Origin of the sequence: Acinetobacter terrae (assembly GCF_013004375.1) — a bacterium.
GTDB lineage: Bacteria > Pseudomonadota > Gammaproteobacteria > Pseudomonadales > Moraxellaceae > Acinetobacter > Acinetobacter terrae.
Map to the genome: position 1 here is coordinate 57672 of NZ_JABERI010000036.1, position 51397 is coordinate 109068.

The 51397-nt window shown below is 41.6% G+C and carries 44 protein-coding genes, 11 pseudogenes and 1 other annotated feature (1 of these 56 running past the window's edge); of the genes and pseudogenes, 38 read left to right on the forward strand and 17 right to left on the reverse strand.

Annotated elements, in window-relative coordinates:
- The 5 genes from HLH14_RS13720 to HLH14_RS13740 all read left to right on the forward strand — a co-directional run.
- On the forward strand, positions 1-1327 hold the 3' portion of the coding sequence (locus tag HLH14_RS13720; protein ID WP_171533272.1) for a 3-hydroxyacyl-CoA dehydrogenase. 227 nt of this gene lie to the left of the window's left edge; 1327 of the gene's 1554 nt are visible here — the last part of the coding sequence; its start codon lies off the left edge, out of view; its stop codon occupies positions 1325-1327.
- A 12-nt stretch (positions 1328-1339) separates the two neighbouring features.
- Positions 1340-2551: a 3-oxoadipyl-CoA thiolase gene (pcaF, locus tag HLH14_RS13725; RefSeq protein WP_171533273.1), complete on the forward strand. Its 1212-nt coding sequence runs from the start codon at positions 1340-1342 to the stop codon at positions 2549-2551.
- Between the two features lie 60 nt (positions 2552-2611).
- Positions 2612-3904: a phenylacetate--CoA ligase PaaK gene (paaK, locus tag HLH14_RS13730; protein ID WP_171533274.1), complete on the forward strand. Its 1293-nt coding sequence runs from the start codon at positions 2612-2614 to the stop codon at positions 3902-3904.
- A gap of 63 nt (positions 3905-3967) precedes the next feature.
- Positions 3968-4909, forward strand: a complete 942-nt coding sequence (gene paaX / locus HLH14_RS13735; protein WP_171533275.1) for a phenylacetic acid degradation operon negative regulatory protein PaaX — start codon at positions 3968-3970, stop codon at positions 4907-4909.
- A gap of 28 nt (positions 4910-4937) precedes the next feature.
- A complete protein-coding gene (locus HLH14_RS13740; protein WP_171533276.1) occupies positions 4938-5537 on the forward strand; it encodes a DapH/DapD/GlmU-related protein in 600 nt (199 codons plus the stop codon).
- Between the two features lie 259 nt (positions 5538-5796).
- Here the strand turns inward: HLH14_RS13740 and ppk1 are convergent, their stop codons facing one another.
- Positions 5797-7878: a polyphosphate kinase 1 gene (ppk1, locus tag HLH14_RS13745; protein ID WP_067723091.1), complete on the reverse strand. Its 2082-nt coding sequence runs from the start codon at positions 7876-7878 to the stop codon at positions 5797-5799.
- Between the two features lie 205 nt (positions 7879-8083).
- Between ppk1 and HLH14_RS16075 the strand changes: the two are divergent.
- A pseudogene (locus HLH14_RS16075) lies at positions 8084-8323 on the forward strand (hypothetical protein).
- Between the two features lie 78 nt (positions 8324-8401).
- Here HLH14_RS16075 and HLH14_RS13750 read toward each other — a convergent pair.
- The 3 genes from HLH14_RS13750 to HLH14_RS13760 all read right to left on the reverse strand — a co-directional run bounded on the left by HLH14_RS13750 (position 8402) and on the right by HLH14_RS13760 (position 11728).
- Positions 8402-9466 carry an IS701 family transposase gene (locus HLH14_RS13750; protein ID WP_171533277.1) on the reverse strand — a complete coding sequence of 355 codons (1065 nt, stop codon included), beginning with the start codon at positions 9464-9466 and terminating at the stop codon, positions 8402-8404.
- Between the two features lie 220 nt (positions 9467-9686).
- Entirely contained in the window at positions 9687-11060 is a 1374-nt protein-coding gene (locus HLH14_RS13755; RefSeq protein WP_171533278.1) for a sensor histidine kinase, read from the reverse strand.
- A gap of 5 nt (positions 11061-11065) precedes the next feature.
- Positions 11066-11728 (reverse strand): response regulator transcription factor, encoded by a 663-nt coding sequence (locus tag HLH14_RS13760; protein WP_067723089.1) that lies wholly within the window; start codon positions 11726-11728, stop codon positions 11066-11068.
- 117 nt (positions 11729-11845) lie between these two features.
- Between HLH14_RS13760 and dsbD the strand changes: the two genes are divergently transcribed.
- From dsbD to HLH14_RS13780, 5 genes and pseudogenes are all read left to right on the forward strand, one after another.
- Complete coding sequence (gene dsbD, locus HLH14_RS13765; RefSeq protein ID WP_171533303.1) at positions 11846-13816, forward strand: protein-disulfide reductase DsbD; 1971 nt, start codon at positions 11846-11848, stop codon at positions 13814-13816.
- Entirely contained in the window at positions 13813-13974 is a 162-nt protein-coding gene (locus tag HLH14_RS16080) for a hypothetical protein (protein ID WP_235940520.1), read from the forward strand. Before dsbD ends, HLH14_RS16080 begins: the two co-directional genes overlap by 4 nt.
- 15 nt (positions 13975-13989) lie before the next feature.
- A pseudogene (locus tag HLH14_RS13770) lies at positions 13990-14655 on the forward strand (TlpA family protein disulfide reductase); the annotation flags it as partial.
- A 21-nt stretch (positions 14656-14676) separates the two neighbouring features.
- Positions 14677-15429, forward strand: coding sequence for a thiol:disulfide interchange protein DsbG (dsbG, locus tag HLH14_RS13775; protein WP_171533279.1), 753 nt, complete (start codon positions 14677-14679; stop codon positions 15427-15429).
- 87 nt (positions 15430-15516) lie between these two features.
- On the forward strand, positions 15517-15879 hold the full coding sequence (locus tag HLH14_RS13780; protein ID WP_067723078.1) for a YidH family protein: 363 nt from the start codon (positions 15517-15519) through the stop codon (positions 15877-15879).
- A gap of 28 nt (positions 15880-15907) precedes the next feature.
- On the opposite strand, the pseudogene HLH14_RS13785 reads toward HLH14_RS13780, so the two are convergent.
- The 3 genes and pseudogenes from HLH14_RS13785 to HLH14_RS13795 all read right to left on the reverse strand — a co-directional run.
- Positions 15908-16120 (reverse strand): annotated as a pseudogene (locus HLH14_RS13785) (metalloregulator ArsR/SmtB family transcription factor); the annotation flags it as partial.
- Positions 16121-16240: 120 nt separating this feature from the next.
- A complete protein-coding gene (locus tag HLH14_RS13790; protein WP_235940522.1) occupies positions 16241-16591 on the reverse strand; it encodes a cupin domain-containing protein in 351 nt (116 codons plus the stop codon).
- Positions 16592-16760: 169 nt separating this feature from the next.
- Positions 16761-16985: pseudogene (locus HLH14_RS13795) on the reverse strand (ISNCY family transposase); the annotation flags it as partial.
- A gap of 83 nt (positions 16986-17068) precedes the next feature.
- Here HLH14_RS13795 and HLH14_RS13800 point away from each other — a divergent pair.
- The gene (locus HLH14_RS13800) at positions 17069-17326 is read left to right on the forward strand and encodes a hypothetical protein (RefSeq protein WP_016165156.1); all 258 of its coding nucleotides are present in this window, start codon (positions 17069-17071) and stop codon (positions 17324-17326) included.
- A gap of 205 nt (positions 17327-17531) precedes the next feature.
- Here the strand turns inward: HLH14_RS13800 and HLH14_RS13805 are convergent, their stop codons facing one another.
- Positions 17532-17726 (reverse strand): hypothetical protein, encoded by a 195-nt coding sequence (locus HLH14_RS13805; RefSeq protein WP_016165158.1) that lies wholly within the window; start codon positions 17724-17726, stop codon positions 17532-17534.
- A gap of 715 nt (positions 17727-18441) precedes the next feature.
- Between HLH14_RS13805 and HLH14_RS13810 the strand changes: the two genes are divergently transcribed.
- Complete coding sequence (locus HLH14_RS13810; protein ID WP_171533280.1) at positions 18442-18858, forward strand: hypothetical protein; 417 nt, start codon at positions 18442-18444, stop codon at positions 18856-18858.
- A gap of 183 nt (positions 18859-19041) precedes the next feature.
- Positions 19042-19134: pseudogene (locus HLH14_RS13815) on the forward strand (IS6 family transposase); the annotation flags it as partial.
- 400 nt (positions 19135-19534) lie between these two features.
- On the opposite strand, the gene pcaU reads toward HLH14_RS13815, so the two are convergent.
- Positions 19535-20359: an IclR family transcriptional regulator PcaU gene (gene pcaU, locus HLH14_RS13820; protein WP_171533281.1), complete on the reverse strand. Its 825-nt coding sequence runs from the start codon at positions 20357-20359 to the stop codon at positions 19535-19537.
- Positions 20360-20635: 276 nt separating this feature from the next.
- Here pcaU and HLH14_RS13825 point away from each other — a divergent pair, with 276 nt between their 5' ends.
- From HLH14_RS13825 to HLH14_RS13890, 14 genes are all read left to right on the forward strand, one after another.
- Positions 20636-21316: a 3-oxoacid CoA-transferase subunit A gene (locus HLH14_RS13825; protein WP_171533282.1), complete on the forward strand. Its 681-nt coding sequence runs from the start codon at positions 20636-20638 to the stop codon at positions 21314-21316.
- Between the two features lie 13 nt (positions 21317-21329).
- On the forward strand, positions 21330-21983 hold the full coding sequence (locus HLH14_RS13830) for a 3-oxoacid CoA-transferase subunit B (protein WP_100355953.1): 654 nt from the start codon (positions 21330-21332) through the stop codon (positions 21981-21983).
- A gap of 65 nt (positions 21984-22048) precedes the next feature.
- Complete coding sequence (gene pcaF, locus HLH14_RS13835) at positions 22049-23254, forward strand: 3-oxoadipyl-CoA thiolase (protein ID WP_171533283.1); 1206 nt, start codon at positions 22049-22051, stop codon at positions 23252-23254.
- Positions 23255-23276: 22 nt separating this feature from the next.
- Positions 23277-24632: a 3-carboxy-cis,cis-muconate cycloisomerase gene (gene pcaB / locus HLH14_RS13840; protein ID WP_171533284.1), complete on the forward strand. Its 1356-nt coding sequence runs from the start codon at positions 23277-23279 to the stop codon at positions 24630-24632.
- Between the two features lie 8 nt (positions 24633-24640).
- Positions 24641-25417: a 3-oxoadipate enol-lactonase gene (gene pcaD / locus HLH14_RS13845; RefSeq protein WP_214645443.1), complete on the forward strand. Its 777-nt coding sequence runs from the start codon at positions 24641-24643 to the stop codon at positions 25415-25417.
- 42 nt (positions 25418-25459) lie between these two features.
- On the forward strand, positions 25460-26815 hold the full coding sequence (locus HLH14_RS13850) for a 4-hydroxybenzoate transporter PcaK (RefSeq protein ID WP_171533286.1): 1356 nt from the start codon (positions 25460-25462) through the stop codon (positions 26813-26815).
- 14 nt (positions 26816-26829) lie between these two features.
- Positions 26830-27264, forward strand: a complete 435-nt coding sequence (pcaC, locus tag HLH14_RS13855) for a 4-carboxymuconolactone decarboxylase (RefSeq protein ID WP_004694728.1) — start codon at positions 26830-26832, stop codon at positions 27262-27264.
- A 26-nt stretch (positions 27265-27290) separates the two neighbouring features.
- The gene (gene pcaH / locus HLH14_RS13860; RefSeq protein WP_171533287.1) at positions 27291-28016 is read left to right on the forward strand and encodes a protocatechuate 3,4-dioxygenase subunit beta; all 726 of its coding nucleotides are present in this window, start codon (positions 27291-27293) and stop codon (positions 28014-28016) included.
- Between the two features lie 15 nt (positions 28017-28031).
- Complete coding sequence (pcaG, locus tag HLH14_RS13865; protein ID WP_171533288.1) at positions 28032-28661, forward strand: protocatechuate 3,4-dioxygenase subunit alpha; 630 nt, start codon at positions 28032-28034, stop codon at positions 28659-28661.
- 157 nt (positions 28662-28818) lie between these two features.
- A complete protein-coding gene (gene aroD, locus HLH14_RS13870) occupies positions 28819-29676 on the forward strand; it encodes a type I 3-dehydroquinate dehydratase (protein ID WP_171533289.1) in 858 nt (285 codons plus the stop codon).
- 44 nt (positions 29677-29720) lie between these two features.
- On the forward strand, positions 29721-31181 hold the full coding sequence (locus HLH14_RS13875) for a NosD domain-containing protein (protein WP_171533290.1): 1461 nt from the start codon (positions 29721-29723) through the stop codon (positions 31179-31181).
- A 59-nt stretch (positions 31182-31240) separates the two neighbouring features.
- Positions 31241-32578: a carbohydrate porin gene (locus tag HLH14_RS13880; RefSeq protein WP_171533291.1), complete on the forward strand. Its 1338-nt coding sequence runs from the start codon at positions 31241-31243 to the stop codon at positions 32576-32578.
- Between the two features lie 180 nt (positions 32579-32758).
- Positions 32759-35182, forward strand: a complete 2424-nt coding sequence (locus tag HLH14_RS13885) for a glucose/quinate/shikimate family membrane-bound PQQ-dependent dehydrogenase (RefSeq protein WP_171533292.1) — start codon at positions 32759-32761, stop codon at positions 35180-35182.
- Positions 35183-35257: 75 nt separating this feature from the next.
- The gene (locus HLH14_RS13890) at positions 35258-35458 is read left to right on the forward strand and encodes a hypothetical protein (protein WP_171533250.1); all 201 of its coding nucleotides are present in this window, start codon (positions 35258-35260) and stop codon (positions 35456-35458) included.
- Here HLH14_RS13890 and HLH14_RS13895 read toward each other — a convergent pair.
- A pseudogene (locus tag HLH14_RS13895) lies at positions 35441-36660 on the reverse strand (IS3 family transposase). The gene HLH14_RS13890 and the pseudogene HLH14_RS13895 sit on opposite strands and share 18 nt — an antisense overlap.
- Positions 36269-36385 (reverse strand) — a sequence feature (AL1L pseudoknot). It overlaps the preceding pseudogene by 117 nt.
- Before the next feature lie 134 nt (positions 36661-36794).
- Here HLH14_RS13895 and HLH14_RS13900 point away from each other — a divergent pair.
- Positions 36795-37167 (forward strand): annotated as a pseudogene (locus tag HLH14_RS13900) (recombinase family protein); the annotation flags it as partial.
- On the opposite strand, the gene HLH14_RS13905 reads toward HLH14_RS13900, so the two are convergent.
- From HLH14_RS13905 to HLH14_RS13915, 3 genes are all read right to left on the reverse strand, one after another.
- Complete coding sequence (locus tag HLH14_RS13905) at positions 37140-37364, reverse strand: antitoxin (protein WP_171533293.1); 225 nt, start codon at positions 37362-37364, stop codon at positions 37140-37142. The pseudogene HLH14_RS13900 and the gene HLH14_RS13905 sit on opposite strands and share 28 nt — an antisense overlap.
- A 205-nt stretch (positions 37365-37569) precedes the next feature.
- Positions 37570-38112 (reverse strand): cysteine hydrolase family protein, encoded by a 543-nt coding sequence (locus tag HLH14_RS13910; protein WP_171533294.1) that lies wholly within the window; start codon positions 38110-38112, stop codon positions 37570-37572.
- An 84-nt stretch (positions 38113-38196) separates the two neighbouring features.
- Entirely contained in the window at positions 38197-39081 is an 885-nt protein-coding gene (locus HLH14_RS13915; RefSeq protein ID WP_171533295.1) for an MBL fold metallo-hydrolase, read from the reverse strand.
- Positions 39082-39213: 132 nt separating this feature from the next.
- Here HLH14_RS13915 and HLH14_RS13920 point away from each other — a divergent pair, with 132 nt between their 5' ends.
- The 6 genes and pseudogenes from HLH14_RS13920 to HLH14_RS13945 all read left to right on the forward strand — a co-directional run.
- The gene (locus HLH14_RS13920) at positions 39214-40191 is read left to right on the forward strand and encodes a GlxA family transcriptional regulator (protein WP_171533296.1); all 978 of its coding nucleotides are present in this window, start codon (positions 39214-39216) and stop codon (positions 40189-40191) included.
- Positions 40192-40284: 93 nt separating this feature from the next.
- A complete protein-coding gene (locus tag HLH14_RS13925; RefSeq protein ID WP_078191612.1) occupies positions 40285-40581 on the forward strand; it encodes a type II toxin-antitoxin system RelE/ParE family toxin in 297 nt (98 codons plus the stop codon).
- Between the two features lies 1 nt (position 40582).
- Complete coding sequence (locus tag HLH14_RS13930; protein ID WP_004969304.1) at positions 40583-40873, forward strand: addiction module antidote protein; 291 nt, start codon at positions 40583-40585, stop codon at positions 40871-40873.
- Between the two features lie 170 nt (positions 40874-41043).
- Positions 41044-41955, forward strand: coding sequence for a LysR family transcriptional regulator (locus HLH14_RS13935; RefSeq protein WP_171533297.1), 912 nt, complete (start codon positions 41044-41046; stop codon positions 41953-41955).
- An 86-nt stretch (positions 41956-42041) separates the two neighbouring features.
- Complete coding sequence (locus HLH14_RS13940) at positions 42042-43034, forward strand: zinc-dependent alcohol dehydrogenase family protein (protein ID WP_171533298.1); 993 nt, start codon at positions 42042-42044, stop codon at positions 43032-43034.
- Between the two features lie 218 nt (positions 43035-43252).
- Positions 43253-44265, forward strand: a pseudogene (locus HLH14_RS13945) (ISNCY family transposase); the annotation flags it as partial.
- A 31-nt stretch (positions 44266-44296) separates the two neighbouring features.
- Here the strand turns inward: HLH14_RS13945 and tnpC are convergent.
- From tnpC to tnpA, 3 genes and pseudogenes are all read right to left on the reverse strand, one after another.
- Positions 44297-45914, reverse strand: a pseudogene (gene tnpC / locus HLH14_RS13950) (IS66 family transposase).
- A 74-nt stretch (positions 45915-45988) separates the two neighbouring features.
- Positions 45989-46378, reverse strand: coding sequence for an IS66 family insertion sequence element accessory protein TnpB (gene tnpB / locus HLH14_RS13955; RefSeq protein ID WP_171533299.1), 390 nt, complete (start codon positions 46376-46378; stop codon positions 45989-45991).
- The gene (gene tnpA, locus HLH14_RS13960) at positions 46321-46704 is read right to left on the reverse strand and encodes an IS66-like element accessory protein TnpA (RefSeq protein ID WP_171533300.1); all 384 of its coding nucleotides are present in this window, start codon (positions 46702-46704) and stop codon (positions 46321-46323) included. Before tnpA ends, tnpB begins: the two co-directional genes overlap by 58 nt.
- An 82-nt stretch (positions 46705-46786) precedes the next feature.
- Between tnpA and HLH14_RS13965 the strand changes: the two are divergent.
- A pseudogene (locus HLH14_RS13965) lies at positions 46787-47110 on the forward strand (ISNCY family transposase); the annotation flags it as partial.
- Between the two features lie 46 nt (positions 47111-47156).
- Here the strand turns inward: HLH14_RS13965 and HLH14_RS13970 are convergent.
- The gene (locus HLH14_RS13970) at positions 47157-48149 is read right to left on the reverse strand and encodes an NAD(P)H-dependent flavin oxidoreductase (RefSeq protein ID WP_171533301.1); all 993 of its coding nucleotides are present in this window, start codon (positions 48147-48149) and stop codon (positions 47157-47159) included.
- Positions 48150-48279: 130 nt separating this feature from the next.
- On the opposite strand from HLH14_RS13970, the gene HLH14_RS13975 reads away from it, so the two are divergent.
- Both HLH14_RS13975 and HLH14_RS13980 read left to right on the forward strand, forming a co-directional pair.
- Positions 48280-49137, forward strand: a complete 858-nt coding sequence (locus HLH14_RS13975) for a LysR family transcriptional regulator (protein ID WP_171533302.1) — start codon at positions 48280-48282, stop codon at positions 49135-49137.
- A gap of 367 nt (positions 49138-49504) precedes the next feature.
- Positions 49505-50850 (forward strand): annotated as a pseudogene (locus tag HLH14_RS13980) (ISNCY family transposase).
- Positions 50851-51397: the final 547 nt, after the last annotated feature.

Genomic DNA, 51397 nt, shown 5'->3' on the forward strand with positions numbered 1-51397 from the left:
GATCGTGGCAGAGGATATTCAGCAGCTTGCCGATGCGGGCTTAATTATTGAAGCCATTGTCGAGAAGAAGGAAGTTAAACAAAACCTGTTTCAACAGCTGGCTGCCATTTGCCCCGAACAGACGATTTTTGCGTCTAATACTTCTTCGATTTCCATTACCGCAATTGCCTCGGCTATTCCGCATCCGGAACGGGTGATTGGGCTGCATTTCTTTAATCCGGCCCCCGTGATGAAACTGGTCGAGATTATCCGCGGACTGAAAACTTCAGCAGTCCTTGCCGATGCGGTATTTGCCCTGATGGTGTCTTGGAACAAAGTTCCGGTACGAGCCAAATCGACCCCCGGTTTTATCGTGAATCGTGTCGCACGACCTTATTATGCCGAAGCCTTTCGCGCCTTGCAGGAAAATGCCACCACACCGGAACAGCTCGATTACATCATGCGCGAATGTGGCCGCTTTGCCATGGGACCGTGTGAACTCACGGACCTGATTGGACAGGATGTGAATTTCTCGGTCACGCAAAGTGTCTATCAGGAATTTTTCTATGAGCCACGCTACCGCCCATCCTTGATTCAAAAAGAGCTGGTTGATGCCGGCTGTTATGGCCGCAAATCCGGTCAGGGTTTTTATGATTACACGCAGTCCAAGCCTGCGCCTGTATATGAATTGCCAGTGTGTTATGCCAAGTCGCTGAATAAGCTCAAAGTCACGGTAAAAGGTGAATGGTTGCATTCAGCAGCACTGATTGAACGTTTAAAACAGGCATCTCATGTGGATCTCATTTTTCAGGCGGCAGAACAGAATGAAATCCTGATTGGTGATCTTTCCCTGCGATTATCGCTTGGCGAGTCGGTTGAACTGGCTTATCCGCATGACCCCGTGGTGTTGATGGACTGGCATGCAGATTGGGCTAATGCCCAGGCGATTCCGGTGGTGGCATCACCGGCTTGTAGTGAAGAACAGCGCCAAGCGGCAGAACTATTCCTCATAGGTATGAATGTGATACCAATTTGGTCTAAGGATCATCCAGGTCTTTATGTTATACGTAGTATCGCCATGCTGGTGAATGAAGCGTGTGAAGCCGTATTGCATGATATTACATCAGATCAAGATATTGATTCTGCTATGAAATATGGTGTCAATTATCCTTGTGGCCCATTCGAATGGGCAGACAGAATTGGATATTACACAATTTTACAAATTTTGGAAAACATGTATCATATTTATGGTGAAGATCGCTATAGAACTAGTATATATTTAGCAAAGAAAGCGGTGCAGGGACATGCACAGAAAACTCAGCAGCAACCATTACGCGTAGCTGGCTAATAAGGAAGAATCATGGAACAGGTTTATATTTTTGATGGAATTCGCACCCCGATCGGACGCTATGCCGGTGGACTGAGCAGTGTCCGTAGCGATGATCTGGCAGCGCTACCGATTCAATATCTGAAAGATCAGCATCCTGCATTGCCATGGGCAGAACTGGATGAAGTTATTTTGGGCTGTGCCAATCAGGCCGGTGAAGATAACCGTAACGTTGCGCGTATGGCTGCTTTACTCGCAGGACTGCCTGATTCTGTTCCAGCGATCACCGTGAACCGCTTATGTGCCTCAGGTCTGGATGCAATTGGACTGGGAGCACGTGCCATCAAATCGGGTGAAGCACAATTTGTTTTGGCGGGTGGCGTAGAATCCATGAGCCGTGCGCCTTATGTGCAATCCAAACCCACGACTGCCTTCAGCCGTACCCCTGAAACTTATGACACGACGATTGGCTGGCGTTTTATCAATCCAAAATTTAAAGCGCAGTTTGGCGTCGACAGCATGCCGGAAACTGCAGAGCATGTGGCCGAGAAATATCAGATTAGCCGTGAAGACCAGGACCTGTTTGCCTATCACAGTCAGCAGAAAACTGCAGTAGCACAGCAGAAGGGTATTTTTGCCGAAGAAATTCTGCCGGTAGAGGTCAAAGGTTCGAAGAAAACCACTCTCACCATTTCCCAAGATGAGCACCCGCGTGCAGAGACTACGCTGGACAATCTGTCAGCATTAAAAACACCATTTCGTAAAGAAGGCGGTTCAGTCACCGCCGGTAATGCTTCGGGTGTCAATGACGGTGCAGCTTGCGTATTGCTAGGGAATCAGCAGTTTGCCGAGCAGTATGGTTTGAGCCCGAAAGCCAAAGTGATCGGGATAGCCAGTGCCGGTGTTGAAGCCAAATATATGGGCATTGGGCCGGTGCCAGCCGTGCAGAAAGTCTTGAAGCAGACTGGCCTAAGTCTGGAACAGATGGATGTGATTGAACTGAATGAAGCTTTTGCCGCGCAGTCACTGGCAGTGATTCGTGAACTGGGTCTACAAGATAATGATTCGAGAATCAACCCGAATGGTGGTGCTATTGCCTTAGGCCATCCTTTAGGTATGAGTGGTACCCGTCTGGTGATCACGGCCATGAAAGAACTAAAACGTCGTAATGGAAAATATGCACTCTGCACCATGTGTGTTGGTGTAGGACAGGGAGTTGCACTGATTCTAGAAAATATGGATTAAGAACAGCATTCAATTAATGAAATAAATCGTGGTCAGGATGACTGCGTCAGGAGTAAGAATATGAATAACAATGCAATGGAAAAAATTGAAACGGTATCGGTTGATGAATTACGCAGTGTTCAGCTTCAGCGTATGAAAAAGACCCTACAGCATGCTTATCAGAACAGTCCGGTTTATAAAAAGAAATTTGATGATGCTGGTGTGCATCCGGATGATTTCAAATCACTGGAAGACCTGGCTAAATTCCCGTTTACCACCAAACAGGATCTACGCGATAACTATCCGTTTGGTATGTTCGCTGTTCCACAGGAACAGATTGTACGTGTGCACGCATCTTCTGGCACCACCGGTCAGCCTACCGTGGTTGGTTATACCCAAAATGATATTAATGTCTGGTCTGATGTGGTGGCGCGTTCTCTTCGAGCAGCCGGCTTGAGCAGCAAAGATATCATTCAGGTGTCTTATGGTTATGGTCTGTTTACCGGCGGTCTAGGTGCACATTATGGCGTTGAACGTTTGGGCGCAACCGTGATCCCGATGTCAGGTGGACAGACGGAACGTCAGGCGCAGCTGATTCATGACTTTAAGCCGACTGCACTGATGGTCACCCCATCTTACTGCCTGAATATTATTGAGGCGCTTGAGAAAAAATTTGGTACAGCCAAAAACTGTTCGATTAAAACCGGTGTATTTGGTGCAGAACCATGGAGCAATGAAATGCGCAAGGAGATTGAAGAACGCCTGGGCATTGATGCATTGGATATTTATGGTCTGTCAGAAGTCATGGGACCCGGCGTGGCGATGGAATGTCTGGAATCTAAAGATGGCCCAACCATCTGGGAAGATCATTTCTATCCTGAAATCATTCACCCTGAAACAGGTGAAGTGTTGGCAGACGGTGAGTTAGGTGAGTTGGTCTTTACCACCATTACCAAAGAAGGCATGCCGGTGATTCGTTATCGTACCCGTGACTTAACCCGTTTATTGCCAGGAACTGCTCGAACCATGCGCCGAATGGATAAAATTGTCGGGCGTAGTGATGACATGATGATTATCCGTGGTGTGAATGTATTCCCATCCCAGATTGAAGAACAGATTTTACAGATCCAGCAACTCATCCCTAATTACCAAATCCATATTTGTAAACATGGACATATGGATACGTTGCATATCCGTACTGAAATGCGTAAAGATAGTAGTGATATTATGGCGCATCAGCTGGCGACTCAGCTTAAGGGCCAGATTAAAACTATGGTGGGTATTAGTGTAAGTGTGGAAGTGTTACCAGAAGGCAGTCTGCCACGCTCTGAAGGTAAGGCACAACGTGTGTTTGATATCCGCAAGTCTGCATGAAGTTCTATTGGATGATAACCAAATGGTCTATCATCCAGTCTTTAAAAGGTAAAGTTAAACGAAATGAATCCGAAATTAAAACAAATAATCGATGACTTTATTCGCAATGAAGCACTGAGCGGGACTTCATTAATCATGACTATCTTTGGTGACTGTATTTTTCACCGCGGTGGTATTATCAGTCTTGCCAGCTTAATTCAGTTAATGGACGTATTTGGTTTTAACGAGAGATCCGTTCGTACGGCCGTGTTTCGCCTGGTTCAAAATGGCTGGCTGGTCTCGGAGAAAATTGGCCGTACCAGTTATTACCGGGTGACTGAAAGCAGCCGCCAGCGCTTCATTATGGCGGACCAAAAAATTTACAGTTTTACTCATCAGGAATGGGACCAGAAATGGGATCTGGTGCTGCTGAGTTCGGTTGAACTGGAAAATAAATTGCTACTCAAAAAAGAACTGGAATGGCTAGGTTTTGCCAATATTGCCACCAATGTCATGGCCTACCCGGGTTGTGATCACCACAAACTGCAAAACTTGCTGTTAAATTTAAAAATGACAGAGCAGGTGGTGGTATTTAAGGCAGAAGCTTTACTGTTATGGCAAGAATCTTATCCAACCGTGAAACGCATGGTAGAAACGAATTGGCCGGTTCAGGAGTTGCATCAGCGTTATGAAAAATTCATCGGTGTGTTTAGAGAGTTCTTTCATTTAGTCGAAAATGAAGATGAGCTCGATCCGGTACAGGCTTTTCAACTGCGAATTTTACTGATTCATCAATATCGTCGCATTTTATTAAAGGATCCAAACCTGCCATTTGAATTATTGCCATCAAACTGGTTATCCATCAATGCCCGAAACTTAAGCAGTAACTTGTATCAAACAGTGGTGACTGCGGGTGAAGAATTCTTCATGGATATCGCACGAACTTCAGAAGGTTCCATGCCGCCTGTACATCCGCAGTTTTATAAACGCTTTGGTGGTTTGCGGCAGGAAGAAATTAGCTATTAAAGCAATCAGATTTTAAAGGAATAAAACGATGCCTTGTTATGCCATAGATGGTGTGATCCCTGTGGTCAGTCCTCAAGCTTATGTGCATCCGACTGCGGTGCTGATTGGTGATGTCGTGATTGAGGCCGGGGTCTATATTGGTCCTTTCGCGGCCTTAAGAGCCGATTTTGGTGGAATTCGTATTCAAAAAAATGCCAATGTTCAAGACTCATGCACCATACATGGTTTTCCAGACAGTGTGACCTTAGTGGAAGAATATGGTCATATTGGACATGGCGCAATTTTACATGGCTGTATTATTCGCAAGAATGTTCTGATCGGCATGAACAGTGTGATTCTGGATGAAGCCGAGATTGGCGAAAATACCATTATTGGTGCCAATAGCACGGTAAAAGCCAAAGCCAAGATTCCTGAAAACTCACTGGCACTCGGCAGTCCAGCCAAGGTGATCCGTAGCTTGGAGGCTAAAGAAATTGCATGGAAAACTAAGGGTACCGAACAGTATATCCAGCTCTCAGAACGCTGCCTTTCATCTATGCATGAGATTGAGCCTTTGTCAGAAGACTCAGCAGATCGACTCACTTATAAAGAATTTAATGCGGCACATGTACTGAAGGAAAATAGTTGATTTTTTCCATTGCAGCATTGTACGGGGCATAGCGAGAGGTAGATTTGGTTTAGCGATTGAATTCCACTTTCTCGCTATTTTTTAAACAACACATGTCAACATACCCTCGTTAACCTAATGGTCGTTACATGAATCGGAAATGTGAGTCGCAAATAGAAATAACAGGAAAAAAGCCCAGACCTAGTATCTGGGCTTCACATAATCCGTATTAGATTAATTTTTCTTTATTTTTTATAAAAAACTAGATAACTAAAACAGTTCACGATTTGGTTTTAATTTCCCTTTGAGTTATTAAATATTTTTGAGCCATAAACTTTTCCTCATTCTCTTTCGGCTGTGTCAAAGTCCATTGGCTATTCGCATCAAGTTCCCAGGCTCTTGTATTATCTTTTAAATAGCTGAGCAGGCCATCTTGGATAATCTGTTTTTTAATTTTTTTATTCTCAATTGGAAAACAGCTTTCAACTCTGGAGAATAAATTTCTCCCCATCCAGTCGGCGCTGGCACAATATAATTTTTCTGCACCATTATGATAAAAATAATAAACACGGGTATGCTCTAAATATCTTCCAACAATGGAACGCACTGTAATATTTTCAGATAAGCCTTCAACTTGTGGTCGTAAACAGCAAATTGAACGGATAATTAAGTCAATTTTTACTCCGGCTTGTGAAGCTTGATATAAAGCCGAGATCAGTTGAGGCTCAGTTAATGCATTCACTTTAATAATAATACGCGCAGGTTGGCCTGAAAGGGCAAACTGAGTTTCCTGTTCAATATAGTGTAAAAGCTGGTCATGTAAGGTAAATGGCGCATGAAATAATTTTTTCAGTTTGGCCATTCGTCCCATACCGGTCAGCTCTTGAAAAATCTTATGCACATCTTCTGCTATATCATCATCTGTGGTGAGAAGTCCATAATCTGTATACATTTTGGCATTGCCAGCATGGTAGTTCCCTGTACCCAAATGCACGTATCGACGCAGGTTTTCACCTTCTCTACGCACGATCAAAATCATTTTTGCATGGGTTTTGTAGCCAACAATGCCGTATACCACTACAGCACCTGCTTCTTGTAAAAGATTGGCTACAATAATGTTTGATTCTTCATCAAAACGGGCACGAAGCTCAATGATTGCAGTGACTTCTTTACCATTTCGCGCTGCTTCTACCAGTGCTTGGACAATTTCAGAATCGGGACCACTTCTATATAAGGTTTGTTTTATCGCTAAAACATGCGGGTCTTTTGCTGCTTCTCTGAGTAGATTAATCACAGGCTGAAAAGAATCAAAAGGATGATGCAAAAGAACATCTTCTTTTTTTAATACATCAAAAATGAGATTCTGATTGCGTAATGCCTTTGGAATAACTGGCTGAAATGGCTTGAAGTTGAGTTCTGGAATATCAAAGTCGATAAAGAAACGGGTTAAATTGACCGGGCCATTTACTCGATAAAGTTCTTGCTGGGTCAGATTAAACTGTTCCAATAAATAATTATTCAGTTTGTCTGGACACTTTTGATCGACTTCCAACCTTACCGCACGACCAAACCGGCGAGACGAAAGTTCATCTTTCAAGGCAATCGCAAGATCATCTACATCTGCTGCTAAAGTCAAATCTGCATTTCTTGTCACGCGAAATTGGTAGCAGCCTGTAGCAGTCATTCCAGGAAACAGATCATTGACATAATATTGAATCATGGCAGACAGTAAAATGTAATGTTGCTCACCTTTAGGACATAATTCATCTGGTAACCGAACAACACGAGGAAGAGATCTAGGCGCAGGAACAATGGCTAAATCTATATGACGGCCAAAAGCATCTTGACCTTCTAATGACACGATAAAATTAAGACTTTTATTGACTAAACGTGGAAATGGGTGAGCAGGATCTAAGCTGATTGGCGTTACAACTGGCTGAATTTGTTTAAAAAAGTGATTTTTAATCCACTCGTGATGCCGTTCTAAGATGTCGTTAAACTGAATAAATCGAATGCCGTAATTTTGAAGTTCTGGCAATAATGTTTGATTTAAAATCTTATATTGTTCTTCAACCGCACGATGTGCAGTTTCTGATATTTGTTGCAAAATCACTTCATTGGGAATGCTATCAGGGGCGCTGGTGATCAATTTAAGGTCGAGCTGCTTCATTAAGCCTGCGACTCGAATCTCAAAAAATTCATCTAAATTACTTGAAAAGATAATTAAAAACTTGAATCTCTCCAGTAAAGGATGACAGCTATCTTTTGCCTGTGCCAAAACACGTTTATGAAATTCCAGTAAGGAAAGTTCACGGTTTATATAGGTATGAGAGTTATGTAAGTTTTTTTTTGCAGCCGACATAATAAATACTGTTCTTCTAACAAGCCTGATTTGACTCGGCAGGGATATTAAGAACAAATTGTGACAGAAATATTACAAATTCACTTTTACTTAGACTAAAAGTTAAAATTAAATAATTGTAATTAAAATATATTTTATTCATATTTTATTTTTATAAAGTGTTCTCTATATAGACAATAAGCTGTAGATAATATGAACGTTTCCCGTGCGTGACTTATATCAAGTCATTGAAAAAAATATAAAAGAAATATTTCAAGTCAGGCATTCATGGGATATAAATTGTTTTCAAAATTGATGAATGATCCTAAATTTGCCTCTGACGTAGCGAATTCTGCTTTGAGTACCACAAAAAGAAAACATAGAAATAGAAATTACATTAGATAAATATCAACTTCAATTTGGAAAACATAATTTAACTTACGTTCCCCTGAAGTTCATTTCATAATTTTATTAATGAATAATTATTAATGATTTTAATCATTTAGCTTAACTTAAATGCGTTATTTTAATTTAATAACTGATGTTACGCAGTAGCCTTTTTAAAACAAGAAATTTCTGCATAGGCTGCTTTTAAAGAGTTCAGATATATTTTTGCTTTCAGAGCAAAATGATTCATCTTATGATGGATCTTTAATTGCTCTAACTTCAGTACACTGCAAATTGATAAGAACAAATGATTACTTTGAGTTCTTACTGTTCGAGTTGGAGATTTTGAAATGCATGCATTCGATTTCAGTGATTTATGATAAACCTCGATATTCCATCGTTTTTGATAAATACGGGTAATATCGTTTCCATCTAAAGACAAATCACTGCAAACTCGATCCAATGAGCTTGTACTTCCATCTTTGTTTGTAAAAACTTGGCGACAAATGAGGACTTCATGAGAATATCCTTTGAGCCAACCACGTACAATTTCACCATCTTTTAAGCCAATTTCTCTTACTTGTTGGAAACGACCATTTCTTTTATCTTTTTCACTTAATGCGATCAGCCGATTACTCTTTAATGCACTAATAAAATGCTTCCTTTTCTTGCGAATCAAATCGAATGTTTCTTTTGAACTATACCAACTATCAAATAAAACATATTTAAATTTCAGATCATTAGAGATCATTTGCATAAACATTTGATGCAGCATTTCATTTTTGCTGACCATACTTTCGCGCTTAATTTGACGAGTATGGAGATCACAGTAAGAGATAGGCTTTTTCACAATGTGAAAGCTTAAGGGGAGTGAAATATCATTGTGATGATAGATCAAATTGAGCAAATTAATGCCTTTGACTGAACGGCCTTTACTATGGTCAAAGTGATAACAAATGATTTCGTTTTCATCAGTCCATTGTTTTTCAATGATAGTGTCATCAAAAATTAAAACCCCATCCTCTTCTGACTCGATAGACCTGAGTGTAGGTTTTACGAGTTTCCATAAATCTTTATCAGTAAAGGATTGGCTAGACAAAAAACGGGTAACCTGATCATGACTTACATGACCATCAAGCATTCTTGATAATTGGGTTGCTGTTGTCTGCTCAGTTGAACAAATCAGGTAGTCTGTATAGAGGTCTAATAAATCTTTATTCATGCTACGAATTATAAGACTTTTTCAATCGAGTGCGTAACATCAGTTAATAAGTTCATGAACTTACTATGAGAAGTAATAGTTTTTAGGATTGAGAGGGTTGCAAGGGTAAAAAATGGATAAATCTATGCGATTTTAGACTTTAAGTTTCAGATTTTATTAAATTTCAAGTCTGAGTTAACCTGCCACCATCTCAGCAATAATAGTGGCGAAAACCTATAGTTCATCTATTTTTGGTTTGGGATAAGGTGGAAAGAATAATTTTTAATCCTGTAGGCTGATTCTGTTCACATCTAAGTTCGTAACCATATTGACCTAGCATCATTTTGACTAAAGACAATCCTAGACCATGGCCTTTTTGCTGTGCTGATTTACGCCAAAAGCGTTGCCCTAAATACTGAATATCATCTTTATTTAAAGTTGTGCCATTATCCTGAATGATCAAAATATTGTCATGCATGGCAATCTTAACGTTATCAGCATCGGCATGTAGAAGGGCATTTTCTAGAATATTCTTTACAATGGTATAGAGTACAAATTCAGGTAAAGGCAGATGACCTAGGCTTTGCCAATCAACCTGAAGCTTAGTTTTCGCTTCAGGGTATTGCATCTGTAAATCGTATAGTACTTTTTCCACTACTAGTTTTAGTTCGACCGACTCCGCCAAATGTTCAAGTGCTTGATCGGTATTGGACAGCATCAGCAGTTGTTCAAGTAATTCAGAATAGCGACGAATACTCTTATTGGCTTGATCTAAACTATGTTTTAGTTTCGGACTGCCATCTGCTTGTGCCATGAGCTGTGCCAATTGCACATGAGTTTTAATGGCAGTCAGCGGACTACGCAATTCATGGGCAGCATAGGCACTAAAGACTTTTTCATTTTCCAGACTTTGATGCAGTTTATGCACCAAGCGTTTGGAGTTTTGTGCAAAAGGTTGTACCTCAGAGGGCATGGTTTTCGCATCTAAAGTTTTTAAATATTTGGTAGCATCATTCACTGATAAATTCGGCTGACTTAAATAGGCCGAGATCTCATCTAAAGCTTTAAACTCTCGACGAATAATCAGAATAATTAAGCCAATACACAGCAACAAAGATAAGATCAGTGGAATTAAGACCGATTGCAAAATCTGTTTGAGCAATGATTCACGTAGGAACATCCGCTCCGCGGCCACCACTTGAATCTCATCCCGACGTAAGACATAACTCCGCCACTCTATTTCACCTTGATGCCATGTGCTAAAACCAACTGCTTGTTGACTTAAGTTTTTAGGTGCACCACGCGTTTTAGCGACCACATGCTGTCCCACACTCACATCCGAGCTAAACAATGACACTTCACAGGCAATCAGTTGTTCTTGATCTGTGGAATGAAGCTGTTGGGCTAGAGCATACTCATCCAAACTTTGCATCGGCAATTGTTGAATCAGGCGAGCCACCATCTGTGCCGAAGCCAATAAACGCTGATCTAAAGTATCTTGCAGGCGTTTTTGTAAGTTGATATACAGCCAGACAAAAACCAAACTCCATAAACAGATCATCACTGCCAATAGACTGCTGACCAAGCGCCACTTTAAGCTGTTCGGTTTGTGCATCGGTATTACTCGGGCACTTTAAACATGTAGCCAACGCCACGCACAGTCTGGATATAGTCTGCACCGAGTTTTTGGCGTAAATGGTAAATATGCACATTCAGTGCATTGCTTTCGATACTGTCTTGAAAGCCATATAACTTATCAAGCAAGACTTCATTTTTTAGCACTTGATTGGGATGGCTCATTAAGGTTTCAAGCAGGCTGTACTCTCGGCGTGATAGCTGAATGACTTGAGCTTGATAGCTGACTTCTTGCGTGTCTTTATTGAGTTGTAAGCCTTCAAATTGAATGACATTGGATGAAAATCCACGATGGCGACGGGTTAAAGCATGAATCCGTGCGATCAGTTCATCGAGTTCAAAGGGCTTGGTCAAATAATCATCTGCACCTAAGTTTAATGCTTCAACACATTGTTGGGTCTGTAAGCGAGCGGTCAACACCAGGACAGGGGTATGAATTTGATCACTACGCCATTTTTTCAGTAAGTCCAAACCATCTTGGTCGGGCAGTCCTAAATCGAGTAGGCACAAATCTACCGCACTGTGGCGAACAAAATAATCAGCATCACGGGCGTTACTGACATGCTCCACCGAAATATTTAAAAAATCCAATGAGGCGCAAATACTTTCGGCAATATACGGATCATCTTCGACCAAAACGACAAACATAGCAGTTTCCTATCATTATGGCTCTATTTTATAAATGATTTATCTTATTAATGCTCTCTTAATTTTAGTTTTCCCATAATAGGCACATTCATATTGATGATAACAATTAGGATCATGATGCGCACTTGGTTATCTGGACTCTGTGGGGTACTGACAGCATTGGCGGTGCAAAGTGCATCGGCTGAGTTTTTACCGCCTGATCAAGCCTTTGGTTTTCAGGCGGTGTCTACCCCTCAAGACAAAGCCACCCTGACATGGAAAATTGCCAATGGTTATTATCTGTACCATGATCAGCTTAAAGTGATGGAGGGTGGAAAAACGCTGTCTTTAACACTGCCAAGCCCACAACAAAAAGATGATCCGAATTTTGGCATGACCGAAGTGCATTATGGGCAGGTGCAAACTGCCGTACCGATGCAACCGAATCAAAGTTATAAAATTGAATGGCAGGGCTGTGCCGAAAGTGGCTTATGTTATCCCGTTCAGCGCACCACCATTCACACTGATGCTGATGGATTATTACCTGCAAGTAATATTATAGGACAAGGCCTAGCCCAAAAGAAATTATTAGATTCAGTGGTATCGACTTCGCTGTTGAATGCACCTGTGGAAGATCAGCCAAAGAAAGCCGAGGTGGTTACTGCTGAAACCAAAACGAACAAAGCGGAAGCTGAAAATAACGAGAGCGCTTTAATTACTTCATCTGAAACGACTGTGTTGACTGAGCTCAATGAAGCGAGTGCACCACAGGTACAAGATGCTTTGATCACGCAAGCAAGTTCAGAGCCGAATAATACAATCACTACAACAGTGCCAAATAATCAAAGCGATTGGAATAACGATCAATACTTTTTTAATTTGCTCTCGACGGAAAATATCGCCCTCAATCTTATGATCTTTCTAGGTTTAGGTGTACTCCTCGCATTTTTACCTTGTTCTTTACCACTGATTCCGATTTTATCGAGCATTTTGGTACAACGTCATCGTGGTTACCGTGCAGGCATTATTGCAGGTGTATTCGTGTTGGGTATGGCCTTGGTCTATGCCTTAATCGGCTTGGCAGTGGCAGGGCTTGGTTATAACTTCCAGCGTTGGTTGCAAAGTCCACTGTTTATTGGGCTATTTGCAGTGATGTTTGTGGTGTTTGCGCTCAATTTGTTTGGTGCATTCCAATTTTCTTTACCACAAGGACTGTTACAGCGTTTAGACCAATGGCAACAACGTCAAAAAGGCGGAACGCTGTTGGGCTCGTTTATTATGGGGATAATCTCGGCGCTTATTGTGGGGCCATGTATGAGTGCACCCCTGGCAGGGGCTTTACTCTTTGTAGCTCAATTGCCTGATCCGTGGATGGGGTCGAGCTACTTATTTGTACTGGGTGTGGGTGTGGGTTTACCACTGTTGATTGCCTGTGTATTTGGTGCGCAATATTTACCGAAACCTGGGGTATGGATGGATCGTCTGAAATTCACCTTTGGTTTTGTCATGCTGTTGTTAGCGGTGTATTTCTTACGTCCACTGTTACCAAGTGTTTGGTATTTGCTATTAATGGCAAGCTTGTTCCTTGCGATGAGTGTCTACGTCTTAGTGAAAATGCGACCGTATGCCACCCAACGTTTCAGTCAAGTCTTACTCATTTTGCTCAGCCTAGGTACGGTATTTTTCGCAGGAAGTTATGCACTACAAGCATGGTCGCAATTGAATACCGCACAAGCCTCAGAGCTACTCACATGGCAGAAGGTACGTAACGAAACTGAACTCAAGCAAACACTCGCTGAGGTGCAAGGGCAAGCGGTGTTGATTGATGTGTATGCCGATTGGTGCGTGGCCTGTCAGCCGATTGAAAAAGAGGTGATTCCACGTGCCGATGTACAAGCAGGTTTGGCTAATGTTGCCCTAATTAAATTTGATTTGACCGAATATGAGCCGAGTCAGGATGTGGTATTAAAAGAATGGCAAATCTTAGGGCCACCAACCATGATTTTCTTAAATGCACAACATCAAGAACAGCGTGAAATCCGTTTAACAGGCACCTTTAGTGCTGCGCAACTGATCGCACGTTTACCCCAACAAGGAACAGCACCATGATTTCAAGTGAAGCATTACATATTGGGCCATTGATGTTGCCGGGGGGATTGTTGATCTTACTACTGGCATTGCTGATCACTGTAATGATTGGGCGTAAAGTGGGACAGCAGGCACATTGGTCACAGGAAATTCAACAAAATTTTCAAGATTCGATATAGAGCAGTGTTTGGATCGGTTTAATTGGCGCGCGTCTAGTTTTTATCTGCTTGAACTTTGAGTCTTATATGGCATCGCCAATAGATATCCTAAAAATCCAAGACAAAGGTTTTAGTCTGATTGGTGGTGTAGTCTTCGGTGCGGCATGGTTGTGGTGGAAAAATCCTGCCATTGCTGCGAAAGCCAAAGCGAGCTTTCTCGTTATGTTTGCGGTTTTGTTAGGGACAGGATTTATCACCCAACATGTTCTGCAAAAAGAAACCCATCATCCAGCTTTAAGTTTTGAATCCCTAAAGAGTACAGGTCAAGTTCAGCTGGCTCTTGTGTCAATGCAACAATTTCAAGGACAGCTAACGGTCGTCAATTTATGGGCAAGTTGGTGTCCTCCGTGTCATCGTGAAATGCCTATATTACAGCGTGCTCACGATCAGCATCCTGATATTCATTTTGTCATGTTGAATCAAGGTGAAGATGTCGACACGGTACGAGCTTATCTCTCTAAAAATCAATTCAGTTTTAAACATGTAATGCTCGATACTCAGGGTGAAATGCCGAAAGCAGTAAACAGTTTTGGCTTACCGACCACCTTATTTTTTAATGCACAAGGGGAGTTAATCGAGCGCCATCAAGGCGAACTCAGTCAGGCCATGTTGCAACAATATCTAAATAAAATTAACCCATAAATTGATTATAGGATTTTAGTCATGAATACAATATTTAAAGCGAGTGTACTACTCGGAACTATGCTGACGGTGGCATGTGGTGTGAATGCCGATCCAAATACGATTAAAAAGCAACTGGAAAAAGATGGCTTTGAGTTTGTTAAACAAATTCCTTCACCTGAAGGTTTAACGGGTTGGGTGGGGCATGAAGATCAGTATTCCAATACGGTATTTATCTCCAATGATGACAAATATTATATCAAGGGCGAACTGTTTGATGCGCAAGGGAAAAGCCTTTCCAATGAGCAGATTGAAAAGCATATGAAAAAAGCAGTATTGGACGATGTCTGGAAAACCCTGGAAAAATCGACTTGGATCCAGGATGGTAAGCCAGATGCACCACGTGTGGTCTATGTCTTTTCCGATCCGAATTGTCCATATTGCTATAAATTCTGGCAAGCGGCTCGGCCTTGGGTAGAATCAGGCAAGGTACAGCTGCGTCATATTCAGGTTGGTGTGATCCGTGAAGAAAGCCGTGGCCAGGTGGCAACATTGTTAATGTCGAAAGATCCAGCGGCAGTTTTTAAGGATATGAACAAGAATAAAGGCAAAAAGCAGCTCAAGAAAATGGAAAAGATTCCTGCAGAAATTGCTGCCAAAATTGATGCCAACCAAGCCCTAATGGGGAAATACGGCTTTTTCTCCACACCGTCGATGGCTTGGCGTGACAGCAAAGGCAACTTCCAATCGGCACAAGGCATGCCAGGGGATTTAAAAGAAATCTTTGAAAAATAATGATTATACTCACTCACAAAGCCAACACAAAAACAGTGTGTAGATAATGCTAAGGTGTTGATGATCAACACCTAACAAGGAGGATGAATGTCAAATTTACAAGATCCACGTGTTTTGTTTGCCTTAGAGCGTACTGCACTGGCATGGAACCGTAGTGGTTTGGCACTCATTGCCTTTGGCTTTGTGATTGAAAAATCGAATTTATTGGTGCAGTTGGTTAATCCCGAGCAATATCACAACAAAATTGTCTATGCTCAGTGGCTTGGGATTGCAGTCATTGTATTTGGTATGTTGGTGAACGTAGGTTCTATCCTACAATACCGACATGGACTTCGTTCATTAATGGAACAGGAATTTATAGAAGGTTATCAGACTCAACATCCAGTCTGGCTGAATTTATTTACCATGCTGACGGGAATTTTGCTAATCATCTCGTTTTGGCTTAATTAGGCCGTTCAAGCAAGGTTGAGAGGCGTACTTATTCCTGACAGTACAGTTGATATAAAGTTTGCATAATACCGAGTACTTTAGGGTCAGCCAGTTGGTAAAAAATTTACTTACCTTCACGATGTGTCGAGACAATTTTATTGTTACGTAACACGGTCAGTTGCTGTGAAAGGGTCGGTTGATGAATGTCAGTACAATCTTCAATTTGCTGGATATTTAACTCGCAATTGATCAACACACATAAAAATAAAATCAGAAATGTAGGGAGATACCATTACATTTTGTATTGATTGTAAAAGTGGTAAGTGGACTGCTCCTATTATTCTAGACACGAGACAGCTTCATTTTGAAGACACATTATTGTTCATTTTACCCATACATCTATGGCATGTTGCAGATGACCAGTTTTGACATAAAGAGTTGCACCTGAAGTACCTGCCTGAAATTTAGCAACACTATTGATGGGAAAGCGAGCCCACGAACCTGCTGGATATATTTGAGAGCCGCAAAATAATTGACCTTTGATAATGAACAATTCAATCCCTTGTTCTGATTTCTCTTCGAAAATCTGAGCAGGTTTTAGCTTTTCTAAATAGGTCTGCTCATGTTCCGATTGAAATAGCGGGCATATCATCCGATGTTCGGTAAGCTTCCAATTCGCTGGATCATTGGTATTAATTCGGGTGGACTCTATCTCATGTTCAGTCATTTGCATCAGTTTCACAAAGATTAAACAACCAGCTTTACTGGAAACCCGATGAGTTGAACGATGAGGGTTACGTAAATACCAGCCTGCCTGATAATCATCTTCAGCATTCTCGGTAAAAATGTGTTATTCACCAATTAAAATGTCTATGCGATAAACCATTTAAAATGTCCTGTTTTTAACTACAAGAGTCAAGCACAGGATTTAACTTTCTTTGTTCAATATCGGCTTTCTGAGCTTTACGGCTTGGCATACTTTTCTTGGCCCGGGAATGTTTATTCTGTTTCTCCAACTCTTCATGCTGTTGCTGGATATGCGCCAGAACTGAACCTAATCTTTTATTATCAACGACTTCATTCTGCTGTAGACCAGCCAATTTATTGAGGATGCTGTATAGGCATTTACTCATCGATACTGGTTTTGCTAAGATTGGGTTTATAAGAAGTAAAATGTTCAAAAAATCTAATAAAATTAATGGATATATTTATGAATAAACGGACTGCTTTAGAAATTACCCAAAAGTTACGATCTATTTATGCTCATCAAGTCAGAGTGGCAGAGCTATTCTTAAAAATAGGCGAAGTCTCTAATCTTACCCCTCTAATCCTCACAGGAAATAAAACCGTTTTTTCTTTTAAAGAAACGGGGAAATCTCTCACTAAAATTAAAAAGGAAATTTCTTCTGTGAAAAGTACTTCGCAAGCAGACGAAGTATTGGCAGATATTATTTCTGAGCTGGTATAGTCCCGACAGTAAATAATGAAAAAAGCTGAATTTCCTAATAGGAAATTCAGCTTTTTTTTTACTTTCTAGTGAGACTAATTCTCACTATTACTTCTGTTTTTTAAGCTGCTTTTTGAGCTTATTTAACTTGTTTTTGTGTTTTGAAATCTTTTCAAGACGTGCTTTGATCTTCTGTTTCAAGATTTTAACTTGCTTCGACATGATGTCACTCCTTGGTATGAATATCCGCTGACTGATTTTTTTTCATAAAACTACGGATAAATTTTCTTAATTCTCTAGCGGCACTGGTGTCCATAGCTTCACACAATTGAATGAACTCATCACGTTCAGTGCTGTTAATGCGAATTAAGAGTTGCCCATCTTTTTTGTTGGCCTTTATTTTTTTGGGTTGATCAGTCATAAGATATTTATTCCCAAAGGCACTAAAACAATAAAATGTATATACACTATATATACATTATGAAAACTAAGCAACTATTTAATTTATTGTTTTTTATTAAGAATGTCGTTATTCATGATCTGATGGAAAACCGGACATTTCTATTTATGGTTTACAACTTTAATGAATGGCCTAATGTAATTTTAGAGCACACGCCAAAGTAAGGTCATGCCAGTCAAAATCCTGAACTTTAAATCAATGGTTTAGAAGCCGTGAAACATCATCTTAGCAACGATTAAAACAATTCTTAGATTTATATACGTGACACTAAAAAGCCAGTACATATTGAACTGGCTTTTTTCTCAATTTGTCTAACGTGCGTTATGTAAATTTTAGCAAATCTAAACTGGCAGCCTAACTTAAATAACTGATGTTACGCAATAAGTGTATTTTTGAGCATCTTCGCCACTACATGTTGCGGTCGATTTTTTTAAAATTTACAACATATAGAATGGATGCGTAACATCAGTTAAATAAACTGTCTCCGATATATTTGTCCCAAAATCCTTAAAGATCTGACTGCATATTTTCCCACTGTGGAACAGCATGCCCATCAGAGTGAAACAAAAAAATGAGATTTTATCTCCAAACCCTTTATTATTTTTAAGATCGTATATGATTTTAGAAATTTGAAAGAAACTCAAACTTTAAAATATTCGAATCATGGGGATACAATATGAAAATCAAGTTAATCACGCTGATATTAGCACTATCCGCAGCATCACTGGCAAACGCACATAATCATGAACAGTTAATCAGTAATGATTACCAACTGTTTAGTCCAGAAATCACCTCTAAAATCACTGAGCACAAACCTGTTTCATTAGATTTTATTGCTAGTGCAATTAGCACCCCAACTCAGGCGGTATTAAAAGAAAATTTAGGTGAGACTAAAAACGTCGTAGTGATTAGCGATGCGGAAACCTGGTATTACGGTGTTCAAATCACCGATCAGGCAAATCAAAAATGTTCTGTCTCTTTTATTTTCGACCGTGAAAATGGCAAGTTAAGTACATCGGCAGATCTGGTCAGCTTCCATCCAGTAGAATGTGAATTAGCCGTTGCCCAAAAATTAGAAAAGAAAAATAACTAACTCCAAACCAGACATTAAAAAGCCCGCAAATGCAGGCTTTTTAATTCGTCCAAATTTTCCATATATCACCCTGCCAGAATCCGGTTTAATGACAATTAAATAGAATATTTGAACTCTTATTGGCACTGTTGCAAATAACCACGAATGGTAAGCTGAAGACTGTTTTAGCTAAAGGTGCAGCATGTGAATCCTTTCCATGGTCGGCATTTTCAGGGCTAAATCATTCTTTGGGCTGTGCGCTGGTATTGTAAATATGGCATTAGCTATGATCATCTCTTAATGCATAGCGTTTAGTCATAAAAGTATAATGGGGACAAGACGGTTTTCCTCAAATTAATTGATGACACGCCCTAGGTTAAATACTCTCTATCCTTAATACTAATCAAAAATAGTTTTAGGATAAGTTTTTTCAATGAAAATTATAGTGCATAAGATTAAAAAATATTTTCTAAAAAAATAGCCTATATTTTTAGCCCTTAAATGAATAATGATTCTTTTGTAACTATAGAGCGTAGTTTAAAGTTACATACTTGAGTATTATTTGCAACAGTGCCCAAAAAAGGTGAGAACCGTTTTAGATTTTATATTAAAGGAAATTGGAAGTCCTCCCTATTGGGATAATATCCTTACTTTGAAATCTTAGTATTTGAAATACCGTTAAATTTTAATTGATATATTATAAAATATTACGCAATTCTCGAGCTGTTTCCTGAAGTAAGGGTAGAATATTCTGGATTAAGTATTCTTTGGTTGTTCGTATAGTTGGTGAAACAATGTTTAATGCTGCGATTACTTGAGACTTGTGATCATAAATAGGCACAGCAAGTGCATGTACGCCAAGTTCATGTTCTTCACATGAATAACACCAATCATGTTCTTTTATTTCATACAAAAGCTTTAGAAATGGCTCATTTTCAGTATGCGTATATTTAGTTATTCGTTGTAAAGGATATTTTTCTAACCATTCTTGTTGTTCATTTAGTTCTAAATGTGCTAATAAAATTTTTCCTGCAGAGGTAGCATGTGCAGGTAAACGGTTTCCTAAATGTAAACCATAGGGATTAACGCGGTCTGTTTGTTGATGTGCTGCACTGCGAGCTATCGTAATAGCTTCATATCCATCTAGTACCATAACTGAAAAGATCAAAGAGGTCTGATTGGTTAGCAGATTGAGCAAGGGTTGAGAAATTTTAGGAAGTTGAGCACCACCAAGATAAGAGCCTGAAAATTTCAAAATCTTTGGGGTTAAGTAAAAATAATGACCATCCGATTCTAAATAACCTAAATATTCAAGGGTGAGTAAATGGCGTCGTGCAGCAGCCCGTGTCATGCCGGTGCGTTCTGCAGCCATAGAAATATTTAAACGATGTCGGTCAGTACCAAAGCTGTCCAGAATGGCCATGCCTTTACTGATGCCAGCGACAAAGTCTTCGTGCCGAATATTTTTTTTATTGTCTTGATTGTGCAGCTGCTTTTCGCTGTGTTGTACTGTTTTACTCATACTGACTCTTTCTCCATTTTCTTTCTGTATATTTTTACTATAGCGTGAAACCAGACCGTATTAATCAGATTTTGTGCGATAAATAGATAAAATGTTCGATGATCGAACAAAACATGTAATTACTATCTAGCCCAAAGTAAAGAAATTATAAAGAATGAACGGACAAGGAAATCAAACTAAAAAACTAGGGAATGTCGTTTTAGCTGAATCATCCTCCAGTACAAGTTGGTTTTCTGCGCCTTTTCAAATTTGCATGATGCACAATGGAGTTATCTAATGATAGATAAAAGCGCCGCATCCCTCGCGGAAGTGCTCTCCCAAATCACCGACGGCTCAACCATCATGATTGGTGGTTTTGGTACAGCAGGACAACCTGCTGAACTAATTGATGGCTTAATTCAACTCGGTATTAAAGATCTGACAATTGTCAGCAACAACGCAGGCAATGGCGACTATGGTCTGGCGAAATTACTCAAAGCTGGTGCTGTTAAAAAAGTTATCTGTTCGTTCCCGCGTCAGTCAGATTCTTGGGTTTTCGATGAACTCTATCGCGCAGGCAAAATTGAGTTAGAACTGGTCCCACAAGGCAACTTGGCTTGTCGTATTCAAGCGGCTGGTATGGGCCTAGGTGCAGTGTTCACCCCAACCGGCTATGGCACATTATTGGCTGAAGGCAAAGAAACCCGTCACATCGACGGTAAAGATTATGTACTTGAATATCCAATCAAAGCCGACTTTGCTTTGATTAAAGCCCAGCAAGGCGACCGTTGGGGCAATTTGATTTACCGTAAATCTGCACGGAACTTCGGCCCGATTATGGCGATGGCAGCGGGCGTCACCATTGCTCAAGTCTCTGAAGTGGTGGACTTAGGGGCTTTAGACCCAGAGCACATCATCACCCCTGGGATATTTGTTCAACACGTGGTGCAGGTTCAGCCTGAACCTGTTGCTGTGTAATCTGGAGAACATCATGAGCTATCAAAAACTCAGCCGTAACCAAATTGCAGAACGTGTGGCACAAGATATCCCTGATGGGGCTTATGTCAATTTAGGCATTGGCTTGCCCACCAAGATTGCCAGCTATCTTCCTTCAGACAAGGATGTGTTCTTACATTCTGAAAATGGATTGTTGGCTTTTGGCCCACCACCAGAAAAAGGCCAAGAAGACCCTGAACTGATCAATGCAGGTAAAGAATATGTGACCATGCTGCAAGGCGGCAGCTTTTTCCATCATGGTGATTCTTTTGCCATGATGCGTGGTGGTCACTTAGATATTGCAGTCCTTGGTGCCTTTCAAGTGGCAGCCAATGGTGACTTAGCCAATTGGCATACCGGTGCACCTGATGCGATTCCTGCGGTGGGCGGTGCGATGGACTTAGCCGTTGGTGCCAAGAAAGTCTTTATCACCACCGATCATGTGACCAAACAAGGTGAACCAAAGATTGTGGCTGAACTGAGCTATCCAGCGACAGGTTTGAAGTGTGTAGACCGCATCTACACCGACCTGTGTGTGATTGATGTGACCGCTGAAGGTTTAAAAGTGATTGATAAAGTCGAAGGCTTAAGCTTTGTAGAATTGCAGGCGATGACGGGTGCCACTTTGGTGGATGCGACGCAGGGATAAATGAACCTCATCCTAACGCTCTCCTAAAAGCAGAGGGTTAGGGAGATTCAAAGGGAAAATGAACTATGAAAAATGCTTATATCATCGATGCCATTCGTACTCCATTTGGCCGTTATGCGGGTGGACTCGCAGCAGTACGTGCCGATGACTTGGGTGCAGTGCCGATTCAAGCGCTGATGCAACGTAATCCAAGTGTAGATTGGACCCAAGTCGATGACGTGATCTATGGCTGTGCCAACCAGGCGGGTGAGGATAACCGTAATGTCGGTCGTATGTCAGCATTGCTTGCAGGTTTACCGGTTGAAGTTCCTGCCACGACGGTGAACCGTTTATGTGGTTCATCACTGGATGCCATTGCGATGGCAGCCCGTGCAATTAAAGCGGGTGAAGCGGATCTGATCATTGCAGGTGGCGTGGAAAGTATGTCCCGTGCACCTTTTGTGATGGGCAAATCAGAAACTGCTTATGGGCGTAACCAAAAGATTGAAGACACCACCATGGGCTGGCGTTTTATTAATCCAAAGCTGAAAGCGATGTATGGTGTGGACACTATGCCGCAAACTGCTGAAAACGTGGCAAAACAATTTAATATTGATCGTGCAGATCAAGACCATTTTGCCTTGACAAGTCAACAGCGTACAGCAGTCGCTCAGGCAAAAGGCTTCTTTAAACATGAAATCATCTCCGTGAATATTCCACAGCGTAAAGGTGATCCAATTGTGGTAGATAGCGATGAACATCCACGTGCATCTACCACCTTAGAAGGTTTGGCAAAACTCAAGCCAGTGGTGACAGCAGAGGGCAGCGTCACAGCGGGAAATGCTTCAGGTATCAATGACGGTGCAGCTGCAGTACTGATTGCTTCAGAACAAGCAATTGAACAGTATCAGCTCAAAGCACGTGCCAAAATTATTGCTTCAACGGCAGTGGGTGTAGAACCACGCATCATGGGCTTTGCTCCAGCACCTGCCATTAAAAAGTTATTGAAACAAGCCAATCTGACATTAGAGCAGATGGATGTGATAGAGCTAAATGAAGCTTTTGCAGCACAGGCACTTGCTGTAACACGTGATCTTGGTTTAGCGGATGATACGACACAGGTGAATCCAAACGGTGGCGCAATTGCGATCGGTCATCCACTGGGTGCATCGGGTGCACGTTTGATCACAACGGCATTAAATCAATTAGAACAAACCGGTGGTAAGTATGCCTTGTGTTCAATGTGTATTGGTGTCGGTCAAGGCATTGCAATGATTATTCAGCGCGTTTAAAGCAGATTTAAGGATAGCGATCATGAGCCAGTTATATGCCAGCTTATTTTACCAAAACGAGGTGACTGAAATTTTCAGTGATCGCGCTTTGGTGTCTTACATGATTGAGGCTGAAGTTGCTTTGGCACAAGCGCAGGCTCAGGTTGGTGTCATTCCAGCATCTGCAGCAATCGCAATTTCTCAAATTGCGCAGACCGCGATTGATCAGATTGATTTTGATACTTTAGCCGTGGCAACAGGTTTGGCGGGCAATATCGCGATTCCTTTTGTAAAGCAATTGACTGCGATTGTGAAACAAAGCGATGAAGATGCTGCACGTTATGTGCATTGGGGTGCAACCAGTCAAGACATTTTAGATACTGCTTGTATTTTGCAATGTCGGGCTGCGTTGCAACAGGTTGAATCTTTAATTCATCAATGTTACCGCACTGCATTGACCCAAGCTGAACAATATCGCTCGCAAGTGATGATTGGACGCACGTGGTTGCAGCAAGGTTTACCGATTACTTTAGGGCATAAATTCGCGCGTTGGGCTTCAGCATTTGATCGTGATTTGGCCCGTATTGAATCCATGAAATCACGCGTGTTTACTGCTCAGTTGGGCGGTGCTGTGGGTTCATTGGCATCTTTGCAAAATCAAGGTACTGCAGTTGTGCAAGCATTTTCAGGACAGTTACAGCTTTCAACCCCAAGCTGTACTTGGCATGGTGAGCGGGATCGTATTGTTGAGATTGCGAGTGTTTTAGCCATGGTGACCGGCAGTTTAGGGAAAATGGCGCGTGACTGGTCGTTGATGATGCAAACAGAGATTGCTGAAATCTTTGAACCCACAGCAAAAGGGCGTGGAGGGTCATCGACCATGCCGCATAAACGTAATCCTGTCGCTGCGGCATCCGTTTTGGCGGCGGCCAATCGTGTGCCTGTGTTGATGTCGAGTTTGTACCAGAGCATGGTGCAAGAGCATGAGCGTAGTTTAGGTGGATGGCATGCAGAATGGCTGGCATTGCCTGAAATTTTCCAGCTTTGCGCAGGCGCTTTGGAGCGGACTTTGGACGTTTTACAAGGCATGCAAGTCCATGCGGAAAATATGCAACGCAACTTGGAATGTACCCAAGGCTTAATCATGGCGGAAGCCGTGATGATGGCTTTGGCACCACATATGGGACGCTTACAGGCCCATCATGTGGTTGAAGCTGCATGTAAAACAGCCGTTGAAAAAGCTATTCACTTAAAAGAGGTCATTACTGAACTTGATCGAGTCACAACCTATTTTAGTGCAGCTCAGATTTCAGAAATTTTTGAACCAGCGTCCTATCTAGGCAATATTCAAGATCAGATTGATGCGGTTTTGCAGGAAGCAAAGGGAGAGGCAATGTGAATATCACGATGACCAATCGTCAAGACAAACACTTGGCTGTACAAGTGAGCGGACAAGAAAATGCACCTGTAATTGTATTTTCAAACTCTCTCGGTACCGATAAAGGCATGTGGCAGCCACAAGTTACTGCCTTCGAACAACAGTTCAAAGTAGTGACTTATGACACCCGTGGTCACGGTCAAAGCGATGTAATTGAGGAGACCACTGTACAAAATCTTGCAGAAGATGTAATTGATATTTTAAACGGTTTAAACATTGAAAAAGCACATTTCTGCGGGATTTCAATGGGCGGCATGGCCGCTTTATGGCTTGGTATTCATCATGCAGATCGTTTTCATAGCATAACTGTGGCGAACTCAGCAGCTAAAATCTGGACTGAAGAAGGGTGGAGTGCACGTGCCGATGCCGTAACGGCCAATGGCTTAGCAGATCTGGTAGCGACTACACATGCACGCTGGTTTAGCGAACAGTTTGATTATCAAAACAATACTTTGGTACAGCGCACCATTCAGTCTTTAGCCACTACGCCAGCGCTGGGATATGCAGAATCTTGTCGAGCATTGGCAAAAGCGGATCTGAGCACCGAAATTCAGCAGATTACAGTTCCGACTTTGATCATCGCTGGGGTGTTTGACCCGGTCACTACAGTGGCCGATGGCATCTATATGCAACAACAGATTCAAAATAGTGAATTAGCGTTGATAGATGCATCGCATCTTTCCAATATTGAGCAGCCCGAGCAGTTTACTCAAACCCTCAGTCAGTTTATTGGATCAATTCAATAGTTCAAGAATTTTTAAAAGGACTTTCAGCCCAAGGAGGCAGGTATGGCGTCTCAGGAATACGCTACTCAAAAAACGAGTATAGACGCACAAGCACTGATTAATGATGCACCGATTAGCAAGTATCAGTGGTTGATTGCAATTGTATGTTTTCTCATTGTTTTTGTTGACGGTATTGATACTGCGGCAATGGGTTTTATTGCTCCAGCCTTGGCACAAGACTGGGGGATTGACCGCTCGCAACTGGGTCCAGTCATGAGTGCGGCCTTAGGCGGCATGATTATTGGTGCTTTGGTGTCTGGTCCGACGGCTGACCGCTTTGGACGCAAGATTGTTTTAAGTGTATCGATGCTAATTTTTGGTGGTTTTACTCTTGCATCCGCCTATGCAACTGACCTGAATACCCTGGTGGTCTTGCGCTTCTTAACCGGGATTGGTTTGGGTGCAGCGATGCCAAATGCGACTACGCTATTTTCTGAATATTGCCCACAGCGCTCTCGCTCTTTGCTCGTCACTTGCATGTTCTGTGGTTACAACCTGGGTATGGCAACAGGTGGTTTCATCAGTAGTTGGTTAATTCCGACATTTGGTTGGCACAGCCTATTTTTACTAGGCGGTTGGTCACCACTCATCTTGATGTTAGTCGTGATTTTCTTCCTACCAGAATCCTATCGTTTCTTAATTGTGAAGGGTCGTGATAAGGCAAAAGTACATCAAATTTTGTCACGTATTGCACCGACTCAAGTACAGGGTGCAACCGAGTTTCATGTGCCTGAAGAAGAAACTGACGGTGCCGAGAAGAAAGGCGTGTTTGGCATGTTGTTCTCTCAGAAATATGTCAAAGGTACAGTTTTACTGTGGCTGACTTATTTCATGGGTTTGGTGATGATTTATCTGCTCACCAGTTGGTTACCAACCTTAATGCGTGAAACTGGCGCAACCATGGAACGTGCTGCATTTATCGGTGGTTTATTCCAATTTGGCGGTGTACTCAGTGCTTTATTTATTGGTTGGGCAATGGATCGTTTCAATCCAAACCGTATTATTGCAGGCTTTTACTTTGTCGCTGGGATCTTTGCATTTGCTGTAGGGCAGAGCCTAGCTAACCCGACATTACTTGCCATTTTAGTGCTTTGTGCAGGTGTTGCCATTAATGGTGCACAGTCGGCTATGCCAGCATTGAGTGCTCGTTTTTATCCAACACAATGCCGTGCAACAGGCGTGGCGTGGATGTCTGGGATTGGTCGTTTTGGTGCAGTATTTGGGGCTTGGATTGGCGCAGTTTTACTGGGTAATGACTGGTCATTTACTGCCATTTTAAGTTTGCTGTTAATTCCTGCAACAGCAGCAGCAATCGCTATCTTTGTTAAATCGCTGGTTGCACATACAGATTCGACCTAATTGAGGTGTCCCCAATGAATGATGAACAACGTTATGAACAAGGAATCACCGTACGCACTGAAGTGTTGGGTGAAAAGCATGTCGGTCGTTCACTTGAGAACTTGAATGATTTCAATGCCGACTTCCAAAACTTTATTAGCCGTTTTGCGTGGGGCGAAGTCTGGTCTAGACCGGGCATGCCGCGTCATACCCGTAGCTTAGTCACTATTGCAGTTTTATTAGCACTAGGCCGTGAAGACGAATTGCGTATGCATTTACGTGCTTGTTTTAACAATGGTGTGACCAAGGACGACTTAAAAGAGTTGATTTTGCACTGTTCACTGTATGCAGGTTTACCCGCAGCCAATGCAGCTATGCACATGGCAGAAGAGGTTTTTGCAGATTTGGGCATTGCCCCGCAAAAGCTGAGCGAGCAGCAGCTTAGCCAAGCACAAACGAATCAAGAGTAATGGAACAAGATTAAGAGGGACTTCACATGTCACAACTTATTTTAGGTGCTTATGCACAACGCAATACCGAAGATCATCCGCCAGCATATGCACCCGGCTATAAAACCAGTGTATTACGCTCGCCAAAAAATGCTTTGATTTCGATTGCAGAAACCTTAACTGAAGTGACTTCACCACAGTTTAGTGCGGAGCAGTTTGGACCTAAAGATAATGATTTGATTTTGAACTATGCCAAAGAAGGTTTACCGATTGGCGAGCGCATTATTGTGCATGGCTATGTTCGTGATCAGTTCGGTCGTCCTGTAAAAAATGCTTTGCTAGAAGTGTGGCAAGCCAATGCTTCTGGTCGTTATCGTCATCCAAATGATCAGTTTATTGGTGCAATGGACCCGAACTTTGGCGGCTGTGGACGCATGATGACCGATGCCAATGGCTATTTTGTATTCCGTACCATTAAGCCAGGTCCATACCCTTGGCGTAACCGTATTAATGAATGGCGTCCTGCGCACATCCATTTCTCTTTGATTGCCGATGGTTGGGCGCAACGTCTTATTTCGCAGTTCTACTTTGAAGGCGATACGCTGATTGATTCGTGTCCAATTATTAAAACTATTCCTTCGGAAGAACAACGTCGTGCATTGATTGCCTTGGAAGACAAGAGCAACTTCATTGAAGCAGACAGCCGTTGTTACCGCTTTGACATCACTTTACGTGGTCGTCGTGCGACTTATTTCGAAAATGATTTGACTTAATTCAGGGAGAACAACATGAACCATTGGAACTTTCGAGAATTGCATGAAACGCCATCTCAAACAGGGGGCCCATATGTACACATTGGTTTGTTGCCACAACAAGCCAACATTGAAGTCTTTGAAAACAACTTTAACAATCAGTTGGTTCAAGAAAAAACATTAGGTGAACGTATTCGTTTAGAAGGTCAAGTGTTCGACGGTCTAGGTTTACCGCTACGTGATGTATTGATTGAAATTTGGCAGGCGGATGCCAACGGTGTCTATCCAAGTGCGGCTGATATTCAAGGCAAAGTGGTCGATCCAAACTTCCTTGGTTGGGGACGTACAGGGGCTGACTTCGAAACTGGTTTTTGGAGTTTTAATACCGTTAAACCGGGTGCGGTTCCGGGGCGTAAAGGTACAACTCAAGCCCCGCATATTGCACTGATTATCTTTGCACGTGGTATCAACATCGGTTTGAACACCCGCGTCTATTTTGAAGATGAAGCCGAAGCGAATGCACAAGACCCAGTGCTGAAAGGTATTGAGTGGGCACCTCGTCGTCAAACTCTTATTGCCAAGCGTGAAGAACGTGATGGTGAAGTGGTGTATCGCTTTGATATTCGTGTGCAAGGCGAAGACGAAACGGTTTTCTTAGATATCTAATTGTCGGAATTGACAAGAGCAGCTAGTTCATTATTGCTCTTGTTGAAATGATTCAAGTTTATGCGTGGTGATGGTATGACCCATTTCATCCATCCCACGTATATTTGCCGTTTACGACAGAAGTCAGGCAGTAAGTTTGTAAATACAAGGAAATGTAATGATGAAAATTAAAAAAATTGCGATGCAACTTTGCTTAAGCAGTGCTGTTTTAGCGGCAATGCCAGCATTTGCAGCAGAAGCGGTTCAATTAAGTGCCCGACATTATGTGGTGAAAAACCTCAATATTGGTGACTTACCTGTCAAAACCATTGTACCAATTACCGCAAAAACAGCAGAGCAGGCGATTGCTCAAGCACAGGTGATTGCCAGTAATCCAAATGCAGATGTGGCTGAGTTTCGCATCGACTTACTGGAATTCTCGGCCGACACCAAAAAAGTGATTGCATTGGGTCAACAGCTGAATCAAATTTTAAAAGAGAAACCGTTGATCGCGACCATTCGTACCCATAACGAAGGTGGAAAAATGACGGTGTCTGACCAGGACTATGAAAAGATTTATCGTGAATATTTGAAAAAACCATTTATGCAATTGCTGGATATCGAAATGTTTCGCAATGCTGGAAGTGTAGCGAAATTAACGAAGTTGGCACATGACAAGAAAGTGTTGGTGATCATGTCGAATCATGATTTTTCCAAAACACCTGACCAACAGGACATAGAAAACCGCCTGCTGAGACAAGATCAGATGGGGGCAGATATTCTTAAAATTGCGGTGATGCCAAAGTCAAAACAAGATGTCTTTACCCTCATGAATGCCACTTTGGCCGTCAGTCAAAAAAGTCAAAAACCACTGCTGACTATGTCGATGGGACAGTTGGGTACAATTTCGCGTGTCGCGACTGCCAATATGGGCGGCAGTTTGAGTTTCGGCATGATTGGTGAAGCATCTGCGCCGGGTCAAATTGATGTGACTCAACTCAAACAGTTGCTGAAAACAGTACAACCGACCCCTTAATGCACTGTGTTATTGATCTTCAAGTATAGAAAAGGATTTTAAATATGAAACCATCAACCTTACGTTTAACCACATTGGTTTTGAGTTTAGCGGCATCAGGTTTTTCCAGTGCAGAAACATATATTGTGGATCGCTATCAAGACGATAGTGCAAAGGGTTCACTGCGTTGGGCGATTGAACAATCCAATAGCAATGCGATGCAAGAAAATGAAATTCAAATCCAGGCTGTGGGTAAAGCACCCTATGCGATTAAACTGAATCAGCCTTTACCGCCGATTAAGTCCTCAGTGAAGATCATTGGGGCGCAATGGGACAAAACGGGCGAGTTTATTGCTATTGATGGTTCAAACTATATTAAAGGCGAGGGGGCTAAAGCATGTCCGGGGGCAAACCCTGAACAGTATGGCACCAATGTCCGTACCACGACTTTACCTGGTCTCGTTTTGCAAGATGTGAATGGTGTGACTTTAAAAGGACTCGATATTCGTCGTTTCTGTATTGGCGTTTTGGTGAACCGTTCAAGCAATAACTTGATTCAACATAACCGCATTAGTAATAACTATGGTGGTTCGGGCGTAATGCTGACCGGTGATGATGGCAAGGGCAATCCGACCTCAACCACCACCAATAATAATAAAGTTCTGAACAATCTGTTTGTGGATAACGGTGATGGTCTTGAGCTCACCCGTGGTGCAGCATTTAACCTTGTGGCCAACAACCTGTTTACTTCAACTAAAGCCAATCCAGAACCGTCTCAAGGCATTGAAATCCTGTGGGGCAATGACAATGCTGTAGTAGGAAACAAATTTGAAAACTACTCTGATGGTTTACAAATCAATTGGGGCAAGCGCAATTACATCGCCTATAACGAACTGACCAATAACTCGATTGGTTTTAACCTTACGGGTGATGGCAACATTTTTGACAGCAACAAAGTTCATGGTAACCGTTTAGGAATAGCCATTCGTTCAGAAAAAGATGCCAATGCACGTACTACTTTGACTAAAAATTTAATTTGGAATAACGCTAAAGATATTAAACGCTGTGAAGCGGGTGGATCATGTGTACCCAATCAGCGTTTAGGTGCCATTGTTTTTGCTGTGCCAGCTTTAGAACATGCAGATTTTGTGGGTTCTCGTGGTGGTGGTGTAGTGATTGAAAATGCCAAATTGCAAAAAACCTGCACTCAACCAAACCAGCAAGGCTGTAACGCGATGCCAAACCAGAGTATTCAGGCACCGCGTTTGAGTTATAGCAAAGGTCAAGTCATGGCTGAAGTTCAGGCGCAACCGAATCAACGCTATCAGGTTGAGTTCTTTGCTAATCGTCAGGCGAATAGCCAAGAAGCAGAGCAGTATTTAGGTACGCAAGTTGTAACGACCAATGTACAAGGCAAAGCTCAGGCGATTTTGAAGGCAACTAGTGGCATTGCTAATGTAACTGCCACTGTCACAGACCATTTGGGTGCGACTTCTGAATTGAGTTCAGCGGTTCGAGTGAAGTGATAAAAACTGCATGGGAAGCTCACATTTAGAGCTTTCCTCACAAAAAAGGATGTTTGGTTATGCAAGAACAGTTATTAAAACCACCTATTTTAAAACTTGTCACATTGTCATTGGCATTATTAGGTTGCCAATTGGCTTCAGCCAATGAATTTTATTCGGCAGATCGTCAATGGTTATTCGGTGATTGGAACGGTGAACGGAAGCAACTGGAAAATAAAGGTTATAAATTTACTGCTTCGATTATGAGCCAGTCAGCCACTAATCTGGCTGGCGGTTATAACGAAGACAAAAGTTTTGACAATGCTGCGCAGTTGACCTTAGGTGCCAATTTTGATTTAAACAAAATTGCAGGTTGGGAAAATACCACCGCAGCAATCATGCTGACCAAACGTGATGGTAATTCTTTAACTTTAGAGCGAATTAAAGATCCTCGTGCCAGCACCTTGGGTAACAGCCAGGAAATTTACGGTCGCGGCAAAATCTGGCGTTTAACCCAAGCATGGATCAAAACAGGATTTGATGACAACCATGTCCAATTCAAGATTGGTCGGATGGGCATGTCCGATGACTTTAACAGCTCACAATGTGAATTTCAGAATTTACTTTTATGTGGTGGGCAGCTTGGGAAATCCATTGGTTCGATTTGGTATAACTGGCCTGTCAGCTTATGGGGCACTAATGTTAAATACCAATTTGCACCAGACTGGTCACTTGGCGTTGGGGTCTATGAAGTCAACCCAGATAATGTCAAAACAGACTCAGACAGTGATGGCTTTAATCTAGATATGGACAATGTTGAAGGGGCCACGATTCCGGTTGAACTGGCATGGAAGCCTAAACTTGCCACATTTAACGCTTTACCGGGCGAATATAAACTCGGTGCATTATATTCCACAGCAGAAGCTAAAGATGTGGGTATATCAGGGGAAATCCATGATGGAAAATATAGTTTCTGGCTGAATGCTCAACAGCAACTGACCCAATACGGAGCTGATTCTAAACGTGGTTTATATATTAGTTTTAATGGGGTCATCAATGACCGAGACACGACCGCTGTAGAAAGCACACAACAGCTGGCACTTTGGTATAAAGGCCCTTTTGACAGTCGCCCCAATGATTCGATTGGCTTGGGTTTAGCTAACTATGTGGTGAATGACCGTGTGACGGATAAGCAAATAGCCACCAACGAAGGCCGTGGTTATTATAGTTATGACGCGCTAGCCAGCGATTATGTCCCAATTCAACATGACGAACTCAATCTTGAGTTGAACTATACCTATCAATGGTCACCTGCGGTGATGCTCAGACCTAACCTGCAATATATCTACCAACCTTCTGGCGTGAAGGAGGTTGATGATGCTTGGGTGGCGGGACTTAGCGTCAAGGTGAATTTTTAAGCGTATGTAAAGTGAAAGGGGTGTTTTAAAATTTAGGCAATATGGTTGCCAAATTTAAACACTCTTTTTCGTTGCTGAAGCAATTCAATTGCGAAAGCTCAAAAGTTTAGATGTGATGTGAATGATCCTCAGAATAAAGCAGAAGTGATCATTTAAAACACAGCATTTGGAGTGAAAAGTATGTCCGAAGCGCAGTCTCAACCCATATTTAAAATATGGTGTTTTATATTAGGTTTGGCTTTATTACTAACTGGCCTATTTTATTTAATTGGTGGCATAAAACTCATTAGTTTAGGCGGTTCTTGGTACTTCTTTATTGCGGGATTAGTGATTATCGTTTCATCGATTTTCATTTTTAGAAAAAAAGCCCTCGGGGTTGGATTATTCAGTTTGGTCTTTGTAGGCACTGTCATTTGGGCATTGATTGATACTGGCTTGGAATTTTGGCCACTGCATTCACGTTTAATGTTCCCGGCAGGTTTATTTGCTGCCGTGTTATTTACATTACCATCTATTCGTAAATATCAGCAACAAATTGCAATGTCTGCACCTGCTTATGTTGTAGGTGGACTGACTGTCCTAGGCATGTTGGGTGGTATGTATGGTATGTTTATTCCACATCCAACAGTGGAGGCTTCTGGTCAGGAATTACCGCTTGTACCAGTGGCGCCAAATCAACAACAAGTCAATTGGGATCACTATGGTGGCGATACAGGTGGTAGCCGTTTTGCCGCACTTGATCAAATTAACCGTAATAACGTATCTAAACTCAAGGAAGCTTGGCGTTTCCGGACAGGAGATATGACCACAGGTTCAGGTAATGGTGCAGAAGATCAAATGACGCCATTACAGATCGGTAATAAAGTCTTTTTATGTACCCCGCATAACAACATGATTGCTCTGGATGCAGACACAGGTAAACAAATCTGGAAAGCCGAAGTCAATTCTAAAGCCGATGCTTGGGAGCGTTGCCGTGGTGTTGCTTATTTTGATTCGACGCAAGCATTGGTACAGCCAACCTTGGCAGGTGCAACAGCCGTAACCGCAGTTGCGACCAATACGGCTTGCCCTCGTCGTGTATATACCAACACACCTGATGGTCGTTTAATTGCAGTCAATGCCGATACAGGTGAGCGTTGTAAAGACTTTGGTGTTGATGGTACGGTAAATTTACTTGAGGGCTTAGGTGATGGCACCAAAGCACCGCGTTTTGAAGTGACTTCAGCACCGACTATTGCAGGTACGTCAATCGTTATTGGAAGCCGTATTGCCGATAATGTGGGTGCAGATATGCCAGGTGGTGTGATTCGTGCATACGATGTTATTACAGGTCAGTTGCGTTGGGCGTTCGATCCACGTAATCCAGATCCGAACTATGTGTTAAAACCAGGTGAAACCTATAAACGTAGTTCAGCCAACTCATGGGCTGCAATGTCTTATGATCCTCAAATGAATACTGTGTTCTTACCAATGGGAAGCTCATCAGTTGACCTTTGGGGAGCAAACCGTCAGCCATTGGATCATAAATACAATACTTCGGTATTGGCGCTAGATGCGACTACGGGTAAAGAAAAGTGGGTCTATCAAACAGTACATAATGATTTATGGGACTTTGATTTACCTATGCAACCAAGTTTGGTGGATTTCCCACTGAAAGATGGTTCGACTAAACCTGCGGTAGTCATTGGTACTAAGTCTGGTCAGTTCTTTGTGCTTGATCGTGTTACAGGTAAGCCTTTGACCAAAGTCATTGAACAGCCTGTAAAAGCTGCTGATATTCCTGATGAGCAATACAGTGCAACTCAGCCACGTTCAGTTGAAATGCCGCAGATTGGCAATCAAACTCTGACTGAATCAGACATGTGGGGCGCAACACCATTTGATCAGTTGATGTGTCGTATTAATTTCAAATCGATGCGTTATGAAGGCCTATTTACTGCACCAGGGACTGATGTTTCATTGAGCTTCCCAGGTTCACTGGGCGGTATGAACTGGGGTTCAATTGCATTTGACCCAACCCATCGTTATATGTTTGTGAATGACATGCGTCTAGGACTTTGGATTCAGTTAATTAAGCAAACGCCTGAAGATTTAGCCATTCAAGCCAATGGGGGTGAGAAAGTGAATACCGGTATGGGTGCTGTGCCAATGAAAGATACGCCATACAAAGTAAACAAAAACCGTTTCTGGTCAGCGTTAAGTATTCCTTGTCAAAAACCACCTTTTGGTACCATGACCGCAATTGATATGAAAACTCGTCAAATTGCATGGCAGGTTCCTTTGGGTACAGTCGAAGATACAGGTCCAATGGGTATTAAAATGGGCTTGAAAGTACCGATTGGTATGCCAACTATTGGTGGTCCAATGGCAACACAGGGTGGTTTAGTGTTCTTTGCAGCAACGCAGGATTATTACTTACGTGCATTTAACTCTTCAAATGGTGAAGAGCTATGGAAAGCGCGTTTACCTGTGGGTAGCCAAGGTACACCAATCAGCTATATTTCACCAAAAACGGGTAAGCAATATGTGGTCATTTCTGCTGGTGGGGCACGTCAGTCGCCTGATCATGGAGATTATGTGATTGCATATAGTTTAGCTGATTAAAACATTTTATCGTATGGGGAACCTGTTGAGAGGCTAGGTTTCCCATTTTTGGATAATAACAAGCAAGGAAGTATTGTGCGATTAACTTATTTGATGCATGTGCCTTTTAAACAAGCCTTATTGACCGCGGTTATTTTACAATCTATAAATGTTTATGCAGAAACGATTGAATATCAACTTCCTGTCATCACCGTCCAGGCAATACATACTGATAGCGAACTGAACCGTACCGGGTTTGTCGGAGACAGTTTATTTAAGTTAGGCTACCTGACCTAACGGATTAATTTTATCATAGTACATTGCTTCAAAATCAAAAGGTGACACATAACCTAGCGCACTATGTACACGTTCTTTATTGAACCAATCTACTCAGTTTAGTGTCGCAAGTTGTACATCTGCTAAACCTTGCCAATCTGCTTTTAAATATTCAATCACCTCTGTTTTGTATAAGCCATTCATCGTTTCAGCCAAAGCATTATCGTATGAATCGCCGGTCGTACCGACTGATGCTCGTAAATTTGCTGCTTCTAAACGATTGGTATAACGAATGGAAAGATACTGTACGCCTCTGTCACTATGATGAATCACGTTCTTTGGCATGCCTCGATCATGCAATGCTTGCTCCAGTGCATCGAGCACCATATCTGTATTCATCCGTGTCGATACTTTCCATCCAACAATGGCACGTGAGAAGACATCAATGATAAATGCAGCATAAACCCAGCCTGAATTTGTTTGAATATACGTGAAGTCAGCGACCCATAGCTGATCTGGATGATCAGCACTAAAATTGCGTTTCACTAAATCATCTGCCCGTTTTTGGTCATCTCGGCTACGAGTAGTTTGTTTATTCTTACCACGCCAAACACCCTGTATACCTAGCTTTTGCATCAATCGAACCACTGTACAACGTGGAATAACATAACCTTCGCGCTTCAATTGTTGCCAGACCTTACGTACACCATATCGACCCGAACTCTCTTTCCAAATTCGTTTGATTTCTTCAGCATGATGCAAATCATGTAGATCTCGCTTTGCTCGATGTTCTGGGTTTTCAACGAAATCTAGTGTTCGATAATAGGTAGAAGCCGCGATCGGTAAAATCCTGCAAATCGCCTCAACACCATATAACGCCTTATTGTTATGGATGAAATCCACCATTATTTGTGTGGGCGGTCGAGCTCCGCCTGGGCGAAAAAAGCGGCTGCTTTACGTAGAATTTCGTTAGCACGTTGCAGTTCTTTATTTTCACGTTCGAGTTGTTTAATACGTTCTTGATCTGAAAGTTGCTGTACTTTAATTGGGTTTTGTTTATCTAAATATTTTTGATACCAAACACGTAGAGTTTCAGGCGTACATCCAATCTTAGGTGCAATTGCTGTGATTGCAGCCCAATTAGAAGGATAATCTTTTTCGGATTCAATCAATAATTGAACCGCTCTATCTCTGATTTCAGGGGTATATTTGGGTTTTTTCATCGGGGCATTCTCTCAGGAAAGTTGGTCTCCGACAAACCCGGTACGGTTCAGTATCTAGTGAATAGAGTTTTCGGTCTCTAAGCACGTTTTGAAAGGAACATCATCGACTCAAATTTTTATTTGCAACAGTGCCGGTTGATCAGCTCGTAAAGAGGGGGAGTCTCCATCCAGTTTGTTAAAGAGAATATCACCTTTACTGCTCAGGCCACTCCAATGGATAATCTGATGTTGCAGTTAATGGGAGCTTTTGCTCAATTCGAGAGGGAAATTATCTTAGAACGTCAGAAAGAAGGGATTAAGATCGCAGCTGCTCAGGGAAAATATAAAGGTCGTGTCCATAAATTAAATCCTGATCAGGCTCAAGTCCTGCGACAAGCCTGGGACGAAAAGAAGTATTCATCCAAAGTTGAGCTGGCAAAAGCATTTGGTATCAGCCGACAGGCTGTATATCGATATTTGTCTAGAAGAGTGGTGGCTATTCAGTCCTCACGCAATTGCTCACCTTGATCAGCTCGTTCCAGTTGAAATCCTACTTCAAACTCGTTAATTGCCTCTAACATAATGTCCCAGGGATTATCGATAGGTAGTAACAAGACACCACGACCAAAACGTTTAATAGCAACCTCATTACCCTTAAAGCGAAATGCTTTGGGCAATCTAACAGCCTGACTTCGACCTGCTTGAAAAACTTTAGCAATTTCCATTTTTATTCTCCCAGCATGATATGTGCCATTGGTATATCATGCCATTACTGTCCAAGTAGTTATTGATGCCACAACAATAATTCATAAAAAAAGCCTAATCTGATGTGATTGGGCTTTTTTATGTAGTTAAGTAATTGATTTTTAATTAAAAATTAAAATACCTTCGCATAACATGTACTATGTTAATTTTAGAAAATCTTAATCTTTAGCTAACATAATCTTCAGTTGATATTACTTGAGCATATGCAAATTCAAAAGCGGTCATTAATGTTGCATGGACATGGCCCGCAGGTACTTTGACGCCATTAAATTCAAGGTCTAGTGTTGCACAAGCATCATGAATCACTTTTACCTTATAACCAAAATCAGAAGCAGCACGAACAGCCGCATCGACACACATATGGCTCATAGCACCAATCACGACTAGCTCAGTCACTTCATTGGTATCTAAAATTTCTTTGAGATTCGTGTTTAAGAACGCGTTGATGTGATTTTTAATGACCACAGTTTCATCTGCGTGCGGTTTAACTATGTCCTGAAATTCAATACCGTTTGAGCTGGGTTCAAATATAGGAGATTCAGCATTCGCAATATGTTGCACATGAATTACTTGAGTACCCTGTTGACGGGCCTTAGCAATTACCTTCACTGCATTAGCAGCAGCCTGTTCAATATTGACCAATGGTAATTTACCAGTAGGCAGATATTCATTTTGTAAGTCGATGACTAATAAAGCTGATTTTGACATGTCTTTTCCTTTACTTAACTTATATTGGTTTTGTTCTGCTTATGATTTTAAAGAAGCGGAAGAATTCCACTTCTTTAAGTGACTTTAGAAAGAAAGTGTTTCACCATCGATAGGAATTAAAACCTTATCTTGGATTCCTTTGTCTTTTACATATTCTGCAAGCTGAGCACGTGTTAAAGACATATGGTTAATAGCATCCATGTGGACAGCAACCACTTTAGCATTTGGGGCTTTCTGAGTTGCGCGATAAGTATCTTCCTTACCCATAATAATGGATTCTTTAAAGCCATTAACCAAGGCATTACCGGTATTCAATACAATTACATCAGGTTTAAATGTTTGAATCGCTTGATCAACTTCAGAACGCCAAATGGTATCACCAGCCACGTAAACCGTTTCATGGCCAACAGCTTCAAATACCACACCCATTGCTTCGCCTAATCCAGCTTTAAGCTTAGGAATACGATACATGGCATCAGTACCGTGTTGGCCACCAGTTTTAGTGAGCTTAATCCTTTCAAAGGTCACTTGCGTTAATACACGAACATCTTTGAAGCCTTGTGACTGAATGACTTTCTGGTCTTCTTTATTCTGTACAAACACAGGCATGTTTTTCGGAATAGTCGCTTGTGCTGCATCATCCCAATGATCTAAATGGGTATGGGTCACGATTACCGCATCTACACCTTCTAAAATCGTTTCAGGCTTGATAGGTAAATCGACTAATGGGTTCCGTAAATAGCTACGATGAGTATCAGGGAAACCTTCATAGAACCCTTTTTTAGCAAACATGGGATCAATTAAAAAAGTCGTATCAGCATAGGTTACTTTAATCGTTGCATTGCGAATTTCTTGTATATGCGTAACTTTAGAAGTATCTCGCTGAACCACCTTATCATTCGCATATAAATGGACTGAAGCCATTGCCAGAGAGAGTGCAATAACAGAGCTACTTAAAATTTTATTCATGTTCCAGATCCAATCATTTAGTCATACTCGAATCATGATAGGAAAAATCAAATAATAAAATTGTCCTTAAGGACAATCATCGAAACTATTGGGACAACATGCTATATTTGTTATTTTAGAGAGGTAGATCGAATGGCTATACCAGTGATTGGATTATTCGTTTATCCCAATATAAATCCATTTCACTTCTCTATCCCCCATATCATTTTCAATATCAAGATTGAAGATAAACGCTTATTTGATCTGAAAATTTTTTCTATAGATGGACAACCCGTAAAAACAGAACAGTCTATGATGATTATCCCCGATGGTGGGATTGAACTCATGAAAGAGTCGGATCTTATTATTATTCCTGGATGGGATGATTTTAATCATGAGCCTGAACAAGTACTTATCGATGCCCTAAATTGTGCATATCAGACTGGAATTAGAATTGTAGGGTTATGCTATGGAACTTATGCATTGGCATATGCTGGTTTACTTGACCATAAAAAAGCAGCTACGCACTGGATGGCTGAACAAGATTTTAGTGAGCGATTTCCACAGGTTAAGCTTGATAATGACGCCCTATATGTAGAAGACCAAAGGATCGTAACCTCTGCAGGAACAGGCGCAGCGTTAGACTGCTGCTTGTACTTGGTACGTGAAATCTATAATGCACAAATTGCGAATAAAGTCTCTAGAGTAATGGTAATTCCACCTCACCGTGAAGGTGGGCAAGCTCAGTTTATTGAACAGCCAATAGCAGAATCGAGCCAAGATGCACAAATTAACCTATTACTTGATTTTTTAAGAAAGAATTTAGCTTTACAACATAATATTGAAAGCCTAGCTGAACGAACACATATGACACGTAGGACGTTTACACGGCATTTTAAGAAAGCGACAGGTATGACCTTAGTCGATTGGCTGAATACTGAAAGAATCAGATTAAGTTGTGAACTTTTAGAAACGACAAACTTGTCTATCGAAAAGATAACCGAGCTTTCAGGTTTTAATAATACCGTGTCATTTAGAAAAAATTTTCGTGAAAAATATGGCACCAGCCCTCAGGCATGGAGAAAAGCTTTTGGGATCATTAATGAGGATAATCTGCCCCATTTAACATAATGGAGGTTATGCAAAATTAACAAATCACAGGATGAATATACTTGCATATTGTACTCGATCGAATACAATTAGGTGAGAAGAAAAGGAATCCTCATGATTGAAATTAAACGTCTACCTGAGTTTGATGAATGGTTAGATGGCATTAAAGACAATATGACCCGAATTCGCTTGAATCGTAGATTAGATAAGGTTCAACGTGGTAATTGGGGAGATATTAAGCCCTTACAAGATGGGGTTTGGGAAATGAGGGAGTTCTTTGGATCAGGCTGGCGGATGTATTACATCCAGCATGGTGATGTTGTTATTGTAATGCTTGGTGGAGGAGATAAATCTACACAGCAAGACGATATCAAGCGAGCAGTCAAATTATCGAAGACATTGGAGGATTAAAATGGTTAAAGTTGCTGATTTACCAAGTTTTGATATGGCTGAGTCACTCAAAACTGAAGAAGACATTGTGATGTATCTCAATATGGTTCTTGAAGAGAATGATCCAGCTGAATTAGCTCATGCGCTTGGTGTAATTGCAAAAGCTCGTGGCATGACTCAAATTGCGAAAGAAGCAGGGATTGGGCGTGAGGCACTGTACAAAGCCCTACGTCAGGACTCAGCACCACGTTTTGACACGATTAATCGTGTAGTGAATGCTTTAGGCTTAAAACTCACAGTACAGCACGCCTAAAACTTTAAAAATATAGTAAAAATGGGAGCTTAAGGCTCCCATTTTTGGCTTCGCATAACGTGAACGTGTATTATGTTAATTTTAGAAGTTCAACAATATATGTACTTGGAATAAGACGTCTAAATAAGCCATTTGTTATAATTTCTATAATAAATTAATGGCAAAATTAAATGGACCATTTGCAGAAACTACAGATATATGTCCGTGTAGTCGAAACACAGAGTTTTACTCATACTGCTGAAACATTAGGTTTGCATCGTCCACTTATTTCTAAAGCCATTAAGCAGCTTGAAGATGAACTTGGTGTCAGATTACTAAATAGAACTACCCGTAAAGTGAACATGACCTTAGAAGGTGAAGCCTTCTATCAAAAAGCTTTGCAACTACTTGAAGACTTTGACGCTATTTTTAATAGTTTCCAGCCTAATCTACAGACACTTAATATATCTGGTAAGTTACGAATTAACGTACCAATCACTGTTGCAAAAGCAATTCTAATTCCTAATTTAGCTGATTTTAAACAGCAATATCCAAATATTGAGTTAATTCTGAAGTCTTCTGATTCCTTAGTGGATCTCATTGATGAGGGTGTAGATTTTGCAATTCGACTAGGATACTTAGATGACTCTACATTAATTGCAAAATCTCTTGGACAGGTTGAAATGGTAACTTGTGCTGCCCCATCTTATTTAAAAAAATATGGTACACCTCATACCTTAGAGGATCTAAAACATCATCAAGCAGTTAATTATTTTAGTGGTAAACAACGTAAGGTCATGAATTGGCAATTTCTTGTGAATCAACAAGTTCAAGAATATAAGTTGGATTCAAGTATTTTAGTCAATGATTCAGAATCATTTTTAAGCGCAGCCTTACATGGTTTGGGCTTAATTCAAGGGGTTCGTCATGCAATACAGCCCTATCTCGAGAATGGTCAACTCATTGAAGTGTTATCAACTTATCAAAATATTCCTAAACCTATTTCTTTACTATATACCCACCGGGAACATCTACCGGCACGTATGCAAGTATTTATAGATTGGGTTGAAAATATTTTTGGAAAAGATTGTTATAAAAAATAGAACCAATCTATAAATAGATTGTTTATTTATCTGATCTATTTGAAGGATTATGCTGATTCCATCTGTTGATCATATGGAAAAGAAACATGTCTAGAACTGTAATGATGCGTGCAATTGGTAATGCTGATGTTTTACAAATTGAAGATTTAGAGATTCCTGCACCTAAAGCACGTGAGGTACAGGTTTCAGTACATGCTATTGGCTTAAATCGGGCTGAAATCATGTACCGTACTGGTAATTATGTTATTGAACCGACTTTTCCTTCTGTACTCGGATACGAAGCCGCTGGTGTAGTTACAGCAATTGGTGAAGGTGTTTCAGGGCTTAGTATTGGTGATGCAGTTAGTGTCATTCCATCTTTTGGTTTTGATGAATACGGTACATATGGAGAACTCATCAATCTGCCAGTCCATGCTGTTGTAAAACATCCTAAAAATTTGACATTCCAACAGGCTGCTGCAAGCTGGATGATGTTTGTGACGGCTTATGGTGCATTAGTACATTTTGGCAACTTACAGAAAGACCAATATGTTGTTATTGGTGCTGCATCAAGCAGTGTTGGCGTGGCAGCAATTCAGATTGCTAATATGTTAGGCGCTACCCCAATCGCATTAACTCGTACTAGTGCTAAAAAGCAGCAACTGATAGATCTAGGGGCTAAATATGTTATCGCTACTGAGGAACAAGATTTAGTAAATGAGTTGAATCATATTACTAGTCATCAGGGTGTAAATATGGTGTTTGATCCGGTGGGTGGTCCAACTGTAGGTAAAATCATGCAAGCTATGGCTAAACAAGGCATATTCTTCCAATATGGTGCTCTTGATACACGTGATATCCAAATGAGTGTTATGGATATTTTGGGCAAACATTTAACATTACGTGGTTATGAGCTCTTTGAAATTACCACTGATTCCAATGCGCTAGAACAGGCAAAACAATTTGTTTATCGAGGTTTGGAGTCAGGTCAATTATTACCTTTAATTGACCAAGTCTTCAATTTTGAGGATATCCAAAAAGCTCATAAATATATGGAAACAAATGCCCAAATTGGCAAAATCGTAGTGAATGTTAAGTAATTTAGATGCCCTATACTTTAATGTATAGGGCATTTTATCTGTTCCATTAAATTGAAAATACACTCATGCTTATGAGCCATTTAACATAATAGAGCTTATACAAAATAAAATTGTAAGCACAAAGTAGAAATGTCCGGTTTCTCCAAAGTAAAAATGTCCGCTTTTAGAATATGCGCTTTTGCGATTTTCTTAGTGGACGGTTTGTTATGTTGGTGTCTATGTCGGATAAAGAACTTAAACGATTGTCGGTCTTGCAAGAAATCTGTGATCAACGCATAACTCAGTCCCAAGCTGCTCAGCTACTTCACATTTCAGAACGTCAGATCAGGCGTTTACTACAAAAATACAAAGCTCAAGGTCCAGCTGCATTAGCCCATGCTGCACGTGGCCAAACCAGCAATTCTAAGCTTCCTGAAGAGCTCAGACTCAAGTGCCTCAATAGGTTGCTGAGCAATTCCATGGTTTCGGACCGACTTTAGCGCATGAAAAGCTCACCACTGTTCATGGATTTGATATTTCAGTGGAAACACTGCGTTCCTGGATGATTGCAGCCGATTTATGGATTCCTCGCGCCAAGCGCCTGAAACGCCCGTATCAGCCTCGTTATAACCGGGATTGTTATGGCGAACTGATCCAAATCGATGGCTCACATCATGACTGGTTTGAAGGACGAGCCCCTAAATGCTGTCTACTGGTGTTTATCGATGATGCGACAGGAAAATTGCAGCATTTACGCTTCTGTGAATCAGAATCAGCCTTTGACTATATGATCTCAACACGTTTATATGTCGAACAGCACGGTAAACCTTTAGCATTTTACAGCGACAAACATTCAGTCTTTAGGGTGAATCAAAGCAGCAAGAAAGACACCAAGATTACCCAGTTTGGACGCGTGCTTAGCACCCTGAATATCGATATCATCTTCGCCAATTCACCTCAAGCCAAAGGCCGTGTAGATCGGGCCAATAGAACGCTTCAGGATCGTCTGATTAAAGAAATGCGCCTGGCAGGTATCAGCCCGATTGCAGATGCGAATAAATGGTTGCCCTCCTTTATCGAGCAGTTCAATCAAAAGTTTGCCAAGATGGCCTTTAATCCCAAGGATCTACACCGGACTGTCACTGAAACAGCCGAAGAGTTAGATGATGTTTTTACCTGGCGTGAACCCCGCAGAGTGACGAACAGCCTGACCATTACTTATGATAAATGTGTATATTTACTGGAAAATACCGTAAGCGTGCGCTGAACCCCATAGCTATTTTTTAATTTTGGTCGGGTTGCCACCGGTGTGGCAGTAATTCTTCTATTTGGGTCACTTTATGTGTCGGTAACCTTTTCAGCACATCACTTAAATAGGCATACGGATCCAAGCCATTCAGCTTTGCTGACTGGATTAAAGTCATGATATTCGCCGCTCGCTGACCACTGCGCAGCGAGCCAGCAAACAGCCAGTTCTTACGTCCCAAGGCCCAGGGGCGCATTTGGTTTTCTATCCAGTTATTGTCAATGGGTAGATTGCCATCATCCAGATAGCGGCTTAAGGCCTCCCAACGTTTTAGGCTGTAGTTGATCGCCCGAGCGGTGGGAGAACTCGATGGCACCGTCAGATGATGTTGGTTGAGCCATTCATATAGTTGTTGCATGACCGGTTGACTATGCTGTTGTCGGTATTCGCAGCGGTCTTCCGCTGTACCATCCGTCTTTTTTCTGAGTTCTGCTTCTATCGCATATAATTTCTGAATCAGCACTAATGCCTGTTCAGCGATCTGACTTTTCCCGGTCACATGCAGTTCATGAAATTTACGACGTGCATGCGCCATGCAGCCTACCTCAATGATCTGGCCTGATCTAAAGCGTGCTTTATAACCACTGTAATCATCACAGACCAGATAACCCTGCCAGCCTTTCAGGAAGGCTTCAGCATGCTGGCCAGAACGGCTATCCTGAAAGTCATAGATCACCGCCAGAACTGGATTATCCTGTGTGGTGGCATAGGCCCAGACATAACCCTTTTTCGGCTTTTTCTCACCGATCTGCATCACCGTGACTGGCGTTTCATCCGCATGGATTACCTGTTGTTGCAACACTACATGTTTTAAGGCATCTGCCAGGGGTTCAAGTTCAACCCCACAGCGACCAACCCAATCTGACAGAGTGGATCTGGATAAATCAATTCCCGCACGTAGAAAAATCTGGCGCTGACGGTACAAGGGTAAATGATCAGCATATTTTGACACCAGCACATGACTCAGCAATTCTGCACTGGCAATGCCTTTATCAATGACATGGGCAGGCATCGCTTGTTGAGTCAGGATGTCACACTGATCACAGACCCATTTACCACGGATATGTTGTTCCTTATAGAACTGTGCCGGCCTGAAATTCAGTTTTTCACTGACATCTTCGCCGATACGACGCAATGTGCAGCCACAGCTGCATTGCGTTGAGGCAGGTTCGTGCTCAATACGGAGGGTTGGCAGGTGATCTGGCAGTGGTCGACGTTTAGGTTTGTTTGCTGTGGCTTTCTGCGCGGATGCATCAGTTTTACCTGCATTTAATCGTTCTAATTCCAGATCAACAGCGGCAATATCTTCTTCGACCGCTTCATCCCACAGATGGATTTGTTTGGCCGTTAAGTGTTCATTCTTCTGGGCGAACTTATGCCGTTTAAACTGCGCAAGTTCATGCTCGTATTTTTGATTGAGAATAGAGAGATTTAACTTTAGAATCTAATTGCTGATTGGATACTTCAAGTTGCTGAACTTTGGCATCTAATTGCTGGTTTGATTGTGCTAGAGACTGATGCTGCATCGCCAACTGTCTGGTGAATTCCAGCAGTTGTTCATGGGTCAGTTGGCTTAAGTCAGGCAGCGTATTCATGACCGCAGTATGCCTGAGGTCATGAAGAGAATGAAATAGAACGTTTGGAGGATGGCAGAATGGCCGAGCTTGGTTTAGAGCATATTCACCACTTGCTGCAATCCAATTCTCTGCCAGGGCAAACCCTGGATTAATGCCTGTAACTGTTCCAGGCTGAGGGCCACGGTTTCACCTTGGTGAACTTGAGCCCAGTGAAATTTTCCCTGTTCCAAACGCCGGGCACAGAGCCAGATGCCCAGTCCATCATGCACCATCACTTTCATGCGATGGCCACGTTTATTACAGAACAGGTAAGCGCAATGCGGTTTGATGTAGCCAAATGCTCTCACCACCTGAGCCATGACAGTATCCATCCCTGCTCGCATATCCAGAGGTTGGGTAGAAAGCCAGATTTCATCAATGCGGATCATGTTGCAAGTGCCTTGAGTAATTCTGCTAAAGCAGATATTTCTGATACTTGCCATTTCAAGCCAATTTCTGCTTTTGAGTGGGGTAAAGTAATTTGAACCGTTAACATGTCAGTAGGAGTAGGATCTAATGGTGCAGAGCAAGATAAGGCAATAAATGCAGGTTTATTCGGTAGTGGTGAGCGATCATTCCCTGGCTTACCATCAATTAAGCGAATCCATTTGGATACAAGATTTGTATTCAATCTATGTTGCAAAGCGACCGAAGCAATTGAAACGTCCGGTGCTTTACAAGCCTGAACGATCTGCTGTTTAAATTCAGCACTGTATGTTCTTCGTTTTTTCGCAAGAGATGCGATGGATGTCTGATTATTTGTAGTCATAAATTTAAGTCCCCACTTGTTTTTAAGTGGGGACTAAATTAAGGCTTATAGGATGAATTCATAAGGTGTGTTCAGCGGACGCTTACAAAATACCGAAGAAAATCAAAGATTTATCGGCAAGTATATTGAGTTTATGGAATACCCGGATGGCACAGTAGCCATTGAACATCAAGGTCGAAAAATCAATTACAGCATCTTCATTAAATTAAGTCAGCTCAACCAGCGAGAGATTGTTGAGAATAAACGTTTGGGTTCTGTGCTGGCACATATTCAACAGCAGCATGAAGAACTGGAACAGCAAAACAAACGCAATCGTTCTCAAAAGATGCCAAGCAGACGTGCACAGAAAACAGCAATCAAAGAACGAAATTTGAATCCTGTGCTTGACTTGGAAATGTCCATATAGGACATTTCTATTTGGGAATAACAAAATAATTTTTAATTTCAAAAGGTTATGCTGCAACGATGGTTGAGCTCCTATTAAAATCCTGCATTAAGTCCTCAATTACCGCTTTGACGCTACGAATTTCTTTGATATAGCTGATGCCATTCCCCACAGTTATATAGCCATTATGGATATCGCCATCTAGCATCCCAACTTTTAACCCTTGTTCGCCATACATCTTACTAGCGATAGCTTCCCTGCTTTCACCTTGTTCATCCATAGCCACCAACTGCTGACTATAGGGTGTTGGAATTGAGCGGTAGTAGGCAGGGGTGGTGCGAAAAATATGCAAATCATGAGCATTGTGTTTAACGATTAAGTCTTTAACGATTTTAGCGGCAGGGTTTTCATGCGTGGCAATCAATACCGTACCTACAAACACACCTTCTGCCCCTAATGCAAACGCTGCCCTCACTGCACGTACATCAGCGATACCACCAGCAAGCATCACAGGCATATCCACCGCATCAACGATTTCAGAGACGATGGAAAACGAGCCAATAATTTTCTCAGGTACAGTGCCTCCCTCATCAAAGCCAGTAGCGACAAAGATATCCGCCCCCAAGCGTTGAGCATATTTGGCACTGCCCACGGTGGCTGTTAATGGACGGTAAATGGTTTTGATACCATGCCCACGTAATTTGGAAAACACAGGCATGTAATTAAAATTATCCAAACCATTAACCAATGCGACGGGCACTTCCTCGGCTATTAACATGTCAATCACATCATCAATACGGCTTAAATCATATGACACCACAAGTGGGGCGGCAAACGGTTTATCAGTCAAGGTTTTAATCTTGCGAATCTCGTTACGCATGCGTTCAATGATTTCATCCATCGAGCTTGGGTTAGTAGTATAGCCACCATGGGGACCTAAAATCCCTAGGCCTCCTGCATTACTAACTGCTGCCACAAACTCGGCATTGGTCACCCAACTCATTGCCCCTTGGACGATGGGATATTGGATGTTTAAAATCTCAGTAATACGGTTTTGCATAGTGTGACCTTATTATCAATTATGTTAAGTGAATAACCGCATTATAAGATTTTAAAAATGAGCGTATACCTAATAAAATGATAATATACTTTCCATTTTTGAAAAGATAAAAATCATTAAGGGTTAGAAAATGGACTTAAATGCCGTCAGAATCTTTGTAGCCGTGTTACAAGCAGGCAGTCTTACCCAAGCCAGTGAACGCCTTAATATACCGATTGCCACCATCAGCCGAAAAATCAGCGAATTAGAAAAACAGCTCAATCGCCAACTGTTTGATCGGAGTAAAACAGGTGTTAAGCCCACTGCACAAGGGCAACAGTTGTATGAACAAGTTCATTTGGATATCGACAATCTACTGAATACCGAACGCCATCTGACCCAAGACAATCAGCAAATCAGCGGCATATTGCGGATCTCTACCATGATTGGTTTTGATAAGATTTGGGATTTGTTAGGCGAATTTCAGCAACGTTATCCGCAGGTGCAAGTGTATTGTCAAGCAACAGATAGGGTGGTGGATTTGGTGGCAGATGGCATTGATATAGCTTTTCGCACGGGGGCGTTGCACACTGAGACAGTCATCGCTCGGCCCGTGTTTGATATTTCACCAGTTTGGGTGGCGAGCCCAAAACTTTTGGCAAGGCTAGGCACACCAACTAAATTTAGCGATTTAGAATGCTATCCTTTAGCTGGTTACACTCGATTAGGGCAATCTTATTTACTGTTTGAAACTGATAAAAAAACTCTCAAGTTTCCATTTTTCTTTGGCTCCAATGACAATGCCGCTGTGTTGCATTTAGCAAAATCAGGAAAGGTAGTAGCTATGATTCCCGCTTATACTGCCCAAGAACATATTGCCTCAGGAGAATTGGTACAAGTGCTGGCAGATTACCCATCAAAGTCGTATCAAGTCCATGCCTTATACCTATCACACCGTTATCAATCGGCCGTCGTGAAAGCGTTTATTCAATTTTTGGAATTTGTATAAAAGCAGGAAATATATAAAATCTAACATCGTGGTGAAGACATAGGTTGTATGATGACTCCCTAATTGCCCCAATTTTGGCATTGATCTAGTTAAACACATTAAAAGATTATTTTTCTAAAATTAATATGATAGACATTATGTGAAAGGCCTGAGATCCATACAACTTTTGACTCTTTATTTTTAACAAAAAATCTCTTATTAGAAATTTTAAAAACTGGAATTTTCTACCAATTTACCTTCCATTTAACATAATGTAGATTATACGAAATTGGTTTGTTAGAACCCATTCAAAATGTCTATATTCTCACCAATAAAAATGTCTAGTTTATGATGGTTTTTATCACCATGGACTGGATATAAAATATAGATGCTGATCACTATGTCTGACAAAGAAATTCAACGTCTTGCTGTACTGCAAGACGTTCGAGATCATCGTATTACCCAAGTCCGTGCTGCTGAAATCCTCAATCTTTCAACCCGTCAAATTACCCGGTTATTACAGAAGCTCAATCAAGACGGTGTTTCAGGTATGGCGCATGCCAGTCGTGGTCAACCTGGCCATCGTCGCCATGATGATTTATTAAAATCGCAATGTCTTTCCATTATTTCTGAACATCTGCTTGGATTTGGACCCACCTTGGCGCATGAGAAGCTCAGCAGCATATTTGACCTGAATATCCCGGTAGAAACGGTTCGGCGCTGGATGACTGCAAATGACCTTTGGATTCCGCGATCCAAACGTCTAAAACGCCCATATCAGCCACGCTATAACCGTGATTGCTTCGGTGAGCTGATCCAGATTGATGGCTCATATCATGACTGGTTCGAAGGACGCGCTGCTAAGTGCTGTTTATTGGTGTATATCGATGATGCCACTGGAAAGCTGCTGCATCTGCGCTTTTGTGAGGCTGAAACGACCTTTGATTATATGCTTTCCACTAGAACCTACATTGAACAATACGGCAAGCCTTTGGCCTTTTACAGCGACAAACATTCTGTATTCAGAGTCAATCAGAAATCCAGGCAAGACAGCCAGATCACGCAATTTTGGCGGATTCTTAACGAGTTAAACATTGATATTATCTTCGCTAACTCACCGCAAGCCAAAGGTCGCGTAGAACGTGCCAATAGAACCCTTCAGGACCGTCTGGTCAAGGAGATGCGCCTGGAAGGCATCGGTTCGATTACAGAAGCAAATGCCTGGCTGCCCTGCTTTATTGAGCATTTCAATCAGAAGTTCGCCAAGTGTGCGAGAAATGCAAAGAATTTACATCGGCCATTAACGGAATCTCATCTTGAACTGGATGATATTTTCACCTGGCAGGAACCACGTAAGGTCACTAAGAATCTGACCCTGACCTATGACAAATGTATTTATATGCTTGAGCCTAGCCCTGTTAATCAGAAGCTCATTGGACAATACAATACATTTCATTTCTGGAGTACCCGGATGGGACTGTGGCTATCATGTATGAAGGACGAAAGCTCAACTACAGCCTCTTCAATAAATTGGCTGGGCTACAGCAAAATGAAGTGGTTGAGAATAAACGGTTAGGCGCAGTCCTAGCTCATATTCAACAGCAACACGAAGAGTTAGAAAAACAGAATAAACGTTCCCGGGCCAAGAAAAGTATGCCGAGTCGTAAAGCTCAGAAGGCTGTTATTGAACAAAGAAATTTAAATCCTGTGCTTGACTTGGAAATGTCCATATAGGACATTTCTACTTGGGAATAACAGCGTTTTAAAATATTATTGTTTTTCATATAGTTAAAAAATTTGACCGGCCTAAAAACAGTAAAAAGCCGACTTAGAAACAAGTCGGCTTTTTTATGAGCAGTTTTGATATATTCCGCCAATAAATTTGATTGTTTTTCAATCAAATTAAAAATTTCTTCAATGTTGTCAGCCTTCTCGGGGCAGAAATTATCCCCAATTTCTGCGGATAAAACCAGGATATTTTTTAGCCAACTTTGTAAGCATTGGCTTACAAAAATTCCAGTTTTTTGCGGCTAGTCGGAATACTGTAAATTTCCTATAATTAAAAACATATAGGAATAGGATGTAATAGAACTGAAAGCCAGTTCTAGCTAAGGACAGCAAGGTACGACAGGAATTATACCTAAGCATCAAATATGAAAAACCCCGACAGGATAATCTGCACCCCGAAAGTTGGACACTCTTAGTCTAATTTGAAGGGTGCTTTTTAATGGCTAAATATTCTCAAGAATTTAAATTAAAAGTTGTGGAGCATTACTTGTCT

Coding starts and splice junctions, on each gene's coding strand:
- pcaF (WP_171533273.1), top strand. CDS start 1,340: ATGGAACAGGTTTATATTTTTGATGGAATTCGCACCCCGATCGGACGC.
- paaK (WP_171533274.1), top strand. CDS start 2,612: ATGAATAACAATGCAATGGAAAAAATTGAAACGGTATCGGTTGATGAA.
- paaX (WP_171533275.1), top strand. CDS start 3,968: ATGAATCCGAAATTAAAACAAATAATCGATGACTTTATTCGCAATGAA.
- HLH14_RS13740 (WP_171533276.1), top strand. CDS start 4,938: ATGCCTTGTTATGCCATAGATGGTGTGATCCCTGTGGTCAGTCCTCAA.
- ppk1 (WP_067723091.1), bottom strand. CDS start 7,878: ATGTCGGCTGCAAAAAAAAACTTACATAACTCTCATACCTATATAAAC.
- HLH14_RS13750 (WP_171533277.1), bottom strand. CDS start 9,466: ATGAATAAAGATTTATTAGACCTCTATACAGACTACCTGATTTGTTCA.
- HLH14_RS13755 (WP_171533278.1), bottom strand. CDS start 11,060: ATGCACAAACCGAACAGCTTAAAGTGGCGCTTGGTCAGCAGTCTATTG.
- HLH14_RS13760 (WP_067723089.1), bottom strand. CDS start 11,728: ATGTTTGTCGTTTTGGTCGAAGATGATCCGTATATTGCCGAAAGTATT.
- dsbD (WP_171533303.1), top strand. CDS start 11,846: ATGCGCACTTGGTTATCTGGACTCTGTGGGGTACTGACAGCATTGGCG.
- HLH14_RS16080 (WP_235940520.1), top strand. CDS start 13,813: ATGATTTCAAGTGAAGCATTACATATTGGGCCATTGATGTTGCCGGGG.
- dsbG (WP_171533279.1), top strand. CDS start 14,677: ATGAATACAATATTTAAAGCGAGTGTACTACTCGGAACTATGCTGACG.
- HLH14_RS13780 (WP_067723078.1), top strand. CDS start 15,517: ATGTCAAATTTACAAGATCCACGTGTTTTGTTTGCCTTAGAGCGTACT.
- HLH14_RS13790 (WP_235940522.1), bottom strand. CDS start 16,591: ATGCAAATGACTGAACATGAGATAGAGTCCACCCGAATTAATACCAAT.
- HLH14_RS13800 (WP_016165156.1), top strand. CDS start 17,069: ATGAATAAACGGACTGCTTTAGAAATTACCCAAAAGTTACGATCTATT.
- HLH14_RS13805 (WP_016165158.1), bottom strand. CDS start 17,726: ATGACTGATCAACCCAAAAAAATAAAGGCCAACAAAAAAGATGGGCAA.
- HLH14_RS13810 (WP_171533280.1), top strand. CDS start 18,442: ATGAAAATCAAGTTAATCACGCTGATATTAGCACTATCCGCAGCATCA.
- pcaU (WP_171533281.1), bottom strand. CDS start 20,359: ATGAGTAAAACAGTACAACACAGCGAAAAGCAGCTGCACAATCAAGAC.
- HLH14_RS13825 (WP_171533282.1), top strand. CDS start 20,636: ATGATAGATAAAAGCGCCGCATCCCTCGCGGAAGTGCTCTCCCAAATC.
- HLH14_RS13830 (WP_100355953.1), top strand. CDS start 21,330: ATGAGCTATCAAAAACTCAGCCGTAACCAAATTGCAGAACGTGTGGCA.
- pcaF (WP_171533283.1), top strand. CDS start 22,049: ATGAAAAATGCTTATATCATCGATGCCATTCGTACTCCATTTGGCCGT.
- pcaB (WP_171533284.1), top strand. CDS start 23,277: ATGAGCCAGTTATATGCCAGCTTATTTTACCAAAACGAGGTGACTGAA.
- pcaD (WP_214645443.1), top strand. CDS start 24,641: ATGACCAATCGTCAAGACAAACACTTGGCTGTACAAGTGAGCGGACAA.
- HLH14_RS13850 (WP_171533286.1), top strand. CDS start 25,460: ATGGCGTCTCAGGAATACGCTACTCAAAAAACGAGTATAGACGCACAA.
- pcaC (WP_004694728.1), top strand. CDS start 26,830: ATGAATGATGAACAACGTTATGAACAAGGAATCACCGTACGCACTGAA.
- pcaH (WP_171533287.1), top strand. CDS start 27,291: ATGTCACAACTTATTTTAGGTGCTTATGCACAACGCAATACCGAAGAT.
- pcaG (WP_171533288.1), top strand. CDS start 28,032: ATGAACCATTGGAACTTTCGAGAATTGCATGAAACGCCATCTCAAACA.
- aroD (WP_171533289.1), top strand. CDS start 28,819: ATGATGAAAATTAAAAAAATTGCGATGCAACTTTGCTTAAGCAGTGCT.
- HLH14_RS13875 (WP_171533290.1), top strand. CDS start 29,721: ATGAAACCATCAACCTTACGTTTAACCACATTGGTTTTGAGTTTAGCG.
- HLH14_RS13880 (WP_171533291.1), top strand. CDS start 31,241: ATGCAAGAACAGTTATTAAAACCACCTATTTTAAAACTTGTCACATTG.
- HLH14_RS13885 (WP_171533292.1), top strand. CDS start 32,759: ATGTCCGAAGCGCAGTCTCAACCCATATTTAAAATATGGTGTTTTATA.
- HLH14_RS13905 (WP_171533293.1), bottom strand. CDS start 37,364: ATGGAAATTGCTAAAGTTTTTCAAGCAGGTCGAAGTCAGGCTGTTAGA.
- HLH14_RS13910 (WP_171533294.1), bottom strand. CDS start 38,112: ATGTCAAAATCAGCTTTATTAGTCATCGACTTACAAAATGAATATCTG.
- HLH14_RS13915 (WP_171533295.1), bottom strand. CDS start 39,081: ATGAATAAAATTTTAAGTAGCTCTGTTATTGCACTCTCTCTGGCAATG.
- HLH14_RS13920 (WP_171533296.1), top strand. CDS start 39,214: ATGGCTATACCAGTGATTGGATTATTCGTTTATCCCAATATAAATCCA.
- HLH14_RS13925 (WP_078191612.1), top strand. CDS start 40,285: ATGATTGAAATTAAACGTCTACCTGAGTTTGATGAATGGTTAGATGGC.
- HLH14_RS13930 (WP_004969304.1), top strand. CDS start 40,583: ATGGTTAAAGTTGCTGATTTACCAAGTTTTGATATGGCTGAGTCACTC.
- HLH14_RS13935 (WP_171533297.1), top strand. CDS start 41,044: ATGGACCATTTGCAGAAACTACAGATATATGTCCGTGTAGTCGAAACA.
- HLH14_RS13940 (WP_171533298.1), top strand. CDS start 42,042: ATGTCTAGAACTGTAATGATGCGTGCAATTGGTAATGCTGATGTTTTA.
- tnpB (WP_171533299.1), bottom strand. CDS start 46,378: ATGGCAAGTATCAGAAATATCTGCTTTAGCAGAATTACTCAAGGCACT.
- tnpA (WP_171533300.1), bottom strand. CDS start 46,704: ATGACTACAAATAATCAGACATCCATCGCATCTCTTGCGAAAAAACGA.
- HLH14_RS13970 (WP_171533301.1), bottom strand. CDS start 48,149: ATGCAAAACCGTATTACTGAGATTTTAAACATCCAATATCCCATCGTC.
- HLH14_RS13975 (WP_171533302.1), top strand. CDS start 48,280: ATGGACTTAAATGCCGTCAGAATCTTTGTAGCCGTGTTACAAGCAGGC.